Source organism: Arthrobacter sp. Bi26 (assembly GCF_918697925.1).
Taxonomy (GTDB): Bacteria; Actinomycetota; Actinomycetes; order Actinomycetales; family Micrococcaceae; genus Arthrobacter.
Genome location: NZ_CAKKMF010000014.1, coordinates 1 through 56,657 on the forward strand (window position 1 = coordinate 1; position 56,657 = coordinate 56,657).

At 67.0% G+C, this 56,657-nt stretch carries 55 protein-coding genes and 1 tRNA gene (1 of these 56 running past the window's edge); 14 read left to right on the plus strand and 42 right to left on the minus strand.

The annotated features are described in order from the left end of the window. A partial coding sequence (gene mca, locus LQV16_RS05390; RefSeq protein WP_229992875.1) for a mycothiol conjugate amidase Mca occupies positions 1 to 675 on the minus strand: 675 nt, incomplete at its 3' end. Positions 676 to 783: 108 nt separating this feature from the next. Here mca and LQV16_RS05395 point away from each other — a divergent pair. Continuing rightward, positions 784 to 1,236 (plus strand): DUF4307 domain-containing protein, encoded by a 453-nt coding sequence (locus LQV16_RS05395; protein WP_229992876.1) that lies wholly within the window; start codon positions 784 to 786, stop codon positions 1,234 to 1,236. 207 nt (positions 1,237 to 1,443) lie between these two features. Beyond that, positions 1,444 to 1,938 carry a transcription elongation factor GreA gene (gene greA / locus LQV16_RS05400; protein WP_229992877.1) on the plus strand — a complete coding sequence of 165 codons (495 nt, stop codon included), beginning with the start codon at positions 1,444 to 1,446 and terminating at the stop codon, positions 1,936 to 1,938. 156 nt (positions 1,939 to 2,094) lie between these two features. Here the strand turns inward: greA and LQV16_RS05405 are convergent, their stop codons facing one another. The 4 genes from LQV16_RS05405 to LQV16_RS05420 all read right to left on the minus strand — a co-directional run bounded on the left by LQV16_RS05405 (position 2,095) and on the right by LQV16_RS05420 (position 6,365). Continuing rightward, positions 2,095 to 2,721 carry a rhomboid family intramembrane serine protease gene (locus LQV16_RS05405; RefSeq protein WP_229992878.1) on the minus strand — a complete coding sequence of 209 codons (627 nt, stop codon included), beginning with the start codon at positions 2,719 to 2,721 and terminating at the stop codon, positions 2,095 to 2,097. A 5-nt stretch (positions 2,722 to 2,726) separates the two neighbouring features. Next, entirely contained in the window at positions 2,727 to 3,965 is a 1,239-nt protein-coding gene (ilvA, locus tag LQV16_RS05410) for a threonine ammonia-lyase (RefSeq protein WP_229992879.1), read from the minus strand. A gap of 21 nt (positions 3,966 to 3,986) precedes the next feature. Further along, positions 3,987 to 5,300, minus strand: a complete 1,314-nt coding sequence (locus LQV16_RS05415; RefSeq protein ID WP_229992880.1) for an AI-2E family transporter — start codon at positions 5,298 to 5,300, stop codon at positions 3,987 to 3,989. Positions 5,301 to 5,390: 90 nt separating this feature from the next. After that, positions 5,391 to 6,365 carry an aldose 1-epimerase family protein gene (locus tag LQV16_RS05420; protein WP_229992881.1) on the minus strand — a complete coding sequence of 325 codons (975 nt, stop codon included), beginning with the start codon at positions 6,363 to 6,365 and terminating at the stop codon, positions 5,391 to 5,393. Positions 6,366 to 6,441: 76 nt separating this feature from the next. Here LQV16_RS05420 and galK point away from each other — a divergent pair, with 76 nt between their 5' ends. Beyond that, positions 6,442 to 7,602: a galactokinase gene (gene galK / locus LQV16_RS05425; protein ID WP_229992934.1), complete on the plus strand. Its 1,161-nt coding sequence runs from the start codon at positions 6,442 to 6,444 to the stop codon at positions 7,600 to 7,602. 20 nt (positions 7,603 to 7,622) lie between these two features. Continuing rightward, positions 7,623 to 8,861: an acetyl-CoA C-acetyltransferase gene (locus LQV16_RS05430; RefSeq protein ID WP_229992882.1), complete on the plus strand. Its 1,239-nt coding sequence runs from the start codon at positions 7,623 to 7,625 to the stop codon at positions 8,859 to 8,861. 116 nt (positions 8,862 to 8,977) lie between these two features. Here the strand turns inward: LQV16_RS05430 and LQV16_RS05435 are convergent, their stop codons facing one another. After that, positions 8,978 to 9,925, minus strand: a complete 948-nt coding sequence (locus tag LQV16_RS05435) for a Bax inhibitor-1/YccA family protein (protein WP_229992883.1) — start codon at positions 9,923 to 9,925, stop codon at positions 8,978 to 8,980. A 166-nt stretch (positions 9,926 to 10,091) separates the two neighbouring features. Beyond that, entirely contained in the window at positions 10,092 to 11,171 is a 1,080-nt protein-coding gene (locus LQV16_RS05440) for a hypothetical protein (RefSeq protein WP_229992884.1), read from the minus strand. A 307-nt stretch (positions 11,172 to 11,478) separates the two neighbouring features. On the opposite strand from LQV16_RS05440, the gene LQV16_RS05445 reads away from it, so the two are divergent. The 4 genes from LQV16_RS05445 to LQV16_RS05460 are packed head-to-tail and all read left to right on the plus strand — an operon-like array spanning position 11,479 to position 15,589. After that, entirely contained in the window at positions 11,479 to 12,762 is a 1,284-nt protein-coding gene (locus LQV16_RS05445) for a branched-chain amino acid ABC transporter permease (protein ID WP_229992885.1), read from the plus strand. 9 nt (positions 12,763 to 12,771) lie between these two features. Continuing rightward, on the plus strand, positions 12,772 to 13,740 hold the full coding sequence (locus tag LQV16_RS05450) for a branched-chain amino acid ABC transporter permease (RefSeq protein WP_229992886.1): 969 nt from the start codon (positions 12,772 to 12,774) through the stop codon (positions 13,738 to 13,740). Further along, complete coding sequence (locus LQV16_RS05455; protein WP_229992887.1) at positions 13,737 to 14,819, plus strand: ABC transporter ATP-binding protein; 1,083 nt, start codon at positions 13,737 to 13,739, stop codon at positions 14,817 to 14,819. Before LQV16_RS05450 ends, LQV16_RS05455 begins: the two co-directional genes overlap by 4 nt. Next, positions 14,816 to 15,589 (plus strand): ABC transporter ATP-binding protein, encoded by a 774-nt coding sequence (locus tag LQV16_RS05460; RefSeq protein ID WP_229992888.1) that lies wholly within the window; start codon positions 14,816 to 14,818, stop codon positions 15,587 to 15,589. Before LQV16_RS05455 ends, LQV16_RS05460 begins: the two co-directional genes overlap by 4 nt. Before the next feature lie 391 nt (positions 15,590 to 15,980). Here the strand turns inward: LQV16_RS05460 and LQV16_RS05465 are convergent, their stop codons facing one another. The 24 genes from LQV16_RS05465 to LQV16_RS05580 all read right to left on the minus strand — a co-directional run bounded on the left by LQV16_RS05465 (position 15,981) and on the right by LQV16_RS05580 (position 41,701). Continuing rightward, positions 15,981 to 17,330 (minus strand): ABC transporter substrate-binding protein, encoded by a 1,350-nt coding sequence (locus LQV16_RS05465; protein ID WP_229992889.1) that lies wholly within the window; start codon positions 17,328 to 17,330, stop codon positions 15,981 to 15,983. Between the two features lie 187 nt (positions 17,331 to 17,517). Beyond that, positions 17,518 to 17,591 (minus strand) — tRNA-Leu (locus LQV16_RS05470). 32 nt (positions 17,592 to 17,623) lie between these two features. Next, positions 17,624 to 18,568: an N-acetyltransferase gene (locus LQV16_RS05475; RefSeq protein ID WP_229992890.1), complete on the minus strand. Its 945-nt coding sequence runs from the start codon at positions 18,566 to 18,568 to the stop codon at positions 17,624 to 17,626. Between the two features lie 124 nt (positions 18,569 to 18,692). Continuing rightward, positions 18,693 to 20,156, minus strand: a complete 1,464-nt coding sequence (locus tag LQV16_RS05480) for an FAD-dependent oxidoreductase (protein ID WP_229992891.1) — start codon at positions 20,154 to 20,156, stop codon at positions 18,693 to 18,695. 38 nt (positions 20,157 to 20,194) lie between these two features. Further along, entirely contained in the window at positions 20,195 to 21,589 is a 1,395-nt protein-coding gene (locus tag LQV16_RS05485; protein WP_229992892.1) for a S8 family serine peptidase, read from the minus strand. A 65-nt stretch (positions 21,590 to 21,654) separates the two neighbouring features. Further along, complete coding sequence (locus tag LQV16_RS05490; RefSeq protein WP_229992893.1) at positions 21,655 to 22,638, minus strand: Ppx/GppA phosphatase family protein; 984 nt, start codon at positions 22,636 to 22,638, stop codon at positions 21,655 to 21,657. Then, the gene (locus LQV16_RS05495) at positions 22,635 to 23,306 is read right to left on the minus strand and encodes a DUF501 domain-containing protein (protein WP_229992935.1); all 672 of its coding nucleotides are present in this window, start codon (positions 23,304 to 23,306) and stop codon (positions 22,635 to 22,637) included. Before LQV16_RS05495 ends, LQV16_RS05490 begins: the two co-directional genes overlap by 4 nt. Positions 23,307 to 23,471: 165 nt before the next feature. Then, the gene (locus LQV16_RS05500; protein WP_229992894.1) at positions 23,472 to 24,245 is read right to left on the minus strand and encodes a septum formation initiator family protein; all 774 of its coding nucleotides are present in this window, start codon (positions 24,243 to 24,245) and stop codon (positions 23,472 to 23,474) included. An 86-nt stretch (positions 24,246 to 24,331) separates the two neighbouring features. Continuing rightward, complete coding sequence (gene eno, locus LQV16_RS05505; RefSeq protein WP_104172754.1) at positions 24,332 to 25,612, minus strand: phosphopyruvate hydratase; 1,281 nt, start codon at positions 25,610 to 25,612, stop codon at positions 24,332 to 24,334. Positions 25,613 to 25,797: 185 nt separating this feature from the next. Next, positions 25,798 to 26,382: a MazG nucleotide pyrophosphohydrolase domain-containing protein gene (locus LQV16_RS05510; RefSeq protein ID WP_229992936.1), complete on the minus strand. Its 585-nt coding sequence runs from the start codon at positions 26,380 to 26,382 to the stop codon at positions 25,798 to 25,800. Between the two features lie 64 nt (positions 26,383 to 26,446). Next, complete coding sequence (locus LQV16_RS05515; protein ID WP_229992895.1) at positions 26,447 to 27,598, minus strand: adenosine deaminase; 1,152 nt, start codon at positions 27,596 to 27,598, stop codon at positions 26,447 to 26,449. A gap of 32 nt (positions 27,599 to 27,630) precedes the next feature. Beyond that, positions 27,631 to 28,350 carry a DedA family protein gene (locus tag LQV16_RS05520; RefSeq protein ID WP_229992896.1) on the minus strand — a complete coding sequence of 240 codons (720 nt, stop codon included), beginning with the start codon at positions 28,348 to 28,350 and terminating at the stop codon, positions 27,631 to 27,633. Between the two features lie 156 nt (positions 28,351 to 28,506). Continuing rightward, on the minus strand, positions 28,507 to 29,142 hold the full coding sequence (locus tag LQV16_RS05525) for a DedA family protein (RefSeq protein ID WP_229992897.1): 636 nt from the start codon (positions 29,140 to 29,142) through the stop codon (positions 28,507 to 28,509). Between the two features lie 122 nt (positions 29,143 to 29,264). Continuing rightward, a complete protein-coding gene (locus LQV16_RS05530) occupies positions 29,265 to 30,596 on the minus strand; it encodes a thymidine phosphorylase (RefSeq protein ID WP_229992898.1) in 1,332 nt (443 codons plus the stop codon). Further along, the gene (locus tag LQV16_RS05535; RefSeq protein ID WP_229992899.1) at positions 30,593 to 30,997 is read right to left on the minus strand and encodes a cytidine deaminase; all 405 of its coding nucleotides are present in this window, start codon (positions 30,995 to 30,997) and stop codon (positions 30,593 to 30,595) included. The genes LQV16_RS05530 and LQV16_RS05535 overlap by 4 nt, the downstream gene beginning before the upstream one ends. A 2-nt stretch (positions 30,998 to 30,999) precedes the next feature. Further along, complete coding sequence (locus tag LQV16_RS05540) at positions 31,000 to 32,316, minus strand: ABC transporter permease (RefSeq protein WP_229992900.1); 1,317 nt, start codon at positions 32,314 to 32,316, stop codon at positions 31,000 to 31,002. Then, positions 32,313 to 33,713, minus strand: coding sequence for an ABC transporter permease (locus LQV16_RS05545; RefSeq protein ID WP_229992901.1), 1,401 nt, complete (start codon positions 33,711 to 33,713; stop codon positions 32,313 to 32,315). The genes LQV16_RS05540 and LQV16_RS05545 overlap by 4 nt, the downstream gene beginning before the upstream one ends. Further along, complete coding sequence (locus LQV16_RS05550; RefSeq protein ID WP_229992902.1) at positions 33,706 to 35,385, minus strand: ABC transporter ATP-binding protein; 1,680 nt, start codon at positions 35,383 to 35,385, stop codon at positions 33,706 to 33,708. The genes LQV16_RS05545 and LQV16_RS05550 overlap by 8 nt, the downstream gene beginning before the upstream one ends. A gap of 163 nt (positions 35,386 to 35,548) precedes the next feature. Then, complete coding sequence (locus LQV16_RS05555) at positions 35,549 to 36,616, minus strand: BMP family ABC transporter substrate-binding protein (protein WP_229992937.1); 1,068 nt, start codon at positions 36,614 to 36,616, stop codon at positions 35,549 to 35,551. Positions 36,617 to 37,022: 406 nt separating this feature from the next. Beyond that, entirely contained in the window at positions 37,023 to 38,054 is a 1,032-nt protein-coding gene (locus LQV16_RS05560) for an NADP-dependent oxidoreductase (RefSeq protein WP_229992903.1), read from the minus strand. Continuing rightward, entirely contained in the window at positions 38,051 to 38,482 is a 432-nt protein-coding gene (locus LQV16_RS05565; protein ID WP_229992904.1) for an organic hydroperoxide resistance protein, read from the minus strand. The genes LQV16_RS05560 and LQV16_RS05565 overlap by 4 nt, the downstream gene beginning before the upstream one ends. 83 nt (positions 38,483 to 38,565) lie before the next feature. Continuing rightward, complete coding sequence (locus tag LQV16_RS05570) at positions 38,566 to 39,030, minus strand: MarR family transcriptional regulator (RefSeq protein ID WP_229992905.1); 465 nt, start codon at positions 39,028 to 39,030, stop codon at positions 38,566 to 38,568. A gap of 239 nt (positions 39,031 to 39,269) precedes the next feature. After that, a complete protein-coding gene (locus tag LQV16_RS05575; protein ID WP_229992906.1) occupies positions 39,270 to 40,469 on the minus strand; it encodes an amidohydrolase in 1,200 nt (399 codons plus the stop codon). Between the two features lie 98 nt (positions 40,470 to 40,567). Beyond that, on the minus strand, positions 40,568 to 41,701 hold the full coding sequence (locus LQV16_RS05580; RefSeq protein WP_229992907.1) for a sugar phosphate nucleotidyltransferase: 1,134 nt from the start codon (positions 41,699 to 41,701) through the stop codon (positions 40,568 to 40,570). Between the two features lie 267 nt (positions 41,702 to 41,968). On the opposite strand from LQV16_RS05580, the gene sdhC reads away from it, so the two are divergent. The 5 genes from sdhC (at position 41,969) to LQV16_RS05605 (ending at position 46,478) form a co-directional block, all read left to right on the plus strand. After that, positions 41,969 to 42,349, plus strand: coding sequence for a succinate dehydrogenase, cytochrome b556 subunit (gene sdhC, locus LQV16_RS05585; protein ID WP_079553238.1), 381 nt, complete (start codon positions 41,969 to 41,971; stop codon positions 42,347 to 42,349). Positions 42,350 to 42,352: 3 nt separating this feature from the next. Continuing rightward, the gene (locus LQV16_RS05590; RefSeq protein WP_018774749.1) at positions 42,353 to 42,817 is read left to right on the plus strand and encodes a succinate dehydrogenase hydrophobic membrane anchor subunit; all 465 of its coding nucleotides are present in this window, start codon (positions 42,353 to 42,355) and stop codon (positions 42,815 to 42,817) included. 196 nt (positions 42,818 to 43,013) lie between these two features. Next, the gene (gene sdhA, locus LQV16_RS05595; protein ID WP_229992908.1) at positions 43,014 to 44,813 is read left to right on the plus strand and encodes a succinate dehydrogenase flavoprotein subunit; all 1,800 of its coding nucleotides are present in this window, start codon (positions 43,014 to 43,016) and stop codon (positions 44,811 to 44,813) included. A 1-nt stretch (position 44,814) separates the two neighbouring features. Continuing rightward, positions 44,815 to 45,597 (plus strand): succinate dehydrogenase iron-sulfur subunit, encoded by a 783-nt coding sequence (locus tag LQV16_RS05600; RefSeq protein WP_018774751.1) that lies wholly within the window; start codon positions 44,815 to 44,817, stop codon positions 45,595 to 45,597. 116 nt (positions 45,598 to 45,713) lie between these two features. Next, the gene (locus LQV16_RS05605) at positions 45,714 to 46,478 is read left to right on the plus strand and encodes an alpha/beta fold hydrolase (protein ID WP_229992909.1); all 765 of its coding nucleotides are present in this window, start codon (positions 45,714 to 45,716) and stop codon (positions 46,476 to 46,478) included. Here LQV16_RS05605 and LQV16_RS05610 read toward each other — a convergent pair. From LQV16_RS05610 to glyA, 11 genes are all read right to left on the minus strand, one after another. Further along, positions 46,441 to 47,607, minus strand: coding sequence for a YihY/virulence factor BrkB family protein (locus LQV16_RS05610; RefSeq protein ID WP_229992938.1), 1,167 nt, complete (start codon positions 47,605 to 47,607; stop codon positions 46,441 to 46,443). The two genes, LQV16_RS05605 and LQV16_RS05610, sit on opposite strands and share 38 nt — an antisense overlap. Further along, positions 47,552 to 48,163 carry a 2'-5' RNA ligase family protein gene (locus LQV16_RS05615; RefSeq protein ID WP_229992910.1) on the minus strand — a complete coding sequence of 204 codons (612 nt, stop codon included), beginning with the start codon at positions 48,161 to 48,163 and terminating at the stop codon, positions 47,552 to 47,554. The genes LQV16_RS05610 and LQV16_RS05615 overlap by 56 nt, the downstream gene beginning before the upstream one ends. A 4-nt stretch (positions 48,164 to 48,167) precedes the next feature. Then, positions 48,168 to 49,262 carry a tryptophan--tRNA ligase gene (trpS, locus tag LQV16_RS05620; protein ID WP_229992911.1) on the minus strand — a complete coding sequence of 365 codons (1,095 nt, stop codon included), beginning with the start codon at positions 49,260 to 49,262 and terminating at the stop codon, positions 48,168 to 48,170. A gap of 17 nt (positions 49,263 to 49,279) precedes the next feature. Further along, the gene (locus LQV16_RS05625; RefSeq protein WP_229992912.1) at positions 49,280 to 50,113 is read right to left on the minus strand and encodes an exodeoxyribonuclease III; all 834 of its coding nucleotides are present in this window, start codon (positions 50,111 to 50,113) and stop codon (positions 49,280 to 49,282) included. Between the two features lie 10 nt (positions 50,114 to 50,123). After that, positions 50,124 to 50,693, minus strand: coding sequence for a hypothetical protein (locus tag LQV16_RS05630; protein WP_229992913.1), 570 nt, complete (start codon positions 50,691 to 50,693; stop codon positions 50,124 to 50,126). Positions 50,694 to 50,802: 109 nt separating this feature from the next. After that, entirely contained in the window at positions 50,803 to 51,159 is a 357-nt protein-coding gene (locus LQV16_RS05635) for a VOC family protein (RefSeq protein ID WP_229992914.1), read from the minus strand. 64 nt (positions 51,160 to 51,223) lie between these two features. Further along, complete coding sequence (locus LQV16_RS05640) at positions 51,224 to 52,072, minus strand: ABC transporter permease (protein ID WP_229992915.1); 849 nt, start codon at positions 52,070 to 52,072, stop codon at positions 51,224 to 51,226. Continuing rightward, positions 52,069 to 52,932: an ABC transporter permease gene (locus LQV16_RS05645; RefSeq protein WP_229992916.1), complete on the minus strand. Its 864-nt coding sequence runs from the start codon at positions 52,930 to 52,932 to the stop codon at positions 52,069 to 52,071. Before LQV16_RS05645 ends, LQV16_RS05640 begins: the two co-directional genes overlap by 4 nt. 28 nt (positions 52,933 to 52,960) lie before the next feature. Further along, complete coding sequence (locus LQV16_RS05650; RefSeq protein ID WP_229992917.1) at positions 52,961 to 53,908, minus strand: ABC transporter ATP-binding protein; 948 nt, start codon at positions 53,906 to 53,908, stop codon at positions 52,961 to 52,963. Positions 53,909 to 54,088: 180 nt separating this feature from the next. Further along, the gene (locus LQV16_RS05655) at positions 54,089 to 55,012 is read right to left on the minus strand and encodes a bifunctional methylenetetrahydrofolate dehydrogenase/methenyltetrahydrofolate cyclohydrolase (protein ID WP_229992918.1); all 924 of its coding nucleotides are present in this window, start codon (positions 55,010 to 55,012) and stop codon (positions 54,089 to 54,091) included. Positions 55,013 to 55,015: 3 nt separating this feature from the next. Then, entirely contained in the window at positions 55,016 to 56,314 is a 1,299-nt protein-coding gene (gene glyA, locus LQV16_RS05660) for a serine hydroxymethyltransferase (RefSeq protein ID WP_290369333.1), read from the minus strand. Between the two features lie 313 nt (positions 56,315 to 56,627). Here glyA and purU point away from each other — a divergent pair, with 313 nt between their 5' ends. Further along, a protein-coding gene (purU, locus tag LQV16_RS05665; protein WP_229992919.1) for a formyltetrahydrofolate deformylase crosses the window boundary here: on the plus strand, positions 56,628 to 56,657 show its start. It continues 831 nt past the right edge of the window; 30 of the gene's 861 nt are visible here — the first part of the coding sequence; the start codon lies at positions 56,628 to 56,630; its stop codon lies beyond the right edge, outside the window.

Sequence of the window (56,657 nt, forward strand, 5' to 3'; positions counted from 1 at the left end):
GGTGTGCCCTTCCGCGTCCGCTTCCAGCCAGGCGGCCAGCCGCTCCGCATACGGCGACTGCAGGCCGGCCTCTTCCAGCGCAGAGTGGAGGGCGCGGAAGCGGTCCGGGCTGAAGGCACGATCATAGTAGAGCTTGCTGGGCTCCCAGGGTTCCCCGATGCCCGGGTACCGGGCCGGATCACCGGCGGCGGCGAAGGCCTCGACGGCCACCCGGTGCGCCATGATGTGGTCCGGGTGCGGGTAGCCGCCGTTCTCGTCGTAGCTGAGGATCACGTGCGGCTTGAAGTCCCGGACCAGCCGGATCAGCGGCGCGGTCGCCCGCTCCAGCGGCTGCAGGGCGAAGCACCCGGGCGGCAGGGCCGGCAGGGGGTCGCCCTCCGGCAGCCCGGAATCGACGAATCCGAGCCAGCGCTGCCGGATGCCGAGGACCTCCGCGGCGGCGTCCATCTCGAGCCGGCGCGCCCCGGCCATGTCGCGTTTGGGGTGCGGCTGTCCCTCCATCGCGGGGTTCTGGATGTCGCCGCGGGAGCCGTCGGTGCATGTGGCCACCATGACGTCCACACCGGCGGCGGCGTACATCGCCATCGTGGCGGCACCCTTGCTGGATTCGTCGTCGGGATGAGCATGGACCGCCAGCAGGCGAAGCGGTGCTGACGGGCTGGGGGATGCTGTCATCGTGGGACGGCTCCTCTTTCTGCTGTTCTGCTCTGTTGGAGTGCGGCTTGATCTGTGCGGCCAGCCGCCACGGAAAAATCCCGGTCCGATCCACACTAAACTGGACTGGTGACTTCCGAGGATCAGCCTGCCGCGCCGGCACCTACCAGCCTAGCCAATCGATACGGCGGCCAAAAGCGCGCGCTGACCCGCAAGGCCAAACGCAACATCCTGATCGCCGCCCTTGCCGTGGGCGTCGCCTTCCTGGCCTGGGTATCGACCTCGGCCGCCACCGATAGTGTCAGCTTCAAGGATGTCGGCTACAGCACCCCCGACGCCACGCTGACGGAAATCGACTTCCAGGTCACCAAGGACCCCGCTGCGGATGCGAAATGCGCCGTCAAGGCCATGGACTCCAAGTTCGCGATCGTCGGCTGGAAGGTCGTGGACATCGGGCCGAACGCGGCGGACGTCGGCACCGACGGCGGTCGCACCACCGCCCACCGCACCCAATTGCGCACGGAATCCCAGGCGGTCTCCGGTGTCGTGGACAGCTGCTGGATTCCCGACGCCGGGAAGTAGACCGCGGCAAGCGCCGGCCGCACGTAGACTGAAGCCGGCTGAAGCGGCCTGTAACACGGTGTGACCCACGCCGCTGTGCTCTTTGGTTTATCCACAGCATTGACTACAATGGATCAATACCTTTCCCCCGCTGAGCTGGTTACTGCGTCATAAAAGTGGCCACCGTGGCGGGGTCTTTGCTTGTATGACCACCCAAAGGAGAAGTCCGTGTCTACCACCAACAGCGCAACTGCGGCTTGGCTTACCCAGGAAGCTTTTGACCGCCTGAAGGCAGAGCTGGACAACCTTTCCGGCCCCGGCCGGGCAGAAATCGTCCAGAAGATCGAAGCTGCGCGCCAGGAGGGCGACCTCAAGGAGAACGGCGGCTACCACGCTGCCAAGGAGGAGCAGGGCAAGATCGAAGCCCGCATCCGCCAGCTCACGGCCCTTCTCCGGGACGCCCACGTCGGCGAGGCACCGGCCGACGACGGCATCGTCGAGCCCGGCATGATCGTCGTGGCCAAGATCGCAGGCGACGAGGAAACCTTCCTCCTCGGCTCCCGCGAGATCGCCGGCGACTCGGACCTGGATGTCTTCAGCGAGAAGTCCCCCCTCGGCGCGGCCATCGTCGGCCACAAGGAGGGCGACAAGCTCAGCTACACCGCCCCGAACGGCAAGGACATCACGGTGGAGATCATGTCCGCCAAGCCGTACGCCGGCTGACACCGCAACACGTTCCGTCCGTGACGGAACACTTTCACGAAACAGCGACGCCGGTCTCCCCTTCGCGGGGCGGCCGGCGTCGTGTTTTCCGCCTGTTTTGGCGGGTCAGCCTGGCGCGACAGCCTGGCGCGAGGGTGCAGGGTCTCCCCCGGGTTGTCAGCGTCCGGCGGGCAGCGCCCCCGGGCGCCGGGTGCTCAGCAGCAGTGCGGCCGCGACGCCGCCGATCGCGCCGCCCAGGTGGGCCTGCCACGAGATAAAACTGGCCACGGTGGGCAGGACGCCGAACAGGATGCCGCCGTAGGCCATGAACAGCACCACGGACAGCACGATCTGCCACCAGTTCCGGTTGATGAAGCCGCGGACCAGGAGGAACGCGAAGAGTCCGAACACCAGGCCGGAGGCACCGACCGTGATGCTGGCGCCGCCGATGAGCCACACCGCGAGCCCGGACGCCAGCCAGCTGGCGGCCAGGGCGGTGATGAACACCCGCCGCCCGGAGAGGAACACGAGGAACCCGAAGATGATGAGCGGGAGCGTGTTGGACATCAGGTGGGCAAGGCTGGAGTGCAGCAGCGGAAACGTCAGGATGTCCAGGAACCCGTCCAGGCTGCGCGGCCGCAGCCCGAACGTGCGGTTCAGGGAGTGGAACAGCGCGGTGTTGACGATCTCGATCAGGTAGAGCAGCACCACGAAGGAACCGACCACCAGCAGACCCCGGCGGGCCCGTGCCGCGGCATTGTCCCCCACTCCCGGCGGCCGTCCCGGGGACCCGTCCGTCACCATGGCCCCTAGTGCACCACGATCGGCTGGAAACCCTCGGCACGCAGCGCCGCAAGGACCTGGCTGCAGTGCTCGTGGCCCTTGGTTTCCAGGTTGACGGTGATGGAGACGTCGCCCATGCTGATGGAGCCGCCCACCCGCGTGTGGTCCAGGCCCGTGACGTTGGCGTCGTTTTCGGCGATGATGCGGGCGATTGTGGCCAGCGAGCCCGGACGGTCGTCCAGCATCATCCGCACGGTCATGTACCGGCCGGCGGCGGAGAGGCCGCGCTGGATGACCTTGAGCATCAGCATGGGATCGATGTTGCCGCCTGAGAGAACCACCGCAACGGTTCCGGGGTTTTCGATCTTGCCTTCCATGAGCGCCGCGACGCCGACGGCCCCGGCGGGTTCCACCACCATCTTGGCGCGTTCCAGCAGGAAGATCAGCGCCCTGGCCAGGGCGTCTTCGCTGACCGTGACGACGTCGTCGACGAGCTCGCGGATGATGCTGAACGGCAGCTGGCCCGGCCGGCCCACGGCGATGCCGTCCGCCATGGTGGAGACCTTCTTGAGCGGGACGAGGGCGTCGGCGGCGAGCGAGGGCGGGTAGGCGGCAGCGTTCTCGGCCTGGACGCCGATGATGCGGATGTCACGGCCAAGTTCCTTGGCGCGTGCCTTCACGGCAACGGCAACGCCTGCGAGGAGGCCGCCGCCGCCGACGCCCATGAGGATGGTATCGACGTCGGGGACCTGTTCGAGGATTTCCAGCCCCACCGTCCCCTGGCCGGCGACGACGTCGACGTCGTCGAACGGGTGGACAAAGACGGCGCCGCTTTCGTCGGCGTAGCGCTTGGCTTCGGCCAGCGCCTCGTCCACGTTGTGGCCGTGCAGCACCACCTCGGCGCCGTGGCTACGGGTGGCGGCAAGCTTGGGCAGTGCGACGCCGAGCGGCATGTAGATCCGGGCCTTGATGCCGAGGCTCTTGGCTGCGACAGCCACGCCTTGGGCGTGGTTTCCGGCGGAAGCCGCCACGACGCCGCGCTTCTTTTCGGCGTCGGAGAGCTTGGCCATCCGCACATAGGCGCCGCGGACCTTGAAGGAGCCGGCGCGCTGCAGGTTTTCGCATTTGAGGAAGACCTCGCCGCCCACCGTGCTGCCGAGGGCCCGCGATGATTCCACGGGCGTCCGCGTAATAATCCCGTCGAGCAGCTTCTGCGCCTCCAGGACAGCGTCCAGCGTGACGGGCAGGCTCTCAAGGGTATTCACGAACTGTTCTCCTTCTTCGGATCAGGCGCTGGTGCCCCGTCCGGCATCGCTGCCTGGAGCACCGCTGTTGGGTGCGGCGCCCTCGCGGCCGGGGGTTCCGCCCGGCAGGTGGACGTCTGTGAAGGTGGCGTCTGCGCCGGGTTCGAGGGCAGGGCTGCCCTCTGGTCCCGCGGTTGCCAGCACTTCATCATGTTCCCACGTTCTGCCCGCGATGTAGCGAATCGACGAGTTTGCTACGGCGAGGATCGGAACGGAGAACAGTGCGCCGGGGATCCCGGCGAGGTAGGAGCCCGCCGCGACGGACAGGATCACGGCCACGGGGTGGAGGGAGACGGCCTTGCCCATGACGAGCGGCTGCAGGATGTGGCTTTCGAGCTGCTGGACGCCGAGCACGATCGCCAGCATGATCAGGGCGTTGACGGGCCCGTTGGCGACCAGTGCCAGCAATACGGCGATGGCGCCCGTGACCAGCGCACCGACCACCGGAATGAAGGAACCGAGGAAGACCAGCACGCTCAGCGGCAGCGCGAGCGGCACGCCAATGATGGCGGCGCCGACGCCGATTCCCACGGCGTCCACGAACGCGACGAACATTTGGATGCGGGCGTAACTGACCATGGAAGTCCAGCCGCGGCGGCCCGCACCGTCCGTGGCGCGGCGCGCCTTCCGGGGCATGAGGCTGACGAGGAAGGCCCAGATCCTGTCGCCTTCGAGCAGGAAGAAGATCAGGATGAACAGCGCCAGGACCAGGCCGGCGGCGAAGTGCCCGGCCGTACTCCCGAACGTCAGGGCCCCGCTGAGAATGCTGCTGCTGTTGTTCTGCAGCGCGGCGGTGGCGTCTTCGATGTACTTGTCGATCTGTGCGGCCGTCAGGTGGAGCGGGCCCTCGGACAGCCAGGTCTGGACCTGCTGCACGCCCGTGAGCGCCTGGGACCACAGCTCACCAAAGCCCTGCATGAGCTGGCGCCCCACCAGGGTCAGGGCACCGACGATGATGCCGATGAAGCCGAGCACCGTGATGGCGACGGCGAGCCCCTTGGGCACGCTGCGTTTGGCCATCCAGCGCACTGCGGGGCTGAGCAGCCCTGACAGGAGGGCGGCCACCATGACGGGGATGATGAGGAAGCTGACGTGGCTCAGCATCCAGACCAGGCCCCCGACCACCAGCAGGATCAGCCCGGCGCGCCACGCCCAGGCGGCGGCGATCCGCACACCGTAGGGAATGTCCTGGTCGATCTCGCGGTCGGTCCGGGGCCGGGCCCCGGCACGCGCCCCCGTCCCGGCCGCGGAAGGGGAAGGGCTTGTGGCGGGTACGGCGTCCTCAGCTGGCGTCATAGCCCCATGATTCCGCAGCGGCCGGTTAATAGGAAACCAGCAACCGGCTGGTGGGGCCGGGCCGCGGGGCCGGTTCCCCCGGCCGCCCGGTCAGCCCCTGGGGTCAGCCCCTGCCGTCAGCGAGGCCGAGATGCCCCAGGTCATGGAGAACTGCTCCCCCGGCGCAAGCCAGCGCAGGCCCTCGCCGCTGTTGAACGCGTTGGCGGGCCCGGTCATCGGCTCCATCGCGACCGCCTTCGACCGGCCCGGAAATTCGGTCGTCACGAAGACATGGACGTAACCGCAGCTGGCGTCCTGCCATAGGCTTACGGTCCGCCCGTCCGGGGAGCTCAGCGTGTGCCGGGCGATGCCGCCGTCGAAGTCCAGGTCCGTATAGGCCGAATCGAGGTCCAGCGTCCCCACCGGCCGGCCGCCGCGCAGATCGAAGTCGCCGCTGACCGGCTCGGTGCTGCGCGGGATGAGGCGGTCATCGGCGACCAGCCGGGTCCGGGCGTCCACGCTCACGGTGAGGTCCTCGCTGGGCACATCGCCCAGCCGCAGGTACGGGTGCGCGCCAAGCACGAACGGCGCTGGGTCCTGGGAGTCGTTGATAAGGGTTTGGCGCACTACCAGCCCCAGGTCCTCCGCCAGTTCGTAGCGGACCCGGTGCCTGAGCAGGAACGGGTAGCCGTGCTGCGGGAAGACCGCCGCTTCCAGGGTGACGGAGAACTCGTCCTCGTCCACGAGGTCGTAGGAGGAGTTCCGCAGCAACCCGTGGCTGGCGTTGTTGCGGGAGGCCTCGGTGATGTCCAGCTGCAGCTTCTTGCCGTTGAGGTACCAGACACCGTCTTCCACCCGGTTGGCCCACGGTGCCAGGGTGATTCCGGTGGCGCCGGGCGGAATGTCGGCATCGCCATAGCTCTCCGTCAGGGCAGTGCCGCCACGGCTGTAGAGCCGCAGGCCGGCGGCGAGTTCGGTGACGACGGCCAGGGCGTCGCCGCGCCGGAGCTCGTATTGCCGCCCGGTGGCGTACCGCCGCATGGTTTCATCGGGGCCGGAGGCCAAGGGGGTCGCTGAGAGATCCATGATGACCACCGTACAGACCCGCCCGGCAACCCGTATACCTTGGTTCCATGACTTCCAGCAGCGCAGGCGCCAGGCCATGAATCCTCCCCTGGACAGCAGCGGGCTCGCCGCCCGGTTTGAGGCGGTCTTCGGCGCCCGGCCCGACGGCGTGTGGCGGGCACCGGGACGGGTCAACCTCATCGGCGAGCACACCGATTACAACGAGGGCTTCGTCCTGCCGTTTGCCATCGACCGGGCGGCCCGGGTGGCCGTCAGGGTCCGGCCGGATTCCACAGTGCGGTTGCTCTCCACGTTTGGGAACCAGGGGCTGACCACCGCGGACACCGGTTCGCTGGCCCGCGCCAGCGCCAGGGGCTGGACAAAGTACCCGCTGGGGGTCATCTGGGCCCTGCAGCAGCAGGGCCTGCCGGTTCCCGGCGTGGACCTGCTCCTGGATTCCGATGTCCCCCGCGGCGCCGGCCTGTCCTCCTCCCACGCCATTGAATGCGCCGTGATTTCGGCGCTGAATGAGCTCATGGCCGCGGGCCTCTCCGCGCAGGACATGGTCCTGGCCACCCAGCGGGCGGAAAACGACTTCGTCGGCGCGCCCACCGGCATCATGGACCAGTCCGCCTCGCTGCGGGCCACGGCCGGCCACGCCGTCTTCCTCGACTGCCGGGACCAGAGTGTCCGGCTGGTGCCGTTCGACGCCGACGCCGCGGGGCTGGTGCTGCTGGTCATCGACACCCGGGTTTCCCATTCCCACGCCGACGGCGGGTACGCGGCCCGGCGGGAATCGTGCGAACTCGCCGCCGAGGTCCTGGGCGTGCCGGCGCTGCGCGACGTCGGGTTCGAGGACCTCGAGGAGGCCAGCGGGCTCCTGGACCCGGAGACGTTCCGCCGCCTCCGGCATGTGGTCACCGAAAACGACCGCGTCCTGCAGACGGTGGAGCTGCTGGACACCGAGGGCCCGGCCGCCATTGGCCCCCTGCTGGACGCGTCCCATGCCTCGATGCGCGATGACTTCGAGATCTCCTGCGCCGAGCTGGACCTTGCCGTGGACGCGGCGCGGTCCGCCGGCGCGATCGGGGCCCGCATGACTGGCGGCGGCTTCGGCGGTTCCGCGATCGCACTGACCCCGGCGGGATCGGAGCAGCAGGTGCGTGCCGCCGTCGAACGGGCCTTCGCCCGGGCCGGGTACGCGGCACCGGAGGTCTTCAGCGTCAGTCCTGCGGCCGGGGCCATGCGCGTGGCATAGGCGGGGCGTAGTCTGGGCGCATGCCAGAAGCCGTCATCGTTTCCACTGCCCGAAGCCCGATCGGGCGCGCGTTCAAGGGGTCCCTGAAAGACGAGCGGCCTGACGATCTCGCCGCCGCCATGGTCACGGCGGCCCTCGCCGGGATTCCGGCGTTCGATGCCGCCGCCGGGCCGGGCCGTGGCCTGGACGACATCTATCTGGGGTGCGCCGAGCTGAGCGGCGAGGCCGGCTCCAACATGGCCCGCGTGGTCAGCATCCTGGCCGGGCTGGACAACGTTCCGGCCGCCACCATCAACCGTTTTTGTGCCTCCAGCCTGCAGACGCTCCGGATGGCATTCCACGCCGTCAAAGCCGGCGAAGGCCAGGCGTTCGTGGCCGCCGGCGTGGAGGCGGTGTCCCGCTACCGGGAATGGGCCGGTGCCGGCGAGACCGACGCGAGCACGCACAACCCGCGATTCGAGGCGGCCCGCAAACGCACCGAGGCCCGCGCGGGCTCCAACACTCCGTGGACCGACCCGCGCCTGGGCGGCCGGATGCCGGACGTGTACATCGCCATGGGCCAGACGGCGGAGAACGTCGCCACAAGCTACGGCATCACCCGCCAGGAGCAGGACGCCTGGGCGGTGCTCAGCCAGAACCGGGCCGAGGCGGCCATCGCCTCCGGGTTCTACGCCCGAGAAATCACCCCCTACACCCGCGCCGACGGCACAGTGATCGACCGCGACGATTCGCCGCGTCCCGGCGTCACCGCGGAGGCCGTGGGTGCGCTGCAGCCGGTCTTCCGCAGCGGCGGCACCGTGACGGCCGGGAACGCGTGTCCGCTCAATGACGGGGCCGCCGCCGTCGTGGTCATGAGTGACGCGCGCGCCCGCGAGCTGGGCCTCGAGCCGCTGGCCCGGATCGTCTCCACCGGTGTCAGCGCCCTGTCCCCGGAGCTGATGGGCATGGGCCCGGTGGAAGCGACCCGCCGGGCGCTGACAATCGCCGGGCTGACCATCCGCGAGATCGACCTCGTGGAGCTCAACGAAGCGTTCGCGGTCCAGGTGGTGGCCAGCGCGCGGGAGCTCGCCATCGATCCGGAGAAGCTCAACGTCCACGGCGGCGCCATCGCCCTCGGCCACCCCTTCGGGATGACCGGGGCCCGCATGACCACCACGCTGCTCAACGGACTCCGCACCCGCGACGCCTCCCTCGGCCTGGCCACGCTGTGCGTCGGCGGCGGCCAGGGCATGGCGGTTGTGCTGGAGCGGCTCAGCTGACGGTGGGCAACTGACGCATTGCAGTTGACGCATTGCAGCTGGCTGCCGCAAACGCGAGGAGCCCCGCCGTTAGGCGGGGCTCCTCGTTAGGAAACGGTGTTCAGGGACGACGGCGGTTACTCGTCACCGCGGAGGATGGCCAGCAGTCGGATGATCTCGACGTAGAGCCAGACCAGCGTGACCGTGAGGCCGAAGGCGGCGGTCCAGGAGAAGCGCTGCGGGGCTCCGGCGCTGATGGCCGCCTCGATGGATGTGAAGTCCATGATCAGGGAGAAGGCGGCCAGGCCGATCGCCAGGACGCCGATGAAGACGCCGAGCGGGATGCCCATGATCTCCATGCTGGTGCTCAGGCCAAACGGCGTGGTCACGGCCCCGGTCATCATCATGAACATGTTGACCAGCGCGAACACTGCATAGCCGATCAGGGCAATCATGAAGAACCGCATGAGCTTGGGCGTCGCCCGGACCTTGCCGCTCTTGAACAGCACCAACGTCACGGCGAAGACGGAAAGCGTCCCGACGACGGCCTGGATGCCGACGCCCGGGAACAGGTTGTCAAGGATGCGGGTCAGGCCGCCGAGGAAGAATCCTTCGAGCAGGGCGTAGGCAAGGATCAGCCCGGGGGACGGCTGCTTCTTGAAGGTGTTGACCATTGCGAGGGCGAAGCCACCGAGGGCTCCGAGGATCATCAGCATGGATCCGGTGCCCTGCGGGACGGCGAGGGCCACTGCGGCGCCGACCACCAGGATCCCGAGGCACCCGGCAGTCTTCATGATGACGTCGTCGTACGTCATCTTGCCGATGTCAGCCGGGCCGGCCGCCGGGCGGTTGTACAGGTCCTGGAGCTGTTCCTGGGTCATGCCCTGCTGCGCAGAATTCCACCCGCCCTGGCCCGGGGCCTGACCGTAGGGGTTCTGGCCGTAGGGGGCCTGACCGTAGGGGGCCTGACCGTAGGGGTTTTGGCCATAGGGGTTCTGGCCATACGGGGCCTGCGGGGCAGGCGGTGCCTGGGTGGCTTCGCGGAAATTCTTTCCGCTGAAGATCGGGTTTCCGCCAGATGCCATTGCGGGTGTCCTCCAAAATAAGGGGGTGGGTGATGTTCCGGTGCGATGCGGACTATACGAAAGGGAGTTTTATATAGTCACGCTACCAATTCCCACGGCCGGCGGGGAGGGATAGTTCCCTCAGGGAGCCGCCGCAACCGAACCGTGACCTAAACCAGCGGGATATTCAGGCCCAGGAAGCCCGCATGGACGCCGGCCGTTTTGGGCGTGCCGGGCGCCCGGTGCGCCGCGCACCGGTTCCGGCTGCCAGCACGGCGGATTGTCCGTCGTCGCGGAAATCGTCGAGCCGCTTCGACGGATCCCCCTTCGGCTCCGGGAGCGGGCCGGGAACCGGCGCCGGCGTTCCCGTGCCGCTGTTGACAATGACGTCGTCGATGTAGATGTCGGCCATTTGCTGATCGTGTTCGGAGCCAAGCTGGACCGTGTCGAGTGTCGTCGCGGAAATGCTGACTGTGCCCGCGTAGACGGAACGCCCGTCCCACCAGATTTGGACGGTGGTCCCGGGACCGTTGGGGACCACGTGCATGACCAGCCGGTGCCAGGAGTCAGTGGGGACATCCCGCCGCAAAGTCGTGTAGGCGAACCCCGCGGGTGATGACGTGCGGAGCACCAGTTCATGGGAGATGTTCTGCCGGAAAACGTCCAGGACGCGGACTCCGCCGGAAAAGAACCGGAAGTAGGGAACATTGTTCCCTGCCATTCCCTCAGCGGCGATATTGAACCATCCGTCCGCATACGCCTCGGTGTTTCCGGGGGTCAGGCCCACGGTCAGCCTGGCGATGGAGCCGGGCCCTGCGGTGGTGTGCAGGCGGGCGGCACAATTACCGGAGTGCGACAGCCCGGTGGACACCGAGGCATTTCCCGTCCCGGCCGTGGAGACGCCGAATCCGTCCAAGGTGCCAGCTTCAAAGGTGGAGGCCGCCGCCATGTTCCCCGGATAGGGGTCGGTGAGTGCATCTGTCGAGGGCACGCAGGCCTGCGCCCCGGCGGGCTCGGGGCCGAGGCTGAGCGCCGGAAGGCCCAGGATCGCCAGCACAAGCGAACCTGCGAGGCACAGCTTCACCACCCGGTTCATCAGTCGGCCCTCCAAGATCGGTTCAGGCGCTCTTCGCACGATAACGCCGGAGGACTTGGAAAAAGCTTGGATTTGCTGGTTCCCCACGCCGGAGCGGATGTGCCCGGCGGGCAGCACCGGCACCGGGTTGGCCGGGCAAACCGGGGACCGGACCGGCCACTGTTTAGGCATACTCGGAATCAACAAAAGTTTTCTTTAGCGGGGCTACAGCGAGGTACTCCCGCGACTACACGGTTGTTACCCGATCGCGACGTTCTGCCTGCTCGCAGCGGCATTCTTTGCCTCGCCCGGGCTGTAGCATAGGCCACACAGGGTGACGGACATCACAACAATGGATCGTATTGCGAGACGCTCGTCCCCTGACCGTTCGCAACGGTTGCAAAGGCGCAACCCACAGCACCCCCATGTGGAGGTTTTCAATTTGAGAAGCACAACGAGCGGCCTGTCGCAGAGACGGCGCGGCAGACTATTGAGGGCTGTGGGGGCAGTATTTGCAGCCACGGCTGCGCTACTGCTCATCGTGGCCCCGGCGTCCAGCGCCACGACCCCCTCGCCGACACCATCCCCGTCGGCCACCCAGTTCACCAACAGCATCAGCGGCTTCCTGCGCGGCGACGACCGCGCACCGATCCCCGGGGTAACCATCACCGCCACGAGTGGCGATTTCACGGGAACCACGAAATCGGGACCCAACGGCGCCTGGACTATTGGCGTCCCCACCCAGGGGACCTACCAGGTCGAACTCGACGAGTCCACGCTGCCGGAGGGCATCAAACTGGCCGAGGGCCAGGAGAACCCCCGCAACGTCACCTTCAGCCAGACCTCAAACCTCTCGGTAATCTTCACCTTTGGCAAGGGCATTGTCGTGGAGCAGCAGAACTTCATGCAAAACCTGCTCAACCGGCTGGTGGCAGGGCTGAGCTTCGGCCTGTTGCTCGCCCTCGCGTCCGTGGGCCTGTCCCTAATCTTCGGCACCACCGGCCTGACGAACTTCGCCCACGGAGAAATGGTCACCCTCGGCGCGGTACTGGTGTTCGCCTTCAACCAGATGCACCTGCCGTTCTGGCTGGCCGTCGTCCTGGCCGTCGTCGGCGGCGGATTGTTCGGCTACGTCCAGGACGCGGGCCTGTGGAAGCCGCTGCGGCGCCGCGGAACCGGGCTTGTTCCGATGATGATCGTCAGCATCGGCCTCGCCCTGTCCGTGCGCTACATCATCCAGTTCTATTTCGGCGGCGCCACCCAGCAACTGCCGTTCGCCCAGAGCGTGGAAATCCTGATCGGCCCGATCTCCATCTCCCCCAACAACCTCTTGTCCCTCCTCGTCAGCGCCGTCGTGATCGCCGCCCTCGGCGTCGTCCTGCTCAAGACCCGCCTCGGCAAGGCCACCCGCGCGGTGGCCGACAACCCGGCGCTGGCCGCAGCCTCCGGCATCGACGTCGACTCCGTCATCCGGATCGTCTGGGTGGTCGGCGGCATGCTCGCCGCCCTCGGCGGCATCCTCTGGGCCTACTACCGGCCCGGCGTCACCTTCGACATGGGCTCCCAGATCCTGCTGCTCATCTTCGCCAGCGTCACCCTCGGCGGCCTCGGCACGGTCTGGGGCGCCCTGGTCGGTTCCATCATCGTCGGCATCTTCGTTGAGCTGACCACCGTGTTCGGTCTCGCAGCCGACCTCAAATACGTGGGAGCGTTGTTCATCATGATTGTTGTCCTCTTGTTCAGGCCTCAGGGCATTCTGGGCCGCCGCGAGCGCGTGGGTTAGGAGACAGCCATGGATTTCGGATTCATATTTTCCAGCGCCGCCGGCGAGCTTTTCAGCCCGACGACAGCTGCCTACGCCCTGGCCACCCTCGGCCTCGCGGTCCACTTCGGCTACACCGGCCTGCTCAACTTCGGCCAAGCAGGCTTCATGGCAGTGGGGGCCTACGGCTTCGCCATCTCCACCCTGACGTTCCATGTGCCGTTCTTCATCGGACTGCTCATCGCCGTCGTCTGCTCCGCCATCTTCGCCCTCTTGCTGGGCATCCCGACGCTGCGGCTCCGGGCGGACTACCTGGCCATCGTGACCATCGCGGCGGCCGAAATCGTGCGCTACATCGTCACGACCAACCAGCTGACCGCCATCACCGGCTCGGCCAACGGCCTGGCCGCCTTCGAGGGCGATTTCTACGCCATGAACCCCTTCCCGCCGGGCACCTACATCGGCATGAACAACCGCGACTTCTTCATCCGGGTGGTCGCCTGGGCAGTCGTGGCCATCTTCTGCGTCATTGTCTGGCTGCTGATGCGAAGCCCCTGGGGCCGGGTCCTCAAGGGCATCCGCGAGGACGAGAACGCCGTCCGCTCGCTCGGCAAGAACGTTTACGCCTACAAGATGCAGTCCCTGATCATCGGCGGCGCGCTCGGTGCCCTGGCAGGCATGATCTTCACGATTCCCCGCGGCGCGGTGCAGCCGGCCAACTACGGCACGGAACTGACGTTCTTCCTCTACACCTGCCTGCTGCTCGGCGGCCTCGGCACCGTGCTCGGCCCGGTGGTCGGCGCCATGATCTTCTGGGTGGTGCTCTCACTCACCCAGGGCATCCTCTACGGCCTGATCGAGTCCGGCACCATCACGTGGCTGAACACGGTCCAGGCCGGGCAGCTGCGCTATATCCTGGTCGGCGTGGCGCTCATGCTGCTGATGATCTTCAGGCCCCAGGGCGTTCTCGGCAATAAGAAGGAGCTGGCATTCGCATGAGCAATCCAAGCGAAGAGTCGCGCGCAGAGAGCATCGACTACATGACGGACACCCGTCCGATCGCTGCCGGAGAGATCGCGCCCGGCTGCAAGAAGCGTGATCCGATCGTGGTGGCGGAAAACGTCACCCGCAGCTTCGGCGGCATCAACGCCGTCGACGTCCAGTACCTCGAGATCCCGCGGCACAAGATCACTGCACTGATCGGCCCCAACGGCGCCGGCAAGACCACGTTGTTCAACCTCCTCACGGGATTCGACACCCCGAACTCGGGTACATGGCAGTTCGAGGGCAACAACATCGCCGGCGTCTCCTCGTACAAGGTTGCCCGCATGGGAATGGTACGCACGTTCCAGCTCACCAAGGTCATGGGCAAGCTCACAGTCCTGGAGAACATGCGCCTCGGCGCCTCCAGCCAGTCCGGCGAACGGCTGTCCAAAGCCTTGTTCAAGGGCATCTGGGGCGGCCAGGAAAAGAAGATCACCCAGGAAGCCAACGTGCTGCTGGAGAAGTTCAAGCTGGACGCCAAGAAGGACGACTACGCAGCGTCGCTGTCCGGCGGGCAGCGGAAGCTGCTGGAAATGGCCCGGTCCCTCATGGTCCGGCCCAAGCTGGTCATGCTCGACGAGCCGATGGCCGGCGTCAACCCGGCGCTGACGCAGTCTCTGCTGGACCACATCAAGAACCTCAAGGCCGAGGGCATGACCGTCTTGTTCGTCGAGCACGACATGAACATGGTCCGCCACATCGCCGATTGGGTGGTCGTGATGGCAGAAGGCAAGATCGTGGCCGAAGGGCCTCCCGCCGAAGTCATGAAGAACCCCGCCGTGATCGACGCCTACCTCGGCGCCCATCACGACGTGGATCTGGGCGATGCGGAGGGCATCAAGGAACTGGCCGCGGAACTGGTCGCCGACGAGGAGTCGATTGTCGGCACTGAAAACGCCGGCATCATCTCCGCCGACGTCCTCGCCACTGAGGCGGAGGAAGCGGCGAAGAACGGGACGACGCGTGGCCGCCGCAGCGCCGGCGAGCCGAACCGCGCCGAAGAGCCGAACCGCACAGAGAAGGACACAGAATGAGCGCCACCAGCGCGGCACCGGCCGCCCAGCCCGCCTTCGACGGCGACTCGGTCGTGAAGGTCACCGATCTGGTGGCCGGCTACATCCCCGGCGTCAATATCCTCAACGGCTGCAGCATCGAAGCCCGCAAGGGTGAGCTGATCGGCATCATCGGCCCCAACGGCGCCGGCAAATCCACGCTGTTGAAGGCCATGTTCGGCCTGGTCAAAGTCCACTCCGGCTCGGTAGTGGTCCGCGGGCAGGACATCACCGGGCTCAAGGCCAACAAGCTCGTCAGCAAGGGTGTCGGCTTCGTTCCGCAGAACAACAACGTGTTCGCGGCCCTGACCATCGAGGAAAACCTGCAGATGGGCATGTTCCAGCGGCCCAAGGACTTCGCCCAACGGTTCGACTTCGTCACCGAGCTGTTCCCGGAGCTCGGCAAGCGGCGCGCCCAGCGGGCCGGCTCGCTCTCCGGCGGCGAACGCCAGATGGTCGCCATGGGACGGGCCCTCATGATGGACCCGGCCGTGCTGCTGCTCGATGAGCCCTCTGCGGGCCTCTCCCCTGTCAAGCAGGATGAGACCTTCCTCCGGGTCCACGAGATCAACCGGGCCGGCGTCTCAGTCATCATGGTGGAGCAAAACGCGCGCCGCTGCCTGCAGATCTGCGACCGCGGCTACGTGCTGGACCAGGGCAAGGACGCGTACACGGGTACGGGCCGGGAACTCATGAAGGATCCCAAGGTCATCCAGCTCTACCTGGGAACGCTCGCAGACACTGTGGAATAGCGCTTCGGGCAGTATTCCCGCAGGGGCCGTCACCAGCCGGTGGCGGCCCTTCTGCGTGCCCGGCGTAGGTCGCTCCGGACTCGGCCCCGGTTGGTACCGTCCGGGCGCCTCCGCAGCCACTTGCTCGGCGCCTGCGCTCGTTCCTCACGCAACAACGGCGCTTTCACAAGCGCCTGCCTCCGTCGCCCTCAGCGTTTGTCTCACCGGCCGCTCCCCCGGCGGGACGGCGACGGCGCCCGCGGCGTTGGGTTAGGGCCGGCATCTAGCGGGCTGAACCGGATTCCCGGCGTCGAACGCGTCTGGGCCCGGCGTGACACTTACGCTGCTCCCGTACGCAAAAGACCCCCGTCCGGACTGGACGGGGGTCTTTTGCGTGTCGGTGGGAAGCGGCTTACAGCTTGCCGAATTCTTCCTTGGCCGGCTTGTAGGTGTTGTCATCCTGGTACTCGTAGATGCCGATGTAGGCTTCCGTGGGGTCGCCGGCGTCGGAGAACGACACGGGGCCGGACTGGCCGTCGTAGTCGATGTCCTTACCGTTGCGGAGCAGGGTGACGCAGGTGGGGAAGGTGTTGCACTTCTCGCCGCCTTCAGAGACTGCCTTGAGCTGGGCCGCGATGTCAGTGCCCTTGGTGCTCTTGGCGGCCTCGGCAGCCAGTGCGACCAGGTTCACGGCATCGTAGGACTCACCCGCGTAGCTGTAGTCCTTCAGCGCCGGGTCGATCGCCAGGAGCTGCTTCTTGAAGTCCTCCTTGGCGAAGGTGCCCGGGATGGTGCCCTGGGCGCCCTTGAGGGTTCCCGGCTGGAAGTCCTTGCTGTAGTCGGACATGTTGCCGTCCACCATGAAGATCTGGGTCGGCTTGACGCCCTTGCCCGTCATCAGCGGAACGATGCTCTTGGCCTGGTCGAAGGTGATCAGGGCAATGGCGTCCGGCTTGGCGGCCAGAACCTTGTCCACCTGGCTGCTGAACTGGGAATCGCCCTCATTGAAGAGCTCCTGGGCAACAACCTTGCCGCCGGCTGCCTCGAAAGCGGCCTGGACGTTCTTTGCAAGGCCGGTTCCGTAGGCGTCGTTCAGGACGATCATGCCGACCGTCTGGGCGCCACAGGTGGCCATGTAGTTGCCGAGGACCTTGCCCTGGAGCACGTCCGAGGGGGCGGTGCGCCAGTAGAGGCCCTTGTCATCCCACGCGGTGAAGTCCGGCGAGGTGTTGGCCGGGGAGAACTGGACGACGCCTGCACCGGTGATCTGGTTGATCACGGTCTTTGAGACACCCGAGGAGGCGGCGCCGACGATGGCGCTGACGCCCTGTCCGAGCAGTGCCGTGGTGGACTGGGTGGCGATGTCGGTCTTGGTGTCGCCGGAGTCACGGTGGATGACCTCGACAGGCTTGCCCAGGACGCCGCCGGCGTCGTTGACCTCCTTGATGCCGAGGTTAACACCGGCAATTTCGGGCGGGCCGAGGAAGGCCAGCGAACCTGTCGTCGGCAGGAGCGAGCCGATCTTCAGGGGCGTGGGGGTGGTGGTGGCAGAAGCGGGCACGGTGCCCGTTTCGCCGGCAGCGCTGGTGCCGGCGCCGGTGGCGCTGGGTGCCGGGCACGCGATGCCCGCGGCCGCGGCTGAGCTGGATCCCGTCGAACTCGGGGCGGGTGAACCACCGCAAGCCGTAGCCAGAAGGGCGACGCCGAGGCTAAGCACTGTGAGCTTAGCGATGCGGGGCGCAACCTGGGGGAGTGAAGTCATGTACAAGCTCCTCGATCTAAAGGTGCGAACGGCCTTTGACGCGAAAGATCAGGTGTTCCTGATTCCACTTCAAGCTAGTGCAATTTCGACGTGAAAATAAGTGACTACGGTCACATCCTTATAACACTCGTTGCATAGAGGAAATCTGGAGGGTTACGCGGCGGTTTCTGGGCGGCGCGCAGCAAAGTGCCCCAGGTGGGACTCGAACCCACAACACGCGGATTTTAAGTCCGCTGCCTCTGCCAATTGGGCTACTGGGGCGCCCGGTCAATGGTATCCCGTCGCCGGACGGATCAGCCCGAAAAAGGGCCGGCGTAGCGGAAGGTGCCGCTGACGCCGCCGGGCCAGACGGCGAGCGGCAGCAGCTGGAAGTGCGCGCCCCAGCCGGCCTCCGGTGGTGCCACCCCGAGCGATGTGGACGGTACAAAGCCGAAGCGGGAGTAGTAGTCGGGGCTGCCCAGCAGCGCGATCCCCCGCTCCCCCGCGGCGTTGGCCCGCGCCACGGTTTCGTTCATGAGCGCGGTGCCGATGCCGTGGCGCTGCAGCCGGGGCACCACCCCGATCGGCCCGAGCCCGAGCAGCTCCAGTTCGCCCACCCAGCCGCGGGTACTGATCACGTGCCCCACGATTTCGCCGTTGAGTTCGGCAACGACGCTGAACTCGGGGAGGTATTCCTGGCTCTCGAACAGCTGGGCCAGCAGCTTCACCTCTTCGGGTTCGCCGTCCACGTGATGCCCCGTGACGGGTGAAATGGCAAACGCGGCGGCTGTCAGGGCGAGGATGGCCGGGCGGTCCGCCGGTTCCTCGCTGCGCAACACGAGGTCCGGTGCCGGCTTGTGCTCCCCATGGTCTGCGACCAGTTCGTGCAGAATCTCCAGAGCACGGTCGGCGTCGGCCACGGGGACCAGCAGGTGGTCATGGTGGAAGCCGGCCAGGACGTTGCAGCTGATCTTCGCCTCGGTCAGGGCGGCGCTGACGGCTGCCGTCAGGCCGATCGCCTCAAGCGACGAGTGCACCTGGAGCGTAATCCACGCTGCGACGAAGTCGTAGGAGAGCCCCAGGCTGTCTGCTTCGTCCCGCGGCAGCACAACGGTCAGCCCTTCCGCCTCACGGACGGCAGCCGCGATTGCCCCGGCCAGGGGTCTGCCGTGCGGCCACAGGGCGTAGACGTAGTCGCCCTCGCGCAGTTCGGGGTGCATGGTGGCCAGGAGGGTGTGCAGGTCCTTTTCAGCTGTCATGGAGCCAGTCTAGGCGCGGGGCCCTGCGCACCTGCCCCTTCCCGGCGCCCCCGCGGCTTCCGGCAACGAAAACGGCGGCTGCTCCCCCGGAGGGGAACAGCCGCCGCCGAAAGCTCGGATCAGGCTACTTGGAGTCGGCCGGAACAGCTTCCTTGGTGTCGTTTTTGGCTTCAGGCTTGGCTTCGGCCTTGGCGGGTTCCGGAGCAGCGGCCGGCTTCGGGGCCGGCGTCGCTGCGGCCACGAAGGCGCCGCGCGGGTTGTCCAGGTCCATCAGCTGCGTGGTGTCGCGGCCCAGGAAGAAGGCCCACAGCCAGCCGGAGATCACGCGGATCTTGCGCTCCACGGTGGGGATGGCCATGCCGTGGTAGCCACGGTGTGCCAGCCAGGCCAGCGGGCCCTTGAGGCCGATGCGGCCAACCAGGTTGATGTTGGCCACGCCCTTCCATTCGCCGAAGCCGGCGACGGCGCCGAGGTTCTTGTGCTTGTAGTCCTTGAGCGGCTTGTCCCAGCGGGAGGCCCACAGGTTCTTGGCCAGGCGCTTGGACTGGCGCAGGGCGTGCTGGGCGTTCGGCACGCAGGTGCCGTCCGGCAGGCCGCTGCCCGTGAGGTCGGGGACGGCAGCGACATCGCCGGCAGCCCAGGCGTTGTCGATGATGCCCTCGTCGCCTGCGATGCGCAGGTCGGCCAGGACGCGGACGCGGCCGCGCGGCTCGAGCGGGAAGTCGGTGGAGCGGACCATCGGGTTGGCCTGCACGCCGGCAGTCCAGACCAGGGTGTCAGTCTCGAATTCCTGGGCCGGGCTCTTGTCCGGGAGGTTGATGAGCTTCAGGGAACCCTCGGCGTTGTCGAGGGAGGTGTTCAGCAGGACCTCGATGCCGCGGCTGCGGAGGTGTTCGACCACCCATACGGCCTGCGGTGCCGTGACCTCGGGCATGATGCGGCCCATGGCCTCGACCAGGACGAAGCGGACTTCCTCCTGCTTGACGCGCGGGTTGTTCTTGACCGCGGCGCGGGCGAGGTCTTCCATTTCGGTGATGCACTCGATGCCGGCGAAGCCGCCGCCGACGACGACGAACGTCAGGGCGCGGGCGCGCTCAACGGGGTCCGTCATGAGGGAGCCGGTCTCGATGCGCTCGAGAACCTTGTTGCGCAGGGCGACAGCCTCTTCGATGGTCTTCAGGCCGATGCCCTTTTCCGCGAGGCCCTTGATGGGGAACGTGCGGGTGATGGCGCCGGCGGCCAGGACGACGTCGAAGTACGGCACCTCGAAGGTGTCGCCGCCGTCGGAGGGTGCGACCACTGCCGTGCGGTTGGCGTGGTCGATTGAGGTGACGCGGCCCTGGATGAGCTCCGTCTGCTTCAGGTGCTGGCGGTGCGAGACGACTGCGTGGCGCGCCTCGATGTTGCCGCCGGCAACTTCCGGCAGGAAGGGCTGGTAGGTCATGTAGGGCAGCGGATCCACGAGGGTGACAATGCCACCAGCATTCGCGATCTTTTTCTGAAGTTTAAGGGCTACATACAGGCCGACGTACCCGCCGCCGACGACGAGTACCCGGGGACGGTCCTGGAGCTGAAGGGAGGATGCCATGCGTCAAGAATACAGTAGTTTGTGAAAACCTTCACTAACTACGACGGGTTGCTGGAGTCCACCGGGTTGGCGGCCCCGGGTTCGGCCTTGGCCGGACCACCGGGCCCGCGCTTCGGCGGCGTTCGCATGGCGGCCCGCAACTGGACGGCAGCGGCCACTACGATTCCCACGAGCAGGCAGCCGAAGCCCAGGACGACGACGGCCGGCAGGGCGCTGTTCAGCTGGGACGGCTTCTCCGCGACCGGCACGGTCGCCTCGGGCAGGGTGGGGACAGCGCTGGAGGGCGCGGCCGCCGCCGCCGGTGCTGTCGTGGCGAGGTTTCCCCGCCGGTGGACGCGGATCCAGTCCGAAATCGACCCCAGCGGATTGACCTTGGTTTCCGGGACATCGGCCTTGAGGGCGGCCTCGGCGTTCAGCACCCCGAAGCCGTAAAGCGGATCCTTCCCGGGCGCCCCGGCGTCCTTGGCCGTGCTCACGATCCTGTTGATGACCTGGCTCGCGGACATTTCGGGCCATTTGGAGCGGATCAGGGCAGCGACGCCGGAAACGATGGGTGTGGCCCCGGAGGTGCCCGCCCACTCGGCATAGCCGCCGCCGGGCATGCCGCCGGCCAGGTCCTCGGCGGGAGCGGCGACGCCGATGCTGATGCCCTGGGAGGAGGAGTCGATACTGGCCGCGCCGGCGCGGTCCAGACCGGCGACCGTCAGGACGCCGGGAATCGTGGCCGGCGCGCCGACCTGGACGTTGCCGCCCACGCGGTTGCCCGCGGCGGCGACGATCACGACGTCCTTCTGTTCGGCGTAGAGGAAGGCCGCGTCCCAGCTCTGCGGCCATTCCGGTGACGTGCTGCCGAGGGAGATGTTGATGACGCGGGCGCCGTTGTCGACCGCCCAGCGCACTGCCTCCGGGATCTGGTCCTGGTCGCTCTTGCCGCCCGGGTTGGCGGAACCCAGCCAGGTGGAAACGGACAGCAGCTGGGCTTCCGGGGCGACGCCGACGATCCCGTCCGGGCCAACTACAGCCCCGGGTGCGGCGCTGGCAGTTGGTTTGGCGGTCGCGTCGGGCGCCTGATGCCCGCGCCCGGCGAGCATGGTGGCCACTAAGGTGCCGTGTTCGGGTTTGGCCCCGATGCTCGCCTGGCCGTTGGGATTGCCGGCGCCGGAGATGTCGGTGCCGCCGGCAAGCACGCCAGCGAGGTCCAGATGCTGGCCGTCGATGCCGCTGTCAATCACGGCGACTTTGACGCCGGCTCCCTTGGATACGTCCCAGGCTTTGGTGATGCCGGACTCGGCGAGCCAGTATTCCTTATCCCGCCAGGAGTCGGCGTAGGCGGGCGCGGCCAAGGTCAGCGCCGCCGTAGACGCTCCGCCGGCAAGGGCCAAGGCCATCAACGCGGAGGCGGTCCGGCGGCGCCGGGCTGTTGCTCTGGTCATTCAGGTCCTATCGGCGGATGCACCAGCGGCAAGGCGCGCGCGGAGGCACAACTGCTGGGGCGGGATCATCGGATGCTGAGGGCAATTCCGTCAAGAATATCGTGTTCACTGCTCACGGCCGTGGTGATGCGCCCGCCCGTGACATCGGCCAGGCGTTGCAGGATCCGCCGCCAAACGAGGCCGCCGGCGCCGATCACATCCACCCGCCCTGGGTGCATGTACGGCAGCGCGGCCCGCTCCTCCCGGGTCATTTCGAGCAGCTCGGTGCATGCCTTCCGGACCGCGTCCAGGTCCAGTTCGGTGCCGTGGATCGCGGCCGGCGAATACTCCGGCAGGCGCAGCGCGTGCGCCGTGATGGTGGTGACGGAACCGGCCACGCCGACGACGACGGTGGCGCGTTCCAGCGGAACGGTCCGTGCCGCCTCGCTGATGGCGGCGTCGACGTCGGCCTCGGCCGCTGCGATCTGCTCCGGCGTGGGCGGATCGCTGCGCAGGTGCCGTTCGGTCATCCGGACGCAGCCGACGTCGACCGAGCGGGCGGCGATGACGCCGCCGGCGTCGCCCAGCACAAACTCCGTGCTTCCGCCGCCGAGGTCGACCACCAGCACGGGGTCCTCCCCGCGGGAGGGCAGGACGCTGCTGGCGCCGGCGAAGGACAGCGCGGCTTCCTCGTCTCCGGTGATCACCTCGGGCTCGACGCCGAGGATGGCGCGGATGCCGTCGACGAAGACCTGCCGGTTGCTGGCATCGCGGGTGGCGGAGGTGGCCACGAAGCGCACTTTGGCTGCGCCGTGCTCGCGGATGAGGGCGGCGTAGTCCCGGGTCGCGGCGAAGGTGCGCTCAAGCGCTTCCTGGGCCAGTTCACCCGTAGAGTCCACGCCCTGGCCCAGCCGGACCACGCGCATTTCCCGCACGATGTCGGTCAGCCGCGGTGTGGGCTGCCCGGTTGCGCCGCCTGCGCCAGCATCTGGGTTCGCATCTGCGTTCGCATCTGCGATGAGTAGGCGGATCGAGTTGGTGCCGCAGTCGATGGCCGCGACCCGGGTCATCTGGACTCCCCCGTGCCGGCGGCGCCGGCATTCTCAGCAGCGCCGGCGTCGGCGGCGCCGCGGGACTTGCGGACCGGCGCGGGCCGGCCCACGATCTCCGGCAGGCCTTGCGGACCATGGCGGCTGAGGTCCCGGGACGGGGCCTCGCCGCCGGTGTCCCAGGCGCCGTCGCAGTAGCAGCGGTCCACGGTCCACCATTCGGCGATGGCGGCGATCGACTCGTCCCCGAGCGGGTTCACTCCCGGGCCCGCGGCCAGCGAGTGCCCCACGAGGACGTGAAGGCATTTGACGCGCGTCGGCATTCCGCCGGCCGAGACGCCGTCGATTTCCGGAACGGCACCGATGCCGGAGCGCGCGCCGATCTCGGCACGGGAGACCAGGTATGCCTCGTGGGCGGCACGGTACCGGTCCGCGAGCCCGGTGTCCGCGGCGAGCCGGTCGTTCATTTCGTTCATCAGCCCGGCGGCCTCCAGCCGCGATACCGCCGAGGTGATCACCGGGTGCGTGAGGTAGAACGTGGTGGGGAACGGCGTACCGTTGCTGAGCCGCGGCGAGGTGGCAGCCACGAGCGGGTTACCGCAGACGCAGCGGGCCGGGATTTCGACGACGTCGCGCACGGGCCGGCCCAGCTGGCGGCTCAGGACCTCGAGGTCGTGCGGCGACGGCACGCGGGAGGCCTCCGGGACGCTTGCCCTGTGCCGTGGCGCCGACGTCGGGGCGCCGTCGTTCTCGTCCGTTCGGTTCTGGTCCACTCGGTTCTCGTCCACGGGAGTGGCACCTTCCTGCCCTGTTCCGGATTGTCCGCGGGACAATCCCGGCGGCGGGCGCCGCTTCTAGTCTGTTGCCGATCGCCTGATGGACTCCCAGAGGGAGTCCACCCACGGCAGGTTGGCCGGGTCTTGTGCTGATGCTGCACCCGCCGTGCCACTGGACTGTGCGGCAGGAAGATCGCTGCCGAATACCCAGTAGCCCGTCTCTCCGGGCATAACCATGTTAATGCGGTCGCGGGCCTGCTGTTTCACGTAGTTGGGATCCTGCCACCGCGAAACCTGGCGTTTGAGGTCCTCCTGCTTGGTTTGCTTGGCCGCGATGTCGGCCTGCAGCGCCGCGATTTCGGCGCGTTTGTCGAGGAAGATCTTGACCGTGGGGGCCAGCAGGATGGTGATGGCAATCATCACGACGCCGAGCGCAAGCAGCCGGCCCGAGAACGCCTTGGCGGGCACCGGGTCGAGGGATTCGTCCGCACCCCCTGCGGCTGTCCGGCCCGTGGCCTTGCCGCCAGCCTTCCCGGGTGCCGGCCGGGTTGCCGGTTTCGCGGCGGATGCTGCTGGTGTTGTTCCAGGTGCTGCTGCAGGCCGGCGTTTGCCGGCGGCGGGAGCTGCGGCGCCGGAACCGTTGGCGGCTGCCTTGCCCGCTGCGGGGGCAGCCGCACGTGGAGAGGCAGGCGAAGCGCCGGAGGGCGCGGCCGGCGTCGGAGCGGCGCTGCGGGAGCCGCCAAAGTCCGCCTGGATGACTTCGCCGCCGTCGTCTGCCGCCCCCAAGCCTGTGCCCGCGGGTTTGGCGGCCGCAGGCGTAGCCCGGGGAACATTGGGGCGTCGGGTAGCCATGTCACTCCTTCAAAAGCGGACCAAAAACAGAACCGGTGGCCATGGTCTTTCAACCATAGCCACCGGTTACCGGTTTTCGCGGCTAACTAGCCCTTGAAACGCGGGAAGGCGCTGCGTCCGGCGTACCGTGCGGCGTCGTCGAGTTCCTCTTCGATGCGCAGCAGCTGGTTGTACTTGGCAACGCGCTCGGAGCGGGCCGGGGCACCGGTCTTGATCTGTCCCGCGTTGGTGGCAACGGAGATGTCAGCAATGGTGGTGTCCTCGGTTTCGCCGGAGCGGTGCGAGGTGATGGTGGTGTAACCGGCGCGCTGGGCCAGTGACACGGCGTCCAGCGTCTCGGTCAGGGAGCCGATCTGGTTGACCTTGACGAGCAGCGAGTTCGCGGTCTTGGTGTCGATGCCGCGCTGCAGGATCGCCGGGTTGGTGACGAAGAGGTCATCGCCCACGAGCTGGACCTTGTCGCCGATGGAGTCGGTGAGGGTCTTCCAGCCTTCCCAGTCGTTCTCGTCCAGCGGGTCCTCGATGGAAACCAGCGGGTAGTCGGCCACGAGCTCGGCGTAGTAGGCGCTCATCTCGGTGGCGGAAAGTGCCTTGCCTTCGAACTGGTAGGCGCCGTCCTTGAAGAACTCGGAGGAGGCGACGTCCAGGGCCAGGGCGATGTCCTTGCCCGGGGTGTAGCCGGCGTTCTTGATGGCTTCCTGGATCAGGTCCAGTGCGGCACGGTTGGACGGCAGGTTCGGCGCGAAGCCGCCCTCATCGCCCAGGCCGGTGGACAGGCCCTTGGCCTGCAGGACGGACTTGAGGTTGTGGTAGACCTCGACACCCCAGCGCAGGCCCTCGGAGAAGGTCTCGGCGCCGATCGGGACAATCATGAATTCCTGGATGTCCACGTCGGAGTCGGCGTGCGAGCCGCCGTTGAGGATATTCATCAGCGGCACGGGCAGGACGTGCGCGTTGGGGCCGCCGAGGTACTTGTACAGCGGCAGGTCTGCGGAGGCGGCCGCAGCGTTGGCCACGGCCAGGGAGACACCCAGGATGGCGTTGGCGCCGAGCTTGCCCTTGTTGGCGGTGCCATCGAGGTCGATCATGGCCTGGTCGATGCTGCGCTGGTCAGTCGCATCGAAACCGGTCAGGGCCGGGGCGATCTGGTCGATGACCGCGTCGACCGCCTTCTGGACGCCCTTGCCGAGGTAGCGGCCCTTGTCGCCGTCACGGAGTTCTACGGCCTCGTGCTCGCCGGTGGAAGCGCCGGAGGGAACTGCTGCGCGGCCGATCTGGCCGTCCGAGAGCAGTACTTCAACTTCTACGGTCGGGTTGCCACGGGAATCGAGGATCTCGCGGGCGTGGATGGCATCGATAAGCGCCATGGATATGCTCCTTTGGGTGAAGCGATCTGCAGGGAATCTGACTGCTTGGACTCTGGCTGTACACCAAGTATGAAAAGCCGACGTCGTCGTCGCTACTAGCGTAGTCGAGAGTGGCGGAGGTTACGGAAACCTATCCAAACCCCGGACGTCATGATGCCGGCGCTATGGTGCCGGCGCTGCTGTGCCTACGGCCTTGAGCCGTTGCTGTCCTGGAAACGGCGGAGGGCTCCGCGGAGGGCGCGCTCGGCGTCGAGCCCGCCGGCCCGGGCACCCGCCACGATCCCGAACAGCAGGTCGCCGAGTTCCGTCTCGGTGGCCGGGATCTCGACGGCGGCGCCGCCCGTGTCCGCCGCCAGGTTCGCGCGTTCGGCCCGGTCCAGGAGCTTTTGGGCCCGGGCAAGGGCCGGCAGCGCGGCGGGAACGCCGTCGAAGACGTGGCCGTGTTCGGGTTTCTCGGCCTTCTTGACGGCATCCCATTTCAGGACGATCTCCTCCACCGTTGCCGGGAAGGAATCCTGCAGCGAGCCGTCGGGCCTGAAGACGTGCGGGTTGCGCCGGATCATCTTGGCCATCAGTGCGCGGGCGACGTCGTCGAGGTCAAAGGCGCCGCGTTCCTCGGCGAGCCGGGCGTGCAGGACCACCTGAAGCAGCACATCGCCCAGCTCGGACTTCAGTTCGGCGTCGCCGCCGGCCGTCTCGATGGTCTCCGCGACCTCATAGGCCTCCTCCAGGAGGTACTCCACAAGGGATTCGTGGGTAAGGGCACCCATCCAGGGGCAGTGGGCGCGCAGCTCGCTAATGCAATCGACCAGCGCGCCCACGGCGTTGTCCTCGTTAGCCAAGGTCGGCGTAGGCCTCGTTGATGTATTCCACCAGTGCTTCCTTCTCCTCGAGCGGGAGGAAGGCGGCCTCGGCTGCGTTCAGCGTCAGTTCCAGCAGGTCGTCGAGGTCGTAATCGAACGTCTCCACGAGGAGCTCGAACTCGTCGGTCAGCGTGACGCCGCTCATGAGCCGGTTGTCGGTGTTGATGGTGACGTTGAAGCCCAGCTGGTAGAGCATGTCCAGCGGGTGGCTTTCGATGCCCTCGCCGAAGCCGGCGATGGCGCCGGTCTGCAGGTTCGAGGACGGGCAGATTTCCAGGGCGATGCCGCGGTCGCGGACCCAGCTGGCGAGCTCGCCCAGGGTCACCATGCCGATGGTGTCGTTGACTTCGTCGCCCCCGGCGTCTTCGTCCTCTTCGAATTCGATCGTGACGTCTTCAGCGATCCGCACGCCGTGGCCCAGGCGCAGGGCCCGGCCGTCGACAAGCGCCGACTGGATGCTTTCCAGGCCGGCTGCTTCGCCGGCGTGGACGGTGGCCGGGAAGTTGTGCTGGGCCAGGTAGGTGAAGGCGTCCTTGAAACGGGACGGCAGGAAGCCGTCCTCGGCACCGGCGATATCGAAGCCGACGGCGCCGTTGTTGCGGTGGCGGACAGCCAGTTCGGCGATCTCCTGGCCGCGGTCGGCGTGGCGCATGGCGGTGATGAGCTGGCCCACCTGGATGTCACGGCCGGTCTCGGCCACGGCGTCCACGCCGGCTTCGAGACCTGCCTGCACGGCTTCGACCACTTCGTCCAGGTTCAGGCCCTTCTGCAGGTGCTGTTCGGGGGCCCAGCGCACTTCGCCGTACACGACGCCGTCGTCGGCCAGGTCTTCGACGAATTCCTTCGCGACGCGGAACAGGCCTTCCTTGGTCTGCATCACGGCGATGGTGTGGTCGAAGGTCTCGAGGTAACGGACCAGGGAGCCGGAGTCGGCGGATTCGCGGAACCACTCCCCCAGGGCGACGGGGTCCGTGGAGGGCAGCGTGTGGCCGGCGGCCTCCGCGAGTTCAATGATGGTGGCCGGGCGGAGTCCGCCATCCAAGTGGTCGTGAAGGGAAACCTTGGGAAGGCCCTTCAGGTCGAATTCGAGGTCAGGGGCAGCGTCAGGAATAGTCTCAGTCACGTTCCAACCATAGGGTCGGAGCGCGCGGGACGCTACTTTCTGGTGGCCTCGGCATCCCCGGAGGCGGTCATCGGTGCAGGAACGGCGGAGGCGGGTTCGTGTGTGGGCCCGCCGTCGAGCCATTCGTCCACGACCTCGGCGTCGTGGCGGCCGAGGCGCTTGTGCCACCAGCGCAGGAGATGGTCAATGAGGACACCGAGGACGATCGCGAACACCACCGCGATCCCCGCGCTAAGCAGCGGGTTGTGATGCAGCCACGGGAAGGAACTGGCCAGGACGCCGATGCCGATCGAGTAGGCCACCCACGTCAAGCACGCGAAGGCGTCCAGGAGGAAGAATCTCCGGTGCGGGAACGCCGTCGTGCCCGCCACGTAGTTGACGGCGACACGGCCCCACGGGATGTACCGGGCCGTGAAAATCAGGACGGCGCCGCGCTTTTCGAGTTCGTAGTGTGCCCAGCCGAAGACCTTTTGGACCTTCGGTTTGCGCATCCAGCGGAACCGCTCGAGGCCAATTTTGCGGCCGAGCATGTATGCCATGTTGTCGCCGGCGATGGCCCCAACCAGCGCTGTGAGGCCGAGAATCCACAGATTGGGCTGGCCGCTGTGCACGGAATACGCCGCAAGGGCAACGATGAGGGTCTCGCTGGGGACCACCATCGCGAAGCCGTCCACGAAGAAGAAAACCAGCAGGAGGGGGTAGATCCACCACTGGCCAGCGGCATGGAGCACGGCCTCGTTAATGAACTCCATGCGGGCGGTGCTCCTTGATGACTGGGAACGGACAACTAAGCCGTACCGTACATGCGATGACAGTGGGTGGAACCTTGGACGGAACCTTGGACGAAGGGCGGCCAACAAACGTGACGCAAATCGCTCCTAAGTGTCCCATGGGCGGGGCCAATCCGCCTAGGACTCGGCGGGTGGAACGGAACGCGTCGATTGCTCCGGGGTACGGCCGCGCACCTTACTGATCACGCGGTCCAGGACGATGCCCAGAACGATGGCGCAGATGATCGCCATGGCCGCGCCCAGCACGTGGTTTTTCTCAAACCAGGGGCCAACAAACAGGCCGATCCCCACCGAATAGACGGCCCACAGCAGCGCCGAGAGGATCGTCAGGCTGACGAATCTGCTCCGCGGGTAGTGCGTGGCGCCGGCGGTCAGGTTGACGGCCACCCGTCCGATCGGGACGAAGCGCGCCACGAGGATCAGTGAGGCAGGCCGTTTCCGCAGTTCCCGTCCGGCCCAGCGGAAGGCCGCCTGCGTGCGGGGGCCGCGCATCCATGCCCAGCGCCGGGTTCCTACGCGGCGGCCGAGCACGTAAGCGATGTTGTCGCCCAGGAATGCACCGGCGGCGGCCGTGGCGATCAGGAGCGCCGGATTGGGAACATCGGCCGTGGCGGCAACTGCAGCCAGGCCCACCACCACCGACTCGCTCGGGATCGGCGGAAAGAAGCCGTCGATCACGCAGCAGGCGAAAACCAGGACGAGGACCCAGGGTTGCCCTGCAGCGGCGAGGATGAAGTCGTTGATTGCCTGCACAGCTTCCTAACGCGCGGCGGGGCCAGATAGATCCACAGTGTACCGGCCGGGTCAGCGGTTGCCCTATCACTTATGGCGGCTAACCCGGGGGTTTGGGGACCATAAGTGATAGGGCAACGGGGTTAGGCGATGCGGTCGATGATGAGCTTCTGGGCCGGCCGGGAGCCCTCGGGTGCGATCACGGCGGCGTGTTCGAGCGCTTCCTTGGCGCGCTCGAACTTCTCCGGGGTGTCCGTCAGGAGGGTCATGAGCGGTTCGCCCGCCCTGACCGTGGCGCCGGGCTTGGCGTGCATCCGCACCCCGGCCCCGGCCTGGACCCGGTCCTCCTTGCGGGCGCGTCCGGCGCCGAGCCGCCAGGCCGCGACGCCGACGGCCATCGCGTCGAGCTCCACCAGGACGCCGTCGGCCGGAGCGTAGATGACCTCGGATTCCTTGGCGACCGGGAGCTTGGCGCGCGGGTCCCCGCCCTGCGCCTCGATCATCCGGTTCCAGACATCCATGGCCCGGCCGTCCCGGAGTGCGGCCCGGGGATCGGCGTCGCGGACGCCGGCGCACGCCAGCATTTCCTCCGCGAGCCGGACGGTGAGTTCGACGACGTCGTCCGGGCCTCCCCCGGCGAGGACCTCGACGGATTCCTGAACCTCGATCGCGTTGCCCGCGGTGAGGCCCAGGGGGGTGTTCATGTTGGTGAGCAGGGCCACCGTGCTGACGCCTGCGTCCTTGCCCAGGGCCACCATGGTCTCGGCCAGTTCGCGGGCGCGGGCCTCGTCCTTCATGAACGCGCCGCTGCCCACCTTGACGTCGAGCACCAGCGAGCCGGTGCCTTCGGCAATCTTCTTGCTCATGATCGAGGAGGCGATCAGCGGGATGGCCTCCACGGTCCCGGTGACGTCGCGGAGCGCGTAGAGCTTCTTGTCCGCCGGGGCCAGTCCCGCGCCGGCCGCGCAGATGACCGCGCCGACGTCCTGGAGCTGGGCCATCATTTCCTCATTGCTCAGGGCCGCCCGCCAGCCCGGGATGGCCTCGAGCTTGTCCAAAGTGCCGCCTGTGTGGCCGAGGCCGCGGCCCGAGAGCTGCGGCACTGCCACGCCGAAGACCGCTACCAGGGGCGCCAGCGGCAGGGTGATCTTGTCCCCGACGCCGCCCGTGGAGTGCTTGTCCGACGTCGCCTTTACGCCGCCGTCGGGCCTGCGCAGGCCGGAGAAGTCCATCCGCTCCCCGGAGGCGATCATGGCCGCCGTCCAGCGGGAGATCTCGGCCCGGTCCATGCCGTTGAGCAGGATGGCCATGTTCAGGGCGGCCATCTGTTCGTCGGCGATGGCGCCGCGGGTGTACGCGTCGATCGTCCAGTCGATCTGGGCCGGGCTGAGCACGCCCTTGTCCCGCTTGATGCGGATGATGTCGACGGCGTCGAACGCTTCGGTGTTGCTGGTGCTCTGAGTCGCTTGTGTCACCGGGGTTCCTCCAGGTGTTGGGGGCCAAAGGCATCGGGAAGGACCTGGTCCATGGTCTTGATTCCCTGCGTGGTCATGAGCTCCATATCCGGAGCCCGGAATTCGTAGAGCAGCTGGCGGCAGCGCCCGCACGGCATGAGGACGTTCCCGCCGGCGTCCACGCAGTAGAAGGCACGGAGCCGTCCCCCGCCGGTCATCTGCAGGTTGCCCACCAGGGCGCACTCGGCGCACAGGGTCAGCCCGTAGCTGGCGTTCTCGACGTTGCAGCCGCTGACGATCCGCCCGTCCCCGGTGAGGGCCGCGGTCCCCACCGGAAACTTCGAATACGGCGCGTAGGCGTTCTTCATGGCGGACACTGCCGCGGCTTCGAGCGCTGCCCAGTCGACGTCGGTGCTGTCCATTCTCAGCCCTTGACGTAAGGTATGCCGTCGGCGGCCGGCGGCCGGGAGCGGCCCACGAGCCCGGCCACGGCAAACACGGTCACGACGTACGGCAGCATGGCCATGAACTGGCTCGGCACGGGCGTGCCGATGATCGTCACGATGCTTTGCAGGTTGTCTGCGAAGCCGAACAACAGCGCGGCGAAGAAGGCCCCGATCGGGTTCCAGCGGCCCAGGATCATGGCGGCGAGGGCAATGAAGCCGCGGCCGCCGGAGATTTCCTTGGTGAAGCTGTCGATCGCCACGAGGGTGAAGAACGATCCGCCGATTCCGGCGACGGCGCCGCCGATCGTGACGTTCCAGAAGCGGGTCGCGTTGACCTTGATGCCCAGGGTGTCAGCGGCCTGAGGGTGCTCGCCCACGGCCCGGACGCGCAGGCCCCACTTCGTCTTGAACAGCCCGATCCAGATCACAATGACGGCTATGTACATCAGGTAGCCCACCACGGACTGCTTGAACAGGATGGGCCCGATCACCGGGATGCCGGACAGGACCGGGATATCGATGTTGGGCAGCTCGCCGGGCGAGTTGTATTTCTCCGGGTCGGACTGCATCACGGTGCTGAACAGGAAGCCGGTAAGCCCGGAGACCAGGACGTTGAGCACGACGCCGACGATGATCTGGTTGACCACGTACTTGATGCTGAACAGCGCCAGCACCATGGAGACCAGGGCGCCCGCCACGGCCGCCGCAAGCAGGCCCAGGTAGGGGTTGTGCGTCAGGCTGGCGACGAGCGCGGCCGTGAAGGCACCGCCCAGGAGCTGGCCTTCGATGGCGATGTTAACGACGCCGGCACGTTCGCACAGCACACCTGAGAGGGAGCCGAAGACGATCGGCACGGCGAGCGTCACGGACCCGGCGATGAGGCCGGCCAGCGAAATGCTGGGGGTCCGGGCGCCGCCCACCACCCAGATCAGGAAGGCGACGACGAACACCACGGTGAACACGGCCGGCACCCAGCGCGGGGGCCGCTGGTTATTTCTTGCCTTCAGGACCAAGGCGTAGCCCGCGAGGCCCAGCAGGATCATGGAGAGCACGATGCCGCTGAGGAATGCGGGCACTTCGATCGCCGGGAGCTGGAAGAAGTCTCCGCCGGAGGAAACGCCGAACTTGGCATTCCCCTGCGGACCCAGCAGCCCGAAGAAGATGAAGGCGAGGGTGGCCAGTACCGACAGCGTCACCGGCAACTTCCAGGTCACGGGCTTGGCGGACACCGCCGGCCCGCCGTTCTTCTCCGGCTGGGGCTTTCCTTGGACGGGCGAGGTTGCTGTTGTGCTCATGCGGCACCTCCGGTGGTTGCGGCCTGCTTGGTTTTGCCGGCGGTCGCGGCCTTCTTCTTGCGCGGGTTGAGTCCGAAGATCGCCCGGACCAGGGGCGGCGCCGCGATGAACAGCACAATGAGCGACTGGACCACGAGGACGATGTCGATCGGAGTTCCGGTCTGGATCTGCATCTGGACGGCGCCTGCTCGGAAGGCTCCGAACAGCAGGCCGGCGGCAAAGGTGCCCCACGGCGACGAACGTCCCAGCAGCGCCACAGTGATCGCGTCAAAGCCGTAGGTTGCCGCGACACCATCGGTCAGGACCTTTTCGGTGCCGGCCACCTGCGCCACGCCGGCCAGGCCGGCCAGGCCGCCGGCGATGGTCATCACCAGGATGGTGGCCCGGGAGACGTTGATGCCGGCGGTCAGGGCTGCCTTGGGGTTGGCTCCGACGGCCCGGAACTCGAAACCGATCGTGGACCGGTTCAGCAGCCATGAGACAAACACGGTGGCCGCGATGGCCAGCAGGAAGCCCAGGTGCAGCCGGTACTGGCTGCCGAAGATCAGCGGGTACGCGGCGCTGGGGTCCACGATCGGCGATATCGGTGTGTCCGCCCCCGGGCGCTGGAACAAGTCCGTGTCCAGCAGGTAGCGCAGGAAATAGAGGGCGATGTAGTTGAACATGATGGTCACGATGACCTCGTGTGCACCCGTCCTGGCTTTGAGCACACCGACGATGCCGCCCCAGACGGCGCCGCCGATGACGCCGGCCACGAGCACCAGCAGCAGGTGCAGCCCGGTCGGCAGGTGCAGCGCGAAGCCGACCCACGAGGCGAGGATGCCGGCCATGATGATCTGGCCCTGCGCACCGATGTTGAACAGGCCCGCGCGGAAGGCCAGGGCGACGCCGAGGCCCGCCGTGATCAGTGGGGTGGCGATGGTCAGCGTCTCCATGAGGGGGGCGAACTGTCCGGCCGCTCCGGTCCCGCGGGGGTTATAGACCGCGCCCTGGAAGAGGGCGACGTAGGACTCGGTGGCGGCGGACCAGACGGCGGCGAGGAAGTCGCTGGGCCGGGCAAAGAAATAGCCGGCCGTGGTGCCGACCACCTTGTCCGTCATGGCGATCAGCAGACCGCCCAGGATCAGTGCCAGCAGCACCGCCAGGATGGTCACGATGCCGTTGCCGGTGAAGATCTTGCGCAGCACCGATTCCTCTTCCGGGGCGCCGGGAAGGGTTCCGCTCTGGGCCGAGACCGGGACGGCCGATGGCTGGTGGGCGCCGCCCGCGGTGTCCAGCGAGGTGACGAAGTCTGCATCGTCCTCGAGCGGCTCAGGCTCCACGGCGGTGGTCTGGGCGGCCGGAAGCCGGTCGGGGTCCGGTGCGGCGGCGGGCCGAGGCTCGGTGTTCTCACTCATGGGGGTCTCCTACGGCGCCGGAGCGGGGCTCCTGCACGGACGGGGCGGCGGGCGCCGGGTTCGTTGCTGGGGTTTCGGCCGGGTTTTCTGCCGGGTTTTCTGCTGCGTTCCCGGCCGGGTTTTCAGAGAGGGATGGAGCCGCGTGCTTGCCTGCGGCGTCGGCCTGGGCTTCGTCCGGGGAAACCCCGGCCATCATCAGGCCCAGGACGTCGCGCCCGGTGCCGGCCGGGACGATCCCGACCAGCCTGCCCTTGTACAGCACGGCGATCCGGTCGGCGAGTTCAATCACCTCGTCCAGTTCGGTGGAGACGATCATGACAGGCGTGCCGTGGTCCCGCTCCGCGACGATCCGCTTGTGCAGGAACTCGATGGAGCCCACGTCCACGCCGCGGGTGGGCTGGGAGGCGATGAACAGCCGCAGCGGCCGGGAGAGCTCCCGGGCCATGACGACCTTCTGCTGGTTGCCGCCCGAGAGGGTGCCGGCCGCGAGCATGCCGGACGGCGTGCGGACGTCGAATTCTTCGATCCGGGTCTTGGCGTTCTCCAGGACCTTGGCCGGGCTCATGCTGATGCCCTTGGCGAACGGCGCGCGGTCGTACCGGTCCAGGATCAGGTTCTCAGCGATGGAGAACGTGCCAATCAGCCCGTCGAGTGAACGGTCTTCCGGCACGAATCCGACGCCGGCATTGAGGACGTCCTTGACGCTGCTGCCCAGGAGTTCTTCACCGTCGAGGGTGATCGAGCCGTGGACCCTCTCCTGCAGGCCGAGGATGGCCTCGGTCAATTCGGTCTGGCCGTTGCCTTGGACGCCGGCGACGGCGAGGATCTCGCCGCGGGCGATCCCGAAGCTGATGCCGTCCACAACATGCTGGCCGCTGGGTGCGATGACGGTGAGGTCCTTGACCTCGAACGTGGTCTCCTGCGGATTGGCAGGAGCCTTGTCCAGGGTCAGGCTCACGGCCCGGCCCACCATCATGGACGCCAACTCGGTGGTCGAGGCGCCGGGATCGGCCGTGCCCACCACCTTGCCGCGCCGGATGACGGTGATGGTGTCCGAAACGGCTTTCACCTCGCGCAGCTTGTGGGAAATGAAGACGATGGAGGTGCCGTGGCTCTTGAGCTGGCGCATGATGTCCAGCAGCTCATCGGTGTCCTGCGGGGTCAGCACGGCCGTCGGCTCATCGAGGATGAGCACCTTGGCGTCGCGGACCAGTGCCTTGATGATTTCGACGCGCTGCTGCACGCCCACGGGGAGGTCTTCGATCAGCGCGTCGGGGTCGACGTCGAAGCCGTACCGGTCCGAGATCTCCCGGATCTTCCGGCGTGTGTCCTCGAGGTCCAGGAATCCGCCGGTTTTGGTGGTCTCCGCTCCCAGCGCGACATTCTCAGCGACGGTAAAGACCGGGACCAGCATGAAGTGCTGGTGCACCATGCCGATCCCGGCCGCCATCGCGTCGCCGGGGCCGCGGAAGGTGACCGGTTTGTCGTCGATCAGGATTTCGCCCTCTGTGGGCTCGTACAGTCCGTACAGGACGTTCATCAGCGTGGACTTGCCAGCGCCGTTCTCGCCGAGCAGACAGTGAATCTGCCCGGGTTCAACAACCACATCGATGTGATCGTTGGCTACCAGGGAGCCGAAGCGTTTTGTAATGCCCTTGAGTTCAAGTTTCAAAACTCTGACCAATCTCGAGATGTCCGGAAGGCTTGATCCGGACGCGTAGTGGGGGCTGCAGCACCAGCTTAGTGCCTGCGGTGTGAGGCGAGCGGGCCGCAACGAAAAGCGCCACAGCCCGTGCGGTGGTGACCGGACGGGCCGTGGCGCTTAGCGGAGGAAGTTAGGCCTTGGGGCTGGCTGCAGATTCAACCTTCAGCTTGCCGTCGGCGATGTCCTTCTTGATCTGGTCCAGCTCGGACTTCAGTTCGGCCGGGACCTGGGCATCCATGTCGTGGAACGGAGCCAGCTGGACGCCGTCGTTCGCGAGGGTGCCAATGTACGGCTTGTTGGTGAACTGGCCGTCCTTGTCCTGCTTGACCACCGTCTCGACGGCCTCGCCCATCTGCTTCATGACGGAGGAGAGCATGATGTCCTTGTAATCCGGTGCCGTGAGGAAGCCGTCGGAGTCAACCCAGATGAGCTTGACGTCCTTGCCTGCTGCCTTGGCCTCCTGCAGGGCCGCGCCCGCACCCTTGCCGACCGGACCGGCGACGGGCATGACGATGTCGGCGCCCTGGTCCAGGAAGTTCTGGGTGAACTGCTTGCCCTTGTCCTGCTTTTCGAAGTCACCGGTGAAGGAGCCGTCCTGCTTGGCCTTGTCCCAGCCAAGGACCTTGACGTCCTTGCCCTTCTTCTCGTTGTAGTACTTCACGCCGTCGGCGTAGCCGTCCATGAAGATGGTGACCGTGGGGATCTTGATGCCGCCGAAGGTGGCTACCGTTCCGGTCTTCGTGGTGCCTGCCGCGAGGTAGCCGGCCAGGAACGCGGCCTGGGCCGTGTCGTAGATGATCGGCTTGACGTTGGCGACCGGGGTTTCGTAGCCGAAGTCGATGATGGCGAAGTGCTTGTCCGGGTTCGCGGTGGCCTGGGCCTTCGTGGCGTCGCCGAGCAGGAAGCCGACCGTGATGGTCAGGTTGCAGCCGGCGGAGACCATGGCGCGCAGGTTGGGCTCGAAGTCGTTGTTGGTCTTGGACTCGGCCTCGGCCGTCTGGATGCCAAGATCCTTCTCGGCCTTCTTCAGGCCCTCGTAGGAAGACTGGTTGAACGACTGGTCGTCGAATCCACCCGAGTCGGACACGATGCAGCCCTTGAAGTTGCTGGCCGTGTTGGTGGCGGTGCTGGCCTCCGGGGCGGCCCCGCAGCCGGTCAGCAGGAGTGCAGCCGCGCCGGCGGTGGCGACGCCGGCCATTGATCCGCGCTTGAAGGTGGCACGCAGAGAGTTCTTCAATTTTCCTCCAGGAAGAAAGAGTAGGCGCTACGACGGAAGTTCAATGAGTGTCTGTCTGCGGTGTTCCGCTGATCTCTGTTGTCACTGATGGATTCGCAGCACTGCGCCGAGGCGCACTGATGGAAGCTACTTTAGTGGCCTGCGCCACGTGCACGTAGCAGACTTCACGGCAATTACCCAGATTGTTGAGAACTTGTTACCTAGGGGTAGCCGGGGTCCGTAGCCGGCCCTCCTGCCAGCGAGGGCGCGCAAACGCCTCCGGCGCCGGTCCCCGCAGGAACTGGCGCCGGAGGCGTCGAAGCGGAAACTGGCGCCGGAGGCGTCCACGTGTCCGGCAGGCGGTTTCTGGTGATGCGCCGGCGCCGTGTTAGAGCCGCACCAGCATCTTGCCAGTGTTGGCGCCGTCGAGCAGGTCCATAAAGGCCTGCGGGGCGTTGTCCAGGCCGTCCACCACGGTCTCGTCGTAGCGGACCGTTCCATCGGCGAGCCAGGCGGACATGATCTCGACGAACTCGGCCATGTGCTGCCAGTAGCCGCCCACCAGGAAGCCCTTGAGTGTCAGCTGTTTGCCGATCGCCTGCATGAGGTTCCGCGGCGCGGGCGTGGGTTCGGTCGCGTTGTACTGGGCAATCGCCCCGCACATGGCCACCCGGCCGCCGACGGTGAGCGTGGACAAGGCTGCTTCCAGGTGCTCGCCGCCGACGTTGTCGAAGTAGACGTCGATCCCGCGCTCACCCGCGGCCGCGGCGAGCTGTTCCGCAACCGGGCCATCGTGATAGTTGAACGCAGCATCGAAGCCGAGTTCGAGCAGCCGTGCCACCTTTTCCGGCGAGCCGGCGCTGCCGATGACCCGGGACGCTCCCATGGCCCTGGCGATCTGCCCCACGAGCGAGCCGACCGCGCCGGCGGCGCCCGAGACGAAGACGGCGTCGCCGGGCTTGAATTCTGCGACCTTCAGCAGTCCCGCGTAGGCGGTCAGGCCGGTCATGCCGAGGGCTCCGAGGAACGCGGATGCCGGGGCCAGATCGGTGCGCGCCAGGGTGGTGGCCGCGGCATCGACGACGGCGTATTCACGCCAGCCGAGGCTGTGCACGACAGTATCGCCGACAGCGCGCCCGTCGGCGCGGGATGCGATGACTTCGCCGACGGCGCCGCCGTCGAGCGCCTTGTCCAGCGCGAACGGCGCGGAGTAGGACTTGACGTCGTTCATGCGGCCGCGCATGTACGGGTCGACCGAGATGTAGAGGTTGCGGACCAGAACCTGGCCGTCCTGCAGCTCGGGCAGCGGAGACTGGGCGAGGCGGAAGTTCTCCGGCACGGGGCGGCCGTGCGGACGGGACGCCAGCTGGATCTCGCGGGTGGTGGCGGGAAGGGTGAGAGTTTCGGTTTTGGCGCTCATGCGGCTACCTCCAGGATGGTGATGTCGACAGTGATGTTGCCGCGGGTGGCGTTGGAGTAGGGGCAGATCTGGTGGGCTTTGGCCACCAGGGCCTCGGCGGTCTGCCGGTCCACGGCGGGCAGGGCGATCTCGAGCTCTGCGGCCAGGCCGTATCCGGCACCGTCTGCGAGGGCGCCGAAGTGGATTTTGGCGGCGACGGCGGAGTCCGTCAGGTCGGCGCGTTCCTTGCGTCCCACGAGGCGCAGGGCGGAGTGGAAGCACGCGGCATAGCCGGCGGCAAAGAGCTGTTCGGGATTGGTTCCGGCGCCGTCGCCACCGAGTTCCACCGGGCTGGCGAGGGTGACGCTGAGCTTACCGTCCTTGCTGACGGCGGTGCCGTCGCGGCCTTCGCCTGAGGCCAGTGCCTCGGCTGTGTAAAGGGTCTTCATGGGGTTTCCGTTCTGTGGGCGGTAAGTCGTGGTGGGCAATGGCCCGGGGGAAGGCTTCAGGGAAAGGGTTTAGGGGAAGGGGCTTAGCGGGAGGCGTGGAGTGCGCTGGCCAGCCGGCCCAGCGTTTCGCGGAGCTGGTCCAGTTCCGCGGCGGTGAGCCCGGCGGCGTCCGCCAGGCGCTGCGGGATGCCGCTGGCCCTGGCGCTCAGGGCGGCGCCGGTTTCGGTGAGGAAGATCTCCACGCGGCGCTCGTCCTCGGCGGACCGGCGGCGCTGGACGAGGCCGAGCGCTTCGAGCCGCTTGAGCAGCGGCGACAGCGTGCCGGAGTCGAGTCCGAGCTCCTCCCCCAGCTCGCGGACGCTGCGCGGCTCCGCCTCCCAGAGCACCAGCATGGCGAGGTACTGCGGGTAGGTCAGGCCGAGTTCCTCCAGCATGGGCCGGTAGGCGGCCGTGGCGGCGCGCGAGGCCGAGTACATCGCGAAGCACACCTGCCGGTTCAGGCGGAGCGCTTCCGGGCTGGCAGGGCGGGCCTCTTCTGGCGTGGTCATGGATTCACCATATCGCACAATTGAGTTGTACACAATTTAGTTGTGCACAACCGAACATGGCCGGCTGACCCCAGAAGCTGCCGCGGCCGCTGAATCTCCCCATCTTCGCCGGGCTCCGACGGCGCGTCGGCCCGCAACGCCGGCGCGTCCCGGCGTCGTGCTGGCAAAGGTGGGGAAACTCAGCGCGGCAGGTGCGGTGCCGGTGCAGGGAGAGTCGGGGCCAGGTGCCGGGACTGTAGTTAGAGGTCGCGGATGGTGCGCAAGGCCGCCGCGGTGAGCACCTGGATGCCGAGGCCGAGCGCCCGCTCGTCGACGATGTAGTCGCCGCGGTGGAGGTCATACTCTTCCCCGCCCGGAGTCTTGGTGCCCAGGCGCATCATGGCACCGGGGGTGTCGGCCAGGAACCAGGCGAAGTCTTCCCCGCCCATGGACTGCGGTGTCAGGACCACGGCGCCCTCGCCGATTTCGGCGCGGGCCGCCGCCTCGATCAGCGCCGTCTCGTGCTCGGAGTTGACCACCGGCGGCACACCGCGGGTATGTTCCAGGTGGACGTCGACGCCGTAGGGCTCGGCGACTTGCCGGATGATGTCATCGAGCAGCTCGCCGGCGTCGTGCCAGGCCTCGCGGTCCAGGCACCGCATGGTGCCGGCCATGTAGCCGCTGCCGGGGATGGCGTTCGGGGCCGAGCCGGCGGAGATCTGGCCCCAGACCACGGACACGCCGCTGCGGACATCGACACGGCGCGAGAGCACGGCGGGAACATTGACCGCGATCTGTGCCAGGGCGAAGACCAGTTCCTCGGTCAGGTGGGGGCGGGAGGTGTGGCCGCCGCGGCCGGAGAGTTCAATCTTGATGGTGTCCGAGGCGGAGGTGATGGCCCCGATCCGGGTGCCGATCTTGCCGATCTCGATCCGGGGATCGCAGTGCAGTGCCAGGATCCGCGGCACGCCTTCCAGGACGCCCTGCTCGATGCAGGAGGTGGCGCCGCCGGGCATGGTTTCCTCGGCCGGCTGGAAGATGATCCGGACCGTTCCCCGCAGCGGGGACTGCTCATGCATGCGCTGCAGGACCAGCGCGATGCCGAGCATGGTGGTGGTGTGGACGTCGTGGCCGCAGGCGTGGGTCACGCCGTGGTTCTTCGAGGCGAACTCGAGGCCCGTTTCCTCGATGATCGGCAGGGCGTCGATGTCCCCGCGCAGGGCGGTGGCGATGGGACCCTGTCCGACGTCGACCGTCAGGCCCGTGCCCTCGAGGCGGCGGGGTTTGAGCCCGGCTTCCTCAAGCCGTTTCGCCAGCTTGTCGGTGGTGCGGAACTCCTTGAACGAAAGTTCCGGGTGCGCATGGAGGTCGCGGCGGAAAGCGATCAGCTCCGGCAGGAGGGGCTCCAGCCACGGCCCCACGAGAGTCGTGGGCTCAGCTTCAGTCGAGTAGTTGCGCACGGAATAACTCTAGCGAGCGGACAATGAATAGCGGCATCGGGTACGGCGCGTTACGGATTGCTGAACATTTGCTCAACCCCTGACCCGCTCCAATCTGCCTACAGGACGTCGGTGTCGCCCTTTGCCTTGATGGCATCCACGGCCTGCTTGACCCGCTGCGAGTGTTCCTTCGTGGTGACCAGCAGGGCATCCGGGGTGTCAACGATCACGACGTCCTTGATGCCGATCAACGCGATGACGCGCTTGGTATCGGAGACCACCACGCCACTGGCGTTCTCGGTGAAAACGCGTGCGCCCTCGCCCAGTACCGTGACCTCGTCGACCTCCTTGGCGCTGTTGAGCCGGCCTACGGAGGCGAAGTCCCCGACGTCGTCCCAGAGGAACGTTCCGGGCACCACGGCGACGTCGCCGGCGGCGGCGGCCGGTTCGGCGACGGCGTAGTCAATGGCGATCTTGGGCAGGGTGGGCCACACCCGGGCCGTGACGGCGTCGCGCTCCGGGGTGTCCCAGGCCTTGGCGATTTCCTGGAGTCCGGCGAAGAGCTCGGGCTGGTTGGCCTCGAGGTGCTTGAGCATCAGCGAGACCGGCGCCACGAACATGCCCGCGTTCCAGACATATTCCCCGCTGTCGACGTACTGCTGGGCCACTTCCTCGCTGGGCTTCTCCACGAACTCCACCACGGACTGCGCGCTGGGAGCGTCCGGAATGTTGAGGTTCGCGCCGGAGCGGATGTAGCCGAATCCGGTGGAGGGATGGGTCGGCTTGATGCCGATGGTGACGATCTTCCCCGCGGCGGCGGTGTAGACGGCCTCACGGACGGCGTCCTGGAAGAGGTCATCGGGGCTGATGACCTGGTCCGCAGCGAACGAGCCCATGATGATGTCCGGGTCCCGCTCATGCAGGATGGCCGCGGCGAGGCCGATCGCGGCACCGGAGTCCTTGGGTTCGCTTTCCAGGACAAGGTTGGAGTCCAGGACCTCGGGCAGCTGGCGGCAGACGGCTGCCCTGTGGGCGGCGCCGGTCACCACCAGCACGTGCTTGCCGGCGACGGGCTGGAGGCGGTCATAGGTCGCGCGCAACAAGGTGCTGCCCGAACCGGTCAGGTCGTGAAGGAATTTCGGGGCTGCTGCCCGCGACAGGGGCCAAAGACGGGTCCCCACCCCGCCCGCCGGAATAACCGCAATAAAACGGTCCAACGGTGAATCCTGGCTTGTCACTTTGTCTGTAGTCATCACCGCTACTTTAGCCGACAGCGGCCAAATCGCCCCAGATTGGGCCGGGATCACGCCCTTCCAGCCCCCATGACGATGGCCAAATGTGGCGTTCGTCTCAAAACCAACGCAAAACAGCACCGGGGCCTGTCAACAAGGGGTTCCTAAATTGAATAAGCTGTGAGCGAAGCCTAGATTTAGGCTTGAGCTTACGAGTGCTCTCGCAGCAGGCGTTCCCCCCGCGTGGATCCCATGCCAGCGCCGCTGTGTTGCAGGGAGGTTTATTCAGTGCCGACAAAACCAGCTGGCACCTTGTACCGCGGCCGTGAAGGCATGTGGTCCTGGGTTGGACACCGCATTACAGGTGTAGTGATTTTCTTCTTCTTGTTGGTCCACGTGCTGGACACCTCATTGGTGCGTGTGTCCCCCGAGGCCTACACCGCCGTGATTGGTGCCTACAAGAACCCCCTCATGGCCCTGGGTGAAACGGGCCTTGTCGCGGCGATCGTGTTCCACGCCTTCAACGGCCTGCGCATCATCGCCGTCGACTTCTGGAAGAAGGGTGCCAAGTACCAGCGTCAGATGCTCTGGACGGTCCTGGGCCTCTGGGTCGTCGTCATGGTCGGCTTCTCCATCCGCCACCTGTCCCTCGCCCTTGGAGGTCACTAAGCCATGACTGCAACCATTCAGAGTCCGCGCAGCGGAAAGATCCAGCCCAAGTACCGCCGGACCGGCGGTTCCAAGGGCAACTTCGAGATGCTCGCCTGGCTCTTCATGCGCCTCTCCGGCGTTGTGCTGGTGGTGCTGATCTTCGGCCACCTGACCGTCAACCTGCTGGTCGGCGAGGGCATCCACGCGATCGACTTCGGCTTTGTGGCCGGCAAGTGGGCCGACCCGTTCTGGCAGTTCTGGGACCTGGCCATGCTGTGGCTCGCCATGCTGCACGGCACCAACGGCGTCCGCACGATCATCAATGACTACGCCGAGAAGGACGCCACGCGCCTCTGGCTGAAGATTGTGCTCTACGCGGCCACCACGGTCATCATCATCCTGGGCACCCTGGTCATCTTCACGTTCGATCCGTGCCCCGTGGCCAACGGCGTCCAGCTTCCCGGCGGCTTCTGCCCGGCGCCATAACGGCAAACGCCGTAACGGCAAAGGCCGTAACGGCGGGGAACCGCCGCGGACCGCTGCCCCAACGGGTAAGAACTTGCGGTCCCTCACGGCAACTGATCTTGCCTGCCAAGCGCAGGCGCAGATTGCACGAGAATCCACCGGGCAGGCACGGCCCGCCGGTGGGTTATAGCGAATTTTGAGAGAAAGAGCGTCTGGTATGCAGGTCCATAAGTACGACGTCGTGATCGTCGGTGCCGGTGGCGCCGGGATGCGCGCGGCGATCGAATCAGGTCAGCGCGCCCGAACAGCAGTATTGACCAAGCTCTACCCCACCCGGTCCCACACCGGCGCGGCGCAGGGCGGCATGTGTGCGGCCCTGGCCAACGTCGAGGAAGACAACTGGGAGTGGCACACCTTCGACACCATCAAGGGCGGCGACTACCTGGTTGACCAGGACGCTGCCGAGGTCATGGCGAAGGAAGCGATCGACGCCGTCCTGGACCTGGAAAAGATGGGCCTGCCGTTCAACCGCACGCCCGAGGGCCGCATTGACCAGCGCCGTTTCGGTGGCCACACCCGCGATCACGGCAAGGCACCGGTCCGCCGCGCCTGCTACGCCGCCGACCGCACCGGCCACATGATCCTGCAGACCCTGTACCAGAACTGCGTCAAGCACAACGTCGAGTTCTACAACGAGTACTACGTCCTGGACCTGCTGACCGTCGAAGAGGACGCTGTCCGCGAGGACGGCACGCCGTACAAGCAGAAGCGCGTTGCCGGCGTCGTGTCCTACGACCTCGCCTCCGGCGAGCTGCACGTCTTCCAGGCCAAGTCCGTGGTGTTCGCCTCCGGCGGCGCCGGCAAGGTCTTCAAGACCACCTCCAACGCCCACACCCTCACCGGTGACGGCATGGGCATCGCGTTCCGCCGCGGCATCCCCCTGGAGGATATGGAGTTCTTCCAGTTCCACCCGACAGGCCTGGCCGGCCTGGGCATCCTGCTCTCCGAGGCCGCCCGCGGCGAAGGCGCCATTCTGCGCAACTCCGAGGGTGAACGCTTCATGGAGCGCTATGCACCCACCATCAAGGACCTCGCCCCGCGCGACATCGTGGCCCGCTCCATGGCCAACGAAGTCCGTGAGGGACGCGGCTGCGGCCCGAACAAGGACTACGTCCTCCTGGACCTGACGCACCTTGAGCCCGCGCACATCGATGCCAAGCTGCCGGACATCACCGAGTTCGCCCGCACCTACCTGGGTGTGGAGCCGTACACGGAGCCGGTTCCGGTGTTCCCGACGGCGCACTACGCCATGGGCGGCATCCCCACCAACATCACCGCCGAGGTCCTCCAGGACAACGACACGGTGGTCCCGGGCCTCTACGCCGCCGGCGAGGTTGCCTGCGTCTCCGTCCACGGCTCCAACCGCCTGGGCACCAACTCGCTGCTGGACATCAACGTGTTCGGCAAGCGCGCCGGCATCGCCGCGGCCGAATACGCCAAGACCGCCGACTTCGTGGAACTCCCCGCTGACCCGGAGGCCTACACGCTGAACCTGCTGGACCACGTCCGCACCTCCGACGGCACCGAGAAGGTCGCTGCGATCCGCAAGGAACTGCAGGACACCATGGACGCCAACATGCAGGTGTTCCGCACCGCGGACACGCTGAACCAGGTCCTGAAGGACATTGCCTCCTTCGAGGAGCGGTACCAGCGCATCAGCGTCCAGGACAAGGGCAAGCGCTTCAACCTGGACCTGCTCGAGGCCGTGGAGCTGGGCTTCCTGCTGGAGCTCGCCAAGGTCATGACCGTGGCGGCCCTGCACCGCGAGGAATCCCGCGGCGGCCACTTCCGCGAGGACTTCCCCGAGCGCGACGACGAAAAATTCATGAAGCACTCCATGGCGTACAAGGACGAGCACGCCCCGGCGGATGGTTCCGCCGAGGCGATTGCCGGCATCCGGCTTGCCACCAAACCGGTGGTCTTTACGCGCTACGAGCCGATGGTGAGGAAGTACTAAGATGAGCGCTGAACTCGCTGAGCCAGCATCCAAGATCGAACTGCCCGCCGGCGTCGGCGGTGGCGGGGAGATCCCGTCCTTCGACGTCACGCTGCGCGTGCGCCGCTACAACCCCGAGGTCTCCGAGGACGCCACGTGGGATGACTTCAAGGTCACCATGTACGGCACCGACCGTGTCCTGGACGCCCTGCACAAGATCAAGTGGGAGATGGACGGCAGCGTCTCCTTCCGCCGCTCCTGCGCCCACGGCGTCTGCGGCTCCGATGCCATGCGTATCAACGGCCGCAACCGTCTCGCCTGCAAGACCCTGCTGAAGGACCTGGACACGTCCAAGCCCATCACGGTCGAGCCGATCAAGGGCCTGCCGGTGGAGAAGGACCTGATCGTGGACATGGAGCCGTTCTTCCAGTCCTTCCGCGAAGTCATGCCCTTCCTGATCAACCGCGGCCACGAGCCCACCAAGGAACGCCTGCAGTCCGCCGAGGACCGCGAGCGGTTCGACGACACCACCAAGTGCATCCTGTGCGCCGCGTGCACCTCGTCCTGCCCGGTGTTCTGGACCGACGGCCAGTACTTCGGCCCGGCCGCGATCGTCAACGCGCACCGCTTCATCTTCGATTCCCGCGATGACGCCGGCGACATGCGCCTGGAGATCCTCAACGACAAGGAAGGCGTGTGGCGCTGCCGCACCACCTTCAACTGCACCGAAGCATGCCCCCGCGGCATCCAGGTCACGCAGGCAATCGCCGAGGTCAAGCAGGCCATCCTCTCCCGCAAGATCTAACGACCGGTTCGCCAGAACCTACAGAGTCAGCACCAAGAGAAAAACGACGACGGCGCCTCTCACCTCACGGGTGGGGGCGCCGTCGTCGTCTACCCGCTCACACGAAAGGGGACACCGTGTCCCGCTCAGAAAAAGTCTCTTTCCAGGGTTCCACCGGCGAACTGCTCTCCGGCGTTGTGGACTTGCCCGAAGGCCCGGTGAAGGGCTGGGGCGTGTTCTCGCACGGCTTTACCCTGGGCAAGGACAGTCCCTCGGCCTCCCGCATGTGCAAGGCCCTGGCGGACAACGGCGTGGGCATGCTCCGGTTCGACAACCTGGGCCTCGGCGAGTCCGCGGGAATGTGGTCGGAGGGGTCCTTCAGCCACAAGGTGGCCGATACCGTCAAGGCCGCCGAATTCATGCGGGACTCGGAACGGCGGGTGTCCTTGCTCGTGGGCCACTCGTTCGGCGGCGCGGCCGTCCTGTCCGCCGCACGGCAGATCCCGGAGCTCAAGGCCGTGGCCACGGTGGGGGCACCCTTCTCCCCCAAGCACGTGGCGCACGTCTTTGACGCGGCGCTGGACCGGATCCTGAGCGAGGGAAGCGCCGAGGTGGACCTCGGCGGCAAGCGGGTGGAGATCCGCCGGCACTTTGTCGAAGACCTCGAAAATGCGGATCTGACGGACTGCATCCGGCAGCTGCACAAGCCGCTCATGGTGCTGCACTCCCCCACCGACAACACGGTGGGGATCGAAAACGCCAGCACCATCTTCCAGACGGCACGCCACCCGCGCAGCTTCGTCTCGCTGGAGGGCAGCGACCACCTGCTGACGGGCAAGGGCCAGGCGGCCCGTGCGGCAAAGATTATTTCGGCGTGGGCCGACCAGTACCTCGACGCCTGAACGCGGCGGACAGCGACCTCCGGCGGGCCCGGTGCTCCACCGGCGTCTTGCCCGGCTGGACCCGCCGGGCGCCCCAGCCGGTGGTCGCGGTGGCGGGCTCCGTCTTGAGGTCTTCCTCCCGGATCGCCACCCACGCGGCGCAGATCACGTAAACCTGGCTGACCAGGTTGAACCAGATCAGCAGGCCGATGATGATGGCGAAGGGCGCCAGGATGGGGTTCTTGCCCGCGCTGGCCAGCAGCTGGGTGCTGAAGATCATCAGAATTGTGGTGCCCACCGCGGCGAGAGTGGTCCCTTCGAGCAGTGAGCGCCGGGCCGGCTTCAGCCCCGCAGCCACCCGGTACATGATCAGGGCGGTGCCCCAGCCGAGCAGCAGCGGCACGAGGATAGTGACGGAGGTCGTCAGCGGCCCGGCCATTATCGGATCGAGGCCCAGCTGCTCGGTCACCCATCCGGCGGCCGTGCCGAAGATCAGCGAGGCTGCGGAGCTGACCACCAGGGCCACCCCCATCAGCAGCAGCGTGCCGACGTCCTTGAGTATCTGCAGGATCGGATTCATCACCAGGGGGCCGAGCTGCATCATGCTCCGCATACCGTCGCGGATGCCGCTGATCCAGCCCAGGGACGTGAACACCGTCACCACGGCGGCGATCCCGGCGGCCCAGCCCAGGCTGGTGGGGTTCAGCAGCTCCTGGGGATCAACCAGCCCCTCGCTGCCGTCGACCTGCAGCAGGCCCGGCGCGGCGGCGGCCACACTCTTGATGACCTGGTCCAGCAGGGCCGGATGATCGCTGAGCACGAGGCCGGCCAGGGACAGGCCGGTGGCCAACAGGCCTGTGATGGAGAAAAACATCCGGAACCCGATGCCGGCACTCAACAGCGGGCCGCGCTGGCGGAGGTAGTGCAAGTAAGCGCGCATTGGCAGCAGCATGTTGAGCTTGGCCAGGAGCCACATCATCATTGCCGTCAGGGACGCAATCGTCCCGCCGCCGGAGCGTCGAACCCTGCCCCATTCGACCCTCTTGCGGATGACTTCCAGTTTCAGCCCGGCCAGATCGGTGGGAAGCGGCGGCTTATCGGGCGTCTGCGGTGCCGTCCGGGCCTCTGTCGTGGTCAGGTTTGGTCCCAAAGTCAAGCTCTTCCCGTAGCTGCCAGATGCCGTTGTCGTCGTGCTCGTAAAGTCCCATGCTAGCCACAGGGAACGTGGCCCTGTAATCCTTGAGGACTGTTTCGGCCTCATCGAGGCTTTCCGGGGCAACGTCGTGGGCCACGGTGACGTGCGGATGGTAGCCGAACGGCAGTTCCCGCTCCAGCGGGCCGGACTGCAGCTGGCGGTGCAGGTTCACGCAGTCCCCGAAGCCGTCCTCGACGTTCAGGAAGACCACCGGGGACACCGGCCGGAAAGACCCGGTCCCCGCGATGGTCACCATGAAAGGCTCCTGCCGGCGCGCCACGTCCCGGACATGGCGTTGGGTCGCGTCCCAGTCCTGCGTCATGGTGGTGGTGACCAGCGTGATGTGGGCGGGGACGACGGCGGCCATCGGATCCCCGAACGATGCCCGCCAGCGCTGGAGCTCCTCAGCGATGTCCGCCGGGAACCTCAGGATCACACCGATGCTGATGCCTTCGCTGCGCTGTCCGTTCGACGTGGCGGCTTTCGCGGTGACTTTGCTGACGGAGGACATTGACCTAGCGGGCTCCCTGGGCGCCGGCGTAAGGCAGGAAACCCACCTTGGCGTAGACGTCGCGCAGAGTGATCGAGGCAATCTCCCGGGCCTTGTCGGCACCGAGGGCAAGGAGCCGGTCCAGCTCCGCGGGATCGTCCAGCAGCTCCTTGGCTCGGTTCCGGATCGGAGTCAGGTGCTCCGTGACCACCTCGGCGAGGTCCGCCTTGAGATGCCCGTACATCTTGCCCTCGTACGCGGTAACGAGGGCATCAACGCTTTGACCGGTGATCGCCGAGTAGATGGTCAGCAGGTTGGACACGCCCGGCTTCGCCTCACGGTCGAACCGGATTTCCGTCTCCGCATCCGTAACAGCGGACTTGATCCGCTTGGCGGTGACCTTTGGATCGTCCAGCAGGTTGATCAGGCCCGCCGGCGAATCCGCCGATTTGGACATCTTGGCCCTGGGTTGCTGCAGATCGTAGATCTTCGCCGATTCCTTCTGGATGAAGGGCTGCGGCACCGTGAACGTGTGGCCAAAGCGGGAGTTGAACCGCTGGGCGAGGTCACGGCTCAGTTCCACGTGCTGACGCTGGTCCTCTCCCACGGGGACACCGTGCGGCTGGTACAGGAGGATGTCCGCGGCCTGAAGGATGGGGTAGGTGAACAGTCCGACGCTGGCGTGGTCTGAACCCTGTTTGTAGGCCTTGTCCTTGAACTGGGTCATCCGGGACGCCTCGCCGAAACCAGTGATGCAGTTCAGCACCCAGGCAAGCTGGGCGTGCTCCGGCACCTGGGACTGAACGAACAGCGTGCACTTCTCGACATCCACGCCGCCGGCAATGTACTGCGCGGCTGTGACCCGCGTGCGGTGGGCCAGCTCGGCCGGATCCTGCGGAACGGTGATCGCGTGCAGGTCAGGGATGAAGAAGACGGCGTCGTACTCGTCCTGCATCCGGACCCAGTTGACGAGGGCACCGAGGTAGTTGCCCAGGTGCAGGGAGTCGGCGGAGGGCTGCATGCCGGAAAGGATGCGGTGCCGGGCCGCGGTGGCCGCCGGGGCGGGTTTCGCGGCGTCAGGGGCGAGGCCGGTGTCGGTCACGGTTGAAGAGGTGGTCATTCGTGGAAGCCTTAAGACTAGAGCCGGTAGTCCACTACCAGCGGGGCATGGTCGGAGAAGCGTGTGTCCCAGGTCGCGGCCCGGTCAACTACGGCTGACACTGCGGCAGCAGCGAGATCGGGCGTGGCCATGTGGTAATCGATGCGCCAGCCGGTGTCGTTGTCGAAGGCCTGGCCACGTTGCGACCACCATGTGTAGGGGCCGTCGACGTTACCCGCCAGGCCCCTGTGAACATCCTTCCAGCCGATTTCTTCGCCGAAGAAGCGGTCAAAATAGGCCCTTTCCTCCGGCAGGAAGCCGGCACGTTTGACGTTGCCCTTCCAGTTCCTGATGTCCAGCTCCGTGTGGCCGACGTTGAGGTCGCCCACCACCAGGGCGTGGTCACTGTGTTTGGCCAGTTCGGGCAGCCGGGTGGTCATGACGTCGAGGAAGCGGAACTTGTCATCCTGCTTGGGAGTGCCGGCCTCGCCCGAGTGCACGTAGGCGCTGACGACGGTCAGCTGTGAGGCCTGCCCGGCCGCATCCCGCACGGTGTAGTCCGCTTCGACCCAGCGCCCGGTGGTGGCGAAGAAGTCATCGCCGATCCCGACCCGGGTGGCAAGGGGCTCTTCGCGCGAGGCGATGGCAACGCCGGCCCGGCCCTTGGCCTCGGCTTCGGCGTGGAGGATGTACCAGCCCTCGCCGAGCAGTTCCTCGACGATCGCATCGGGCGCGCGGACCTCCTGGAGGCACAGAATGTCCACCTCGCGCGGTTCAAGCCACTCCGCCATGCCCTTCTTGTAGGCGGCACGCAGGCCGTTGACGTTGACTGACGCGATGCGAAGGTGGTCCTTCTTCAATGCCGAGCTCACCCGATCCACTCTAGTCGATGATGGTTCCGCTAACGGGTGCGTCGTCGCCGCCCGGGGATTTGATCATGTCCCGCGCGTTGGTGGCGGTGATCTCGATGGTCTCCAGGGCACGGTTGATCGTGTCGCGGTCCGCGGCGTCGCCCTTCGCGCGCTCCTGTTCGATGACGCGGACCTGGACCTGGACGATCTTGAAGGAGTGGTCGAGCTTCATGTCGCGGACGCCGTCCGATGCGCGACTTTCGCTGACCACGCGGGTGCCGCCGTGGTCAGCGCTGCCCGCCGCCGGCGGCCGCCCGGCCGCGGCGTTGAAGGCGTTCTGGGCCTCGTTCAGCCTGGCCCCGGCCTTCTTGGCGGCCTTCTGGATGCTGAACACCACGAAGGAGGCCAGCGCCAGCCAGAAGCCGGCGATGATCGCCACGATCCATCCCACGACGTCGTTCTGGTTGGCCGCGAAGATCACGGCCACCACGAACGCGATGATGAAGACCAGCAGCCCCGGCCCGCTGATGCGGAGCATGGAGAACCGGCCTTTGGCCGTGGTGTCGTTGGACGTGGACGCGGAGCTACCCAGAGATTGCATGAGCCCATTATCGCAAACGGGGCCGGCCGGCCGCTGCGCTTCCACCCCGGGCGAACGCCGCACCAGACTGCCTAGGTCAGGACGGGTACTTTTAGGTCAGGACCAGCTTTTAGGTCAGGACGAGGCAGAACGGGTGGCCGCTGGGATCCGTGTAGACCCGGAAGGTCTTGCCGCCGCCCGTCTGGCGCGTGGCCCCGAGCCGGAGGACTTCCGCCTCGCCGGCGTCGAGGTCACCGACTATCACGTCCACGTGCATCTGCTGGGGATGCTCGGGGTCCGGCCACTGCGGCCGGACCAGCCGGTCCACACGCTGGAAGGCGACGGCGGGACGGTCGGCGGCGTCGCCGATCGAAATAAACTCCTCTTCCTCCTGCACCCGGATCATGCCCAGGAGCTCCTGGTAGAAGTCGGCGAGCTTGTCCGGGTCCTCGCAGTCGATCACGAGTGCCTGCCATTTTCCGATCATGGGGTCTCCTTATCCGGGGAACGTGCGGGCCGTGGCCCGCGTTTCATGGCCTGGTTTTATGGCCTCATTTGAGGAACAGCTTGCGCAGGCGGCTCGTGGTGAGCAGGACGCCGAGGGCAATCATGACGAGGTAGTAGCCGATGTGCACCGCGGTGGCCGGGGTGAACACCCCCACGCTGATCTGGCGCAGCAGTTCCACGCCGTGCCAGAGAGGCATGGCCTGGATGAGCCACTGGATGGACTGCGGGTAGACGCTGAGCGGGTAGAACGTGGCGCTGAAGAGGAACATCGGCAGCATCACGAAGTTGATCCAGTCCATCTGCTGGAAGGTCTTCATGAAGCTCGTGATCCCCATGCCGAAGCTCGCGAAGCCGAAGGCGATCAGCACCGAGGCCGGGATCATCAGGACGGCCCATGCAGTGGTGATGAGGCCCATCACGCCCATCACTGCGGTGAAACCGGTGGCGTACATGGCCCCGCGCAGCAGGGCCAGGAAGATTTCGCCCATGGCGACATCCAGCGGCCCCAGCGAGGTGTAGAGCATGCCCTGGTAGAGCTTGGCGAAGTTCATCTTGAAGAAGACGTTCCAGGTGGAGTCATAGACGGCGCCGTTCATGGCGGACACTGCCAGCAGGGCCGGCGCGATGTACGCGGCGTAGCTGATCTCCTGCCCACCCGGGCCCTGGACGGAACCGACAATGGCGCCCAGACCCACGCCCATCGAAATCAGGTACAGCACAGGTTCGAAGAACCCGGAGACCATGACCATCCAGTTGCTGCTCTTGGTGGCCATGAGCCCGCGGGCGACGACGGCGCGGACGTTGCGGGAGTAGATGGGCCCGAAGTGCCGGCGGCGTGCGGCTTCCGTGACGCTGCTCTCCCCTGCGTTGAAACTTCCGGTCAGGACGCTCATGAGGCCATCCTTTTGGCGAACTGGTGTTTGGTCAGGACCCAGCCGGCAGCCGCCAGGCCCAGCAGGAAGACAAGGTGGACGACGGTGAGCCACGGCTCTTCCTCGTACCCGTAGCTGACCACGCGGCCAAGTTCCGTTCCGTGCCAGATCGGTGAGATCCAGCCGATCCAGCGGACGCCGAGCGGGAGCGTGTCCAGCGGGAAGAACGTGCCGGAGAACAGGAACAGCGGCATGACAATGAACCGCATGACCATGGCGAACTGGCCCCGGTCTTCCTTGATGGTGGCCGCGTAGGCCATGAGCGGCAGGCCGAAGGACAGGCCGGCGAGCGTGGCGATGAGGATCGAAACCCAGCCCCAGGCGCCGGGTGAGGCGCCGAACAGCGCGACGACGGCGAAGTAGATGGCCGACTGCAGCAGGAAGCGGACGGTGACGGCGATGACCTGGCCGCCGGCGATCTGTTCCGGCGTCAGCGGCGAGGCGTGCGGGCCGTAGTAGACGCGCCGCCATTTGAAGCCGTCCATCACCGGGAACGTGAACTCGTTGGCCGCCGTCATGACGGCGGCCGAGATCAGCAGGGCCGGCGCGATGAACGTCAGGTAGCTGACCCCGCCGAAGACGGCGGCGCCGTTGGTCTCGACCAGCGTGGCCAGGCCAACGCCCATCGCGAACAGGTAGGCCACCGGCTGGCCCACGCCGTACATGACGATGGTCCAGCCGTAGCCCTTCATGACGCGGAGGACCTGCTCGGCGTAGAAGAAGGCGCCCCAGCGGCGGGCGCGGGCGGCCGAGACTTCCGGGGAGTGCGCGCGCAGGGCCGGCGCCGCCGCCGTCGTACCCGCCTGTATTGCCCTAGTCAACTCTGCTTTCTTAGTCAACTCTGCTTTCTTAGTCAACTAGGCTCCTGCCGGTCAGGCGCAGGAAGACGTCTTCGAGCGAGGAGCGGCGGACCAGCGACGTGACGGGACGCAGGCCCCGGGCGGAGACCTGCTCCAGGGCGGCCTCGCCGTCGTGGGCGTAGATGAGCACCCGGTCCGGCAGGGTCTCGAGGCGTTCGCCGATGCCTTCGAGCTCCGCGCCGACGCTCGCATTGCGCTCCGAGCCGAAGCGCAGTTCAAGGACCTCCCGGGTGGAATATTCCCGGATCAGGCTGGCCGGGGATCCTTCGGCCATGATCTTGCCCTTGTCCACCACGATCAGGCGGTCGCACAGCTGCTCGGCCTCGTCCATGTAGTGCGTCGTGAGGATCAGGGTGACGCCCTGTTCCTTGAGCCGGAACAGGCGGTCCCAGAGGATGTGCCGCGCCTGCGGGTCCAGGCCGGTCGTCGGCTCGTCCAGCAGCAGGATCCGGGGCTCGTTGATCAGGGAGCGGGCGATCGTCAGGCGGCGCTTCATGCCGCCGGACAGGGCGTCCACCTTGGACTTGGCCTTGTCGGTGAGCTGGGCGAATTCGAGCAGCTCGTCGGCCTTGGGTTTGAGGTAGCTCATGGGCAGGCCGAAATAGCGGCCGTACACCAGCAGGTTGTCCCGGACTTTCAGTTCCTCGTCCAGGTTGTCCTGCTGCGGCACTACGCCCAGGTGCGCGCGGACTTCCGGCCCGTGCTGTTCGGGGTCCAGGCCCATGATGCTCAGGCTGCCGGAAGTGCGCTGCGAGACCCCGCCGATCATCTTCATCGTGGTGGACTTGCCGGCACCGTTGGGGCCCAGCAGGCCGAAGGCTTCCCCGGCGGGGACGCGGAAGGAGATGCCGTCGACGGCGGTGACGTCACCGTAGCGTTTGGTGAGGTTCTCGGCGGTGATGACGTACTGCGGAGCGGCGCCAGAGGGGCTGCTCACGCGTGATTCTTTAGAGGCAAGTTCGGACACCCGCACTACGGTAGTGGATCCCCGCAAACTATGAAAGAGTCTTTTCGTAAAAACTCCTGACGTATCCGTTCCGTTATGCCCGCCGGCGGTGAAACGTGCGCAATCCTGCGGTGGTTGGGCCTGCCGGAGCCCGGCCCAACCACCGCAGCCTCAGGCGAGCCCGGAGTGGCTTTCCTGTGCCAAGTGGCGTTCCGCGGTCTCCACCACGTTGGCGAGCAGCATGGCGCGGGTCATAGGGCCCACTCCCCCGGGGTTCGGCGAGAGCCATGCGGCGACGTCGGCCGCAGCGGGGTCCACGTCGCCGGTGACCACGGCCTTGCCGTTGCCGTCGTCGACCCGGCTGACGCCGACGTCGAGCACGATCGCGCCGGGCTTGAGGTCCCCGGCCTTGATCATGTGCGGTTGCCCGGCGGCGGCGATCACGACGTCGGCCTGCCGCAGTTCCGCCGGCAGGTCCACCGTTCCGGTGTGGGCCAGGATGACCGTGGCATTGACGTCCTTGCGGGTCAGCAGCAGACCCACCGGGCGGCCGATGGTGACGCCGCGGCCCACCACGAGGACGCGCTTGCCGTTCAGGTCGATCCCGTGCCGGGTCAGCAGCTCCACGCAGCCCTTGGGCGTGCAGGGCAGCGGGGATTTCATGGGTCCGCTGACGTTGGCCACGAGCCGGCCCAGGTTCATCGGGTGCAGGCCGTCGGCGTCCTTCTCGGGATCCATGGCCTCCAGGATGACGTCCTGGTCGATGTGCTTGGGCAGCGGCAGCTGGACGATGTAGCCGGTGCATTCCGGGTTCTCGTTGAGCTCGCGGACCACGGCCAGGAGTTCGTCCTGCGTCGTCTCTTCCGGCAGGTCGCGGCGGATGGACGTGATGCCCACCTCGGCGCAGTCCTTGTGCTTTCCGCCGACATACCAGGTACTGCCGGGGTCGGAGCCCACCAGGATGGTGCCCAGTCCGGGAGTGATGCCCTTGGCCTTGAGTGCGGCCACGCGCCCGCTCAGCTCGGCCTTGATGGCGGCGGCGGTAGCCGTGCCGTCAAGGATCTGCGCTGTTCTTGCAGTCTTAGTAGAAGTCATGGACTACCACTGCTCGTGCTGCGGGTACAGCGGGAAGTCGGCGGCGAGCTTGTCCACGCGGGCCTGCAGGGACTCGATCTCCGTGGCAGCGCCGGACTTCAGCGCGGTGGCGATGATGTCGGCGACCTCGGTGAACTCCTCGGCGCCGAAGCCGCGGGTGGCCAGGGCCGGGGTGCCGATGCGCAGGCCGGAGGTGACCATCGGCGGGCGGGGATCGAACGGCACGGCGTTGCGGTTGACGGTGATGCCCACCGAGTGCAGGAGGTCCTCGGCCTGCTGGCCGTCCAGCTGGGAGTTGCGCAGGTCCACCAGGACCAGGTGCACGTCGGTGCCGCCGGTCAGGACCGAGACGCCGGCGTCGGCGACGTCGGCCTGGCCGAGGCGCTCGGCGATGATCTTGGCGCCTTCGAGCACGCGTTCCTGGCGCTCCTTGAATTCCTCCGTGCCGGCGATCTTGAAGGCCACGGCCTTCGCGGCGATCACGTGCATGAGCGGGCCGCCCTGCTGGCCGGGGAACACCGCGGAATTAAGCTTCTTGGCCCATTCCTGCTTGGCCAGGATCACACCGGAGCGCGGGCCGGACAGCGTCTTGTGCACCGTGGAGGTCACGACGTCGGAGTACGGGACCGGGCTCGGGTGCAGTCCGGCGGCGACGAGGCCGGCGAAGTGCGCCATGTCGGTCCAGAGCAGGGCACCGACCTCGTCGGCGATCGAGCGGAAGGCAGCGAAATCGAGGTGCCGCGGGTAGGCGGACCAGCCGGCGATGATCACCTGGGGCTTTTCGGCGATGGCCTGTTCGCGCAGCTTGTCCATGTCGATCCGGAAGTTGTCTTCCTCGACCTGGTAGGCGGCCACGTTGTAGAGCTTGCCGGAGAAGTTCAGCTTCATGCCGTGGGTGAGGTGCCCGCCGTGGGCCAGGGAGAGGCCCAGGATCTTGTCGCCCGGGGTGATCATGGCGGCGAGCGCTGCGGCGTTGGCCTGCGCGCCCGAGTGCGGCTGCACGTTGGCGTATTCGGCGCCAAAGAGTTCCTTGACGCGGTCGATCGCGAGCTGCTCGGCGACGTCGACGTACTCACAGCCGCCGTAGTAGCGGCGTCCCGGGTAGCCCTCGGCGTACTTGTTGGTCAGGACGGAGCCCTGCGCTTCCATCACGGCGCGCGGGGCGAAGTTCTCGGAGGCGATCATTTCCAGGGTGCCGCGCTGGCGGCCAAGTTCCTGGGCAAGTACGGCGGCGATTTCCGGGTCGAGTTCGGCCAGCGGCTGGTTGCTCACGGCGGCTGAGGTGGCGGTGGTAGTAGTCACGAGGAACTCCTGGTAGGCAACGGGTACGGCTATTGGTCAGGCTACCGGCTGGCCCGTTGCGCCGCCCTATGATTACGGGCCCCTTGACAGCGGACCGCGGCAGCGGCGGTTAGCACCCCGTGCGGGCGCCAGCAACGGTACGGCAGCGGTGATGCTGCCGACCGGTAAGACATGACCCTCGGCCCAGGCGTACGATCCGTGGTCTTCGTGAGTGCCGCTCCCTGATGGTTAGCCATCCAACGCCAGTTGCGACGGGTTAACACTACCAAAACCCTTTCAAAACTGCCCTTGAAGCGAAGGTAGGCTGGTCTTCGTGACTGACGAGAACCTGACTGCCTCCTAC

Excerpts from the sequence above, each read along its gene's own strand:
- LQV16_RS05405 (WP_229992878.1), bottom strand. The coding sequence starts at position 2,721 with ATGGTGACGGACGGGTCCCCGGGACGGCCGCCGGGAGTGGGGGACAAT.
- LQV16_RS05415 (WP_229992880.1), bottom strand. The coding sequence starts at position 5,300 with ATGACGCCAGCTGAGGACGCCGTACCCGCCACAAGCCCTTCCCCTTCC.
- LQV16_RS05420 (WP_229992881.1), bottom strand. The coding sequence starts at position 6,365 with ATGGATCTCTCAGCGACCCCCTTGGCCTCCGGCCCCGATGAAACCATG.
- galK (WP_229992934.1), top strand. The coding sequence starts at position 6,442 with ATGAATCCTCCCCTGGACAGCAGCGGGCTCGCCGCCCGGTTTGAGGCG.
- LQV16_RS05430 (WP_229992882.1), top strand. The coding sequence starts at position 7,623 with ATGCCAGAAGCCGTCATCGTTTCCACTGCCCGAAGCCCGATCGGGCGC.
- LQV16_RS05435 (WP_229992883.1), bottom strand. The coding sequence starts at position 9,925 with ATGGCATCTGGCGGAAACCCGATCTTCAGCGGAAAGAATTTCCGCGAA.
- LQV16_RS05440 (WP_229992884.1), bottom strand. The coding sequence starts at position 11,171 with ATGCCTAAACAGTGGCCGGTCCGGTCCCCGGTTTGCCCGGCCAACCCG.
- LQV16_RS05450 (WP_229992886.1), top strand. The coding sequence starts at position 12,772 with ATGGATTTCGGATTCATATTTTCCAGCGCCGCCGGCGAGCTTTTCAGC.
- LQV16_RS05455 (WP_229992887.1), top strand. The coding sequence starts at position 13,737 with ATGAGCAATCCAAGCGAAGAGTCGCGCGCAGAGAGCATCGACTACATG.
- LQV16_RS05460 (WP_229992888.1), top strand. The coding sequence starts at position 14,816 with ATGAGCGCCACCAGCGCGGCACCGGCCGCCCAGCCCGCCTTCGACGGC.
- LQV16_RS05465 (WP_229992889.1), bottom strand. The coding sequence starts at position 17,330 with ATGACTTCACTCCCCCAGGTTGCGCCCCGCATCGCTAAGCTCACAGTG.
- LQV16_RS05475 (WP_229992890.1), bottom strand. The coding sequence starts at position 18,568 with ATGACAGCTGAAAAGGACCTGCACACCCTCCTGGCCACCATGCACCCC.
- LQV16_RS05480 (WP_229992891.1), bottom strand. The coding sequence starts at position 20,156 with ATGGCATCCTCCCTTCAGCTCCAGGACCGTCCCCGGGTACTCGTCGTC.
- LQV16_RS05485 (WP_229992892.1), bottom strand. The coding sequence starts at position 21,589 with ATGACCAGAGCAACAGCCCGGCGCCGCCGGACCGCCTCCGCGTTGATG.
- LQV16_RS05490 (WP_229992893.1), bottom strand. The coding sequence starts at position 22,638 with ATGACCCGGGTCGCGGCCATCGACTGCGGCACCAACTCGATCCGCCTA.
- LQV16_RS05500 (WP_229992894.1), bottom strand. The coding sequence starts at position 24,245 with ATGGCTACCCGACGCCCCAATGTTCCCCGGGCTACGCCTGCGGCCGCC.
- eno (WP_104172754.1), bottom strand. The coding sequence starts at position 25,612 with ATGGCGCTTATCGATGCCATCCACGCCCGCGAGATCCTCGATTCCCGT.
- LQV16_RS05510 (WP_229992936.1), bottom strand. The coding sequence starts at position 26,382 with ATGGGTGCCCTTACCCACGAATCCCTTGTGGAGTACCTCCTGGAGGAG.
- LQV16_RS05520 (WP_229992896.1), bottom strand. The coding sequence starts at position 28,350 with ATGGAGTTCATTAACGAGGCCGTGCTCCATGCCGCTGGCCAGTGGTGG.
- LQV16_RS05535 (WP_229992899.1), bottom strand. The coding sequence starts at position 30,997 with ATGGACAGCACCGACGTCGACTGGGCAGCGCTCGAAGCCGCGGCAGTG.
- LQV16_RS05540 (WP_229992900.1), bottom strand. The coding sequence starts at position 32,316 with ATGAGCACAACAGCAACCTCGCCCGTCCAAGGAAAGCCCCAGCCGGAG.
- LQV16_RS05545 (WP_229992901.1), bottom strand. The coding sequence starts at position 33,713 with ATGAGTGAGAACACCGAGCCTCGGCCCGCCGCCGCACCGGACCCCGAC.
- LQV16_RS05555 (WP_229992937.1), bottom strand. The coding sequence starts at position 36,616 with ATGGCCGGCGTCGCCACCGCCGGCGCGGCTGCACTCCTGCTGACCGGC.
- LQV16_RS05560 (WP_229992903.1), bottom strand. The coding sequence starts at position 38,054 with ATGAGCGCCAAAACCGAAACTCTCACCCTTCCCGCCACCACCCGCGAG.
- LQV16_RS05565 (WP_229992904.1), bottom strand. The coding sequence starts at position 38,482 with ATGAAGACCCTTTACACAGCCGAGGCACTGGCCTCAGGCGAAGGCCGC.
- LQV16_RS05570 (WP_229992905.1), bottom strand. The coding sequence starts at position 39,030 with ATGACCACGCCAGAAGAGGCCCGCCCTGCCAGCCCGGAAGCGCTCCGC.
- LQV16_RS05580 (WP_229992907.1), bottom strand. The coding sequence starts at position 41,701 with ATGACTACAGACAAAGTGACAAGCCAGGATTCACCGTTGGACCGTTTT.
- LQV16_RS05590 (WP_018774749.1), top strand. The coding sequence starts at position 42,353 with ATGACTGCAACCATTCAGAGTCCGCGCAGCGGAAAGATCCAGCCCAAG.
- sdhA (WP_229992908.1), top strand. The coding sequence starts at position 43,014 with ATGCAGGTCCATAAGTACGACGTCGTGATCGTCGGTGCCGGTGGCGCC.
- LQV16_RS05600 (WP_018774751.1), top strand. The coding sequence starts at position 44,815 with ATGAGCGCTGAACTCGCTGAGCCAGCATCCAAGATCGAACTGCCCGCC.
- LQV16_RS05615 (WP_229992910.1), bottom strand. The coding sequence starts at position 48,163 with ATGTCCTCCGTCAGCAAAGTCACCGCGAAAGCCGCCACGTCGAACGGA.
- trpS (WP_229992911.1), bottom strand. The coding sequence starts at position 49,262 with ATGACCACCTCTTCAACCGTGACCGACACCGGCCTCGCCCCTGACGCC.
- LQV16_RS05630 (WP_229992913.1), bottom strand. The coding sequence starts at position 50,693 with ATGCAATCTCTGGGTAGCTCCGCGTCCACGTCCAACGACACCACGGCC.
- LQV16_RS05635 (WP_229992914.1), bottom strand. The coding sequence starts at position 51,159 with ATGATCGGAAAATGGCAGGCACTCGTGATCGACTGCGAGGACCCGGAC.
- LQV16_RS05640 (WP_229992915.1), bottom strand. The coding sequence starts at position 52,072 with ATGAGCGTCCTGACCGGAAGTTTCAACGCAGGGGAGAGCAGCGTCACG.
- LQV16_RS05655 (WP_229992918.1), bottom strand. The coding sequence starts at position 55,012 with ATGACTTCTACTAAGACTGCAAGAACAGCGCAGATCCTTGACGGCACG.